This window comes from Rhodococcus sp. AC861 (assembly GCF_979256035.1).
Genome location: NZ_CEEDMW010000006.1, coordinates 224867 through 282537, shown reverse-complemented (window position 1 = coordinate 282537; position 57671 = coordinate 224867). Strand labels below are relative to the sequence as shown.

Annotated in this window: 52 protein-coding genes and 2 tRNA genes (2 of these 54 running past the window's edge); 18 read left to right on the top strand and 36 right to left on the bottom strand. The window is 68.1% G+C overall.

From position 1 onward, the window contains the following. The 7 genes in view from octT to AC0IX4_RS19735 are tightly spaced (at most 49 nt apart) and all read right to left on the bottom strand, a layout consistent with a single transcriptional unit that may run on beyond the window. Positions 1-23: the 5' portion of a diglucosylglycerate octanoyltransferase gene (octT, locus tag AC0IX4_RS19765; protein ID WP_042572796.1), read on the bottom strand. The gene continues 694 nt to the left of window position 1, outside the view; the window shows 23 of its 717 coding nt (coding positions 1-23); it begins with the start codon at positions 21-23; its stop codon lies off the left edge, out of view. Continuing rightward, positions 23-673, bottom strand: a complete 651-nt coding sequence (locus AC0IX4_RS19760; protein ID WP_056075558.1) for a histidine phosphatase family protein — start codon at positions 671-673, stop codon at positions 23-25. The genes octT and AC0IX4_RS19760 overlap by 1 nt, the downstream gene beginning before the upstream one ends. Beyond that, on the bottom strand, positions 670-1176 hold the full coding sequence (rsfS, locus tag AC0IX4_RS19755; protein ID WP_471830621.1) for a ribosome silencing factor: 507 nt from the start codon (positions 1174-1176) through the stop codon (positions 670-672). Before rsfS ends, AC0IX4_RS19760 begins: the two co-directional genes overlap by 4 nt. Positions 1177-1211: 35 nt before the next feature. Then, positions 1212-1928 carry a nicotinate-nucleotide adenylyltransferase gene (gene nadD, locus AC0IX4_RS19750; protein WP_471830619.1) on the bottom strand — a complete coding sequence of 239 codons (717 nt, stop codon included), beginning with the start codon at positions 1926-1928 and terminating at the stop codon, positions 1212-1214. 49 nt (positions 1929-1977) lie between these two features. Further along, positions 1978-3432 carry a vWA domain-containing protein gene (locus AC0IX4_RS19745; protein WP_471830617.1) on the bottom strand — a complete coding sequence of 485 codons (1455 nt, stop codon included), beginning with the start codon at positions 3430-3432 and terminating at the stop codon, positions 1978-1980. 5 nt (positions 3433-3437) lie between these two features. Next, a complete protein-coding gene (locus AC0IX4_RS19740) occupies positions 3438-4319 on the bottom strand; it encodes an AAA family ATPase (protein WP_056075553.1) in 882 nt (293 codons plus the stop codon). Between the two features lie 34 nt (positions 4320-4353). Beyond that, complete coding sequence (locus tag AC0IX4_RS19735; RefSeq protein WP_471830615.1) at positions 4354-5622, bottom strand: glutamate-5-semialdehyde dehydrogenase; 1269 nt, start codon at positions 5620-5622, stop codon at positions 4354-4356. A gap of 113 nt (positions 5623-5735) precedes the next feature. Here AC0IX4_RS19735 and AC0IX4_RS19730 point away from each other — a divergent pair, with 113 nt between their 5' ends. Next, entirely contained in the window at positions 5736-6839 is a 1104-nt protein-coding gene (locus AC0IX4_RS19730; protein ID WP_042572790.1) for an NADH:flavin oxidoreductase/NADH oxidase, read from the top strand. A 27-nt stretch (positions 6840-6866) separates the two neighbouring features. Here the strand turns inward: AC0IX4_RS19730 and AC0IX4_RS19725 are convergent, their stop codons facing one another. Next, entirely contained in the window at positions 6867-7547 is a 681-nt protein-coding gene (locus AC0IX4_RS19725) for a TetR/AcrR family transcriptional regulator (protein ID WP_471830613.1), read from the bottom strand. Between the two features lie 105 nt (positions 7548-7652). Between AC0IX4_RS19725 and AC0IX4_RS19720 the strand changes: the two genes are divergently transcribed. Continuing rightward, positions 7653-8939 (top strand): YhgE/Pip domain-containing protein, encoded by a 1287-nt coding sequence (locus AC0IX4_RS19720; RefSeq protein WP_471830611.1) that lies wholly within the window; start codon positions 7653-7655, stop codon positions 8937-8939. A 2-nt stretch (positions 8940-8941) separates the two neighbouring features. Here the strand turns inward: AC0IX4_RS19720 and AC0IX4_RS19715 are convergent, their stop codons facing one another. The 4 genes from AC0IX4_RS19715 to AC0IX4_RS19700 are packed head-to-tail and all read right to left on the bottom strand — an operon-like array spanning position 8942 to position 12731. Further along, positions 8942-9910 carry a D-2-hydroxyacid dehydrogenase gene (locus AC0IX4_RS19715; protein WP_471830609.1) on the bottom strand — a complete coding sequence of 323 codons (969 nt, stop codon included), beginning with the start codon at positions 9908-9910 and terminating at the stop codon, positions 8942-8944. 20 nt (positions 9911-9930) lie between these two features. After that, complete coding sequence (allB, locus tag AC0IX4_RS19710; protein WP_471830739.1) at positions 9931-11271, bottom strand: allantoinase AllB; 1341 nt, start codon at positions 11269-11271, stop codon at positions 9931-9933. Next, entirely contained in the window at positions 11271-12323 is a 1053-nt protein-coding gene (alc, locus tag AC0IX4_RS19705; protein ID WP_471830607.1) for an allantoicase, read from the bottom strand. Before alc ends, allB begins: the two co-directional genes overlap by 1 nt. A gap of 3 nt (positions 12324-12326) precedes the next feature. Further along, positions 12327-12731, bottom strand: coding sequence for an allophanate hydrolase-related protein (locus tag AC0IX4_RS19700; RefSeq protein WP_471830605.1), 405 nt, complete (start codon positions 12729-12731; stop codon positions 12327-12329). A 139-nt stretch (positions 12732-12870) separates the two neighbouring features. On the opposite strand from AC0IX4_RS19700, the gene AC0IX4_RS19695 reads away from it, so the two are divergent. The 3 genes from AC0IX4_RS19695 to AC0IX4_RS19685 are packed head-to-tail and all read left to right on the top strand — an operon-like array spanning position 12871 to position 17666. Beyond that, positions 12871-13782 carry a ribokinase gene (locus AC0IX4_RS19695; protein WP_471830604.1) on the top strand — a complete coding sequence of 304 codons (912 nt, stop codon included), beginning with the start codon at positions 12871-12873 and terminating at the stop codon, positions 13780-13782. Next, positions 13779-15866, top strand: coding sequence for a RecQ family ATP-dependent DNA helicase (locus AC0IX4_RS19690; RefSeq protein WP_471830602.1), 2088 nt, complete (start codon positions 13779-13781; stop codon positions 15864-15866). The genes AC0IX4_RS19695 and AC0IX4_RS19690 overlap by 4 nt, the downstream gene beginning before the upstream one ends. Before the next feature lie 45 nt (positions 15867-15911). Beyond that, positions 15912-17666, top strand: coding sequence for an ABC transporter ATP-binding protein (locus AC0IX4_RS19685; RefSeq protein WP_200933501.1), 1755 nt, complete (start codon positions 15912-15914; stop codon positions 17664-17666). On the opposite strand, the gene AC0IX4_RS19680 is transcribed toward AC0IX4_RS19685, so the two are convergent. Beyond that, positions 17649-18278 (bottom strand): SDR family NAD(P)-dependent oxidoreductase, encoded by a 630-nt coding sequence (locus tag AC0IX4_RS19680; RefSeq protein ID WP_471830601.1) that lies wholly within the window; start codon positions 18276-18278, stop codon positions 17649-17651. The two genes, AC0IX4_RS19685 and AC0IX4_RS19680, sit on opposite strands and share 18 nt — an antisense overlap. A 49-nt stretch (positions 18279-18327) precedes the next feature. Further along, the gene (locus AC0IX4_RS19675; protein ID WP_471830599.1) at positions 18328-19881 is read right to left on the bottom strand and encodes a hypothetical protein; all 1554 of its coding nucleotides are present in this window, start codon (positions 19879-19881) and stop codon (positions 18328-18330) included. 264 nt (positions 19882-20145) lie between these two features. On the opposite strand from AC0IX4_RS19675, the gene ectA reads away from it, so the two are divergent. The 5 genes from ectA to AC0IX4_RS19650 all read left to right on the top strand — a co-directional run bounded on the left by ectA (position 20146) and on the right by AC0IX4_RS19650 (position 24485). Then, complete coding sequence (ectA, locus tag AC0IX4_RS19670; RefSeq protein WP_056075519.1) at positions 20146-20664, top strand: diaminobutyrate acetyltransferase; 519 nt, start codon at positions 20146-20148, stop codon at positions 20662-20664. Between the two features lie 52 nt (positions 20665-20716). Beyond that, positions 20717-21997, top strand: coding sequence for a diaminobutyrate--2-oxoglutarate transaminase (gene ectB, locus AC0IX4_RS19665; RefSeq protein ID WP_442971165.1), 1281 nt, complete (start codon positions 20717-20719; stop codon positions 21995-21997). 24 nt (positions 21998-22021) lie between these two features. After that, positions 22022-22420 (top strand): ectoine synthase, encoded by a 399-nt coding sequence (locus AC0IX4_RS19660; protein WP_042572782.1) that lies wholly within the window; start codon positions 22022-22024, stop codon positions 22418-22420. A gap of 101 nt (positions 22421-22521) precedes the next feature. Beyond that, positions 22522-23301 carry a Sir2 family NAD-dependent protein deacetylase gene (locus AC0IX4_RS19655; protein WP_056075515.1) on the top strand — a complete coding sequence of 260 codons (780 nt, stop codon included), beginning with the start codon at positions 22522-22524 and terminating at the stop codon, positions 23299-23301. Next, positions 23298-24485 carry an MFS transporter gene (locus AC0IX4_RS19650; protein WP_471830596.1) on the top strand — a complete coding sequence of 396 codons (1188 nt, stop codon included), beginning with the start codon at positions 23298-23300 and terminating at the stop codon, positions 24483-24485. The genes AC0IX4_RS19655 and AC0IX4_RS19650 overlap by 4 nt, the downstream gene beginning before the upstream one ends. A gap of 4 nt (positions 24486-24489) precedes the next feature. Here the strand turns inward: AC0IX4_RS19650 and proB are convergent, their stop codons facing one another. From proB to AC0IX4_RS19595, 11 genes are all read right to left on the bottom strand, one after another. Further along, complete coding sequence (proB, locus tag AC0IX4_RS19645; protein ID WP_156148741.1) at positions 24490-25605, bottom strand: glutamate 5-kinase; 1116 nt, start codon at positions 25603-25605, stop codon at positions 24490-24492. A gap of 2 nt (positions 25606-25607) precedes the next feature. Beyond that, positions 25608-27059, bottom strand: coding sequence for a GTPase ObgE (gene obgE, locus AC0IX4_RS19640; RefSeq protein ID WP_042572779.1), 1452 nt, complete (start codon positions 27057-27059; stop codon positions 25608-25610). Between the two features lie 162 nt (positions 27060-27221). Continuing rightward, positions 27222-27503, bottom strand: a complete 282-nt coding sequence (gene rpmA, locus AC0IX4_RS19635; protein WP_042572778.1) for a 50S ribosomal protein L27 — start codon at positions 27501-27503, stop codon at positions 27222-27224. 67 nt (positions 27504-27570) lie between these two features. Further along, a complete protein-coding gene (gene rplU / locus AC0IX4_RS19630; protein WP_042572777.1) occupies positions 27571-27882 on the bottom strand; it encodes a 50S ribosomal protein L21 in 312 nt (103 codons plus the stop codon). Positions 27883-28129: 247 nt separating this feature from the next. After that, positions 28130-31456: a translation initiation factor IF-2 N-terminal domain-containing protein gene (locus AC0IX4_RS19625; RefSeq protein WP_471830594.1), complete on the bottom strand. Its 3327-nt coding sequence runs from the start codon at positions 31454-31456 to the stop codon at positions 28130-28132. Between the two features lie 422 nt (positions 31457-31878). After that, entirely contained in the window at positions 31879-32292 is a 414-nt protein-coding gene (gene ndk / locus AC0IX4_RS19620) for a nucleoside-diphosphate kinase (RefSeq protein WP_471830593.1), read from the bottom strand. Between the two features lie 45 nt (positions 32293-32337). Next, positions 32338-32736, bottom strand: a complete 399-nt coding sequence (locus AC0IX4_RS19615) for a DUF4233 domain-containing protein (protein WP_042572775.1) — start codon at positions 32734-32736, stop codon at positions 32338-32340. Further along, on the bottom strand, positions 32733-34169 hold the full coding sequence (folC, locus tag AC0IX4_RS19610) for a bifunctional tetrahydrofolate synthase/dihydrofolate synthase (protein ID WP_471830591.1): 1437 nt from the start codon (positions 34167-34169) through the stop codon (positions 32733-32735). The genes AC0IX4_RS19615 and folC overlap by 4 nt, the downstream gene beginning before the upstream one ends. Continuing rightward, positions 34166-36835 carry a valine--tRNA ligase gene (locus AC0IX4_RS19605; protein WP_471830589.1) on the bottom strand — a complete coding sequence of 890 codons (2670 nt, stop codon included), beginning with the start codon at positions 36833-36835 and terminating at the stop codon, positions 34166-34168. Before AC0IX4_RS19605 ends, folC begins: the two co-directional genes overlap by 4 nt. Before the next feature lie 9 nt (positions 36836-36844). Then, positions 36845-38914 (bottom strand): S9 family peptidase, encoded by a 2070-nt coding sequence (locus AC0IX4_RS19600; RefSeq protein ID WP_471830588.1) that lies wholly within the window; start codon positions 38912-38914, stop codon positions 36845-36847. Between the two features lie 125 nt (positions 38915-39039). Then, positions 39040-40032 (bottom strand): iron-siderophore ABC transporter substrate-binding protein, encoded by a 993-nt coding sequence (locus AC0IX4_RS19595; protein ID WP_082518586.1) that lies wholly within the window; start codon positions 40030-40032, stop codon positions 39040-39042. A 214-nt stretch (positions 40033-40246) separates the two neighbouring features. On the opposite strand from AC0IX4_RS19595, the gene fdhD reads away from it, so the two are divergent. Further along, the gene (fdhD, locus tag AC0IX4_RS19590) at positions 40247-41098 is read left to right on the top strand and encodes a formate dehydrogenase accessory sulfurtransferase FdhD (protein WP_042572770.1); all 852 of its coding nucleotides are present in this window, start codon (positions 40247-40249) and stop codon (positions 41096-41098) included. Here fdhD and AC0IX4_RS19585 read toward each other — a convergent pair. From AC0IX4_RS19585 to AC0IX4_RS19575, 3 genes are read right to left on the bottom strand one after another with little or no spacing between them, the layout of a single operon-like run. Continuing rightward, positions 41064-42440, bottom strand: coding sequence for an amino acid permease (locus AC0IX4_RS19585; RefSeq protein WP_042572874.1), 1377 nt, complete (start codon positions 42438-42440; stop codon positions 41064-41066). The two genes, fdhD and AC0IX4_RS19585, sit on opposite strands and share 35 nt — an antisense overlap. A gap of 19 nt (positions 42441-42459) precedes the next feature. Further along, positions 42460-43104, bottom strand: a complete 645-nt coding sequence (locus AC0IX4_RS19580; protein WP_471830586.1) for a CoA transferase subunit B — start codon at positions 43102-43104, stop codon at positions 42460-42462. Next, positions 43101-43847: a CoA transferase subunit A gene (locus tag AC0IX4_RS19575; protein WP_471830737.1), complete on the bottom strand. Its 747-nt coding sequence runs from the start codon at positions 43845-43847 to the stop codon at positions 43101-43103. Before AC0IX4_RS19575 ends, AC0IX4_RS19580 begins: the two co-directional genes overlap by 4 nt. A 70-nt stretch (positions 43848-43917) precedes the next feature. On the opposite strand from AC0IX4_RS19575, the gene AC0IX4_RS19570 reads away from it, so the two are divergent. Both AC0IX4_RS19570 and AC0IX4_RS19565 read left to right on the top strand, forming a co-directional pair. Next, positions 43918-44748, top strand: coding sequence for an IclR family transcriptional regulator domain-containing protein (locus tag AC0IX4_RS19570; protein WP_471830584.1), 831 nt, complete (start codon positions 43918-43920; stop codon positions 44746-44748). Next, positions 44741-45949, top strand: coding sequence for an acetyl-CoA C-acetyltransferase (locus AC0IX4_RS19565; RefSeq protein ID WP_471830582.1), 1209 nt, complete (start codon positions 44741-44743; stop codon positions 45947-45949). The genes AC0IX4_RS19570 and AC0IX4_RS19565 overlap by 8 nt, the downstream gene beginning before the upstream one ends. 87 nt (positions 45950-46036) lie before the next feature. Here the strand turns inward: AC0IX4_RS19565 and clpX are convergent, their stop codons facing one another. The 5 genes from clpX to AC0IX4_RS19540 all read right to left on the bottom strand — a co-directional run bounded on the left by clpX (position 46037) and on the right by AC0IX4_RS19540 (position 50598). Beyond that, positions 46037-47317, bottom strand: coding sequence for an ATP-dependent Clp protease ATP-binding subunit ClpX (clpX, locus tag AC0IX4_RS19560; protein WP_042572767.1), 1281 nt, complete (start codon positions 47315-47317; stop codon positions 46037-46039). Positions 47318-47542: 225 nt separating this feature from the next. Continuing rightward, a complete protein-coding gene (locus tag AC0IX4_RS19555; RefSeq protein WP_042572766.1) occupies positions 47543-48208 on the bottom strand; it encodes an ATP-dependent Clp protease proteolytic subunit in 666 nt (221 codons plus the stop codon). A 53-nt stretch (positions 48209-48261) separates the two neighbouring features. After that, on the bottom strand, positions 48262-48858 hold the full coding sequence (locus tag AC0IX4_RS19550; RefSeq protein WP_042572871.1) for an ATP-dependent Clp protease proteolytic subunit: 597 nt from the start codon (positions 48856-48858) through the stop codon (positions 48262-48264). A gap of 181 nt (positions 48859-49039) precedes the next feature. After that, entirely contained in the window at positions 49040-50434 is a 1395-nt protein-coding gene (tig, locus tag AC0IX4_RS19545) for a trigger factor (protein ID WP_042572765.1), read from the bottom strand. Positions 50435-50524: 90 nt separating this feature from the next. Beyond that, positions 50525-50598: transfer RNA gene (locus tag AC0IX4_RS19540), tRNA-Pro, on the bottom strand. 190 nt (positions 50599-50788) lie between these two features. Between AC0IX4_RS19540 and AC0IX4_RS19535 the strand changes: the two genes are divergently transcribed. Beyond that, a tRNA-Gly gene (locus AC0IX4_RS19535) sits at positions 50789-50862 on the top strand. A gap of 74 nt (positions 50863-50936) precedes the next feature. On the opposite strand, the gene AC0IX4_RS19530 is transcribed toward AC0IX4_RS19535, so the two are convergent. Beyond that, positions 50937-51362, bottom strand: coding sequence for an STAS domain-containing protein (locus tag AC0IX4_RS19530; RefSeq protein WP_471830580.1), 426 nt, complete (start codon positions 51360-51362; stop codon positions 50937-50939). 287 nt (positions 51363-51649) lie between these two features. Here AC0IX4_RS19530 and AC0IX4_RS19525 point away from each other — a divergent pair, with 287 nt between their 5' ends. Continuing rightward, positions 51650-52492, top strand: coding sequence for a universal stress protein (locus AC0IX4_RS19525; RefSeq protein ID WP_471830579.1), 843 nt, complete (start codon positions 51650-51652; stop codon positions 52490-52492). A gap of 9 nt (positions 52493-52501) precedes the next feature. Here the strand turns inward: AC0IX4_RS19525 and nhaA are convergent, their stop codons facing one another. Further along, a complete protein-coding gene (gene nhaA / locus AC0IX4_RS19520) occupies positions 52502-53794 on the bottom strand; it encodes a Na+/H+ antiporter NhaA (protein ID WP_471830577.1) in 1293 nt (430 codons plus the stop codon). Positions 53795-53990: 196 nt separating this feature from the next. Here nhaA and AC0IX4_RS19515 point away from each other — a divergent pair, with 196 nt between their 5' ends. From AC0IX4_RS19515 to AC0IX4_RS19505, 3 genes are read left to right on the top strand one after another with little or no spacing between them, the layout of a single operon-like run. After that, positions 53991-55346, top strand: coding sequence for an EAL domain-containing protein (locus tag AC0IX4_RS19515; RefSeq protein WP_471830576.1), 1356 nt, complete (start codon positions 53991-53993; stop codon positions 55344-55346). A gap of 21 nt (positions 55347-55367) precedes the next feature. Next, entirely contained in the window at positions 55368-56375 is a 1008-nt protein-coding gene (locus AC0IX4_RS19510) for an iron-containing redox enzyme family protein (protein ID WP_471830575.1), read from the top strand. 39 nt (positions 56376-56414) lie between these two features. Next, complete coding sequence (locus AC0IX4_RS19505) at positions 56415-57233, top strand: DUF1542 domain-containing protein (protein ID WP_471830574.1); 819 nt, start codon at positions 56415-56417, stop codon at positions 57231-57233. A gap of 2 nt (positions 57234-57235) precedes the next feature. Here the strand turns inward: AC0IX4_RS19505 and AC0IX4_RS19500 are convergent, their stop codons facing one another. Then, positions 57236-57671, bottom strand: partial view of an Fpg/Nei family DNA glycosylase gene (locus tag AC0IX4_RS19500; RefSeq protein ID WP_056075476.1) — the 3' portion only. 362 nt of this gene lie beyond the right edge of the window; the window shows 436 of its 798 coding nt (coding positions 363-798); its start codon lies beyond the right edge, outside the window; its stop codon occupies positions 57236-57238.

The following is a 57671-nucleotide window of genomic DNA, read 5'->3' as shown; positions in this document are numbered from 1 at the left end:
AGCAGAACCGGACGATCGGCCATCAGAGCACGTCACCGGCCACGGCGGCGGTGGCGTTCCACACGTCCAGACGCCACGACGGTGCGCTCCCGTGCGCCGCGACCTGCACCCAGCTGGCGTTGCCCAGACCACCGAGCACCGGCCAGCGGTCGACGGGAAGGTCCAGCAGAGCCGCCGTCAGGGCAGCGATCGTTCCTCCGTGCGCGACCACGACGACCGGCGACGTGGTCCACGCAGGATCGTCCAGCAACTCGTCGATCAGCGGCATCGACCGCTTCGCGACGTCGACACGCGACTCACCGCCAGGGGGACGGAATTCCGCGTCGGCACGCCAGGTCTCCCGGATTCCGGGCGATACGTCGTCGACATCGAGATGAGTGAGTCCCTGCCAGTCGCCGAGATGCGTCTCCCGCAACCGATCATCCAGCTCGACGGGCACGCCCGTCGCCGTGGAGAGAGCCGACGCGGTGTCGTGCGCTCGCCGGAGGTCGGAGGACACGATGCGGTAGGGCTCGCGGGTCGCCAGTTCGCGCGCGGCCACGTCCGCCTGCGCACGGCCGATGTCGGTCAGCTCGGTGTCCAGGTGCCCCTGCATGCGCGAGGCGGCGTTGTACTCGGTCTGGCCGTGCCTCAGCAGAACCAGTCGGCGGACGGCAGGTGACGCTGCCGTCACTCGTCTACGCGAGTGTCGTCGGCCAGATCCTCGTCCGACAGCACGTCGTCTGCCAGGTCTTCGTCTGCAAGGTCGTCGTTATCGGCGATGTAGTCGTCGGTGCCGTGATCGTCCGTGCCGTACGTGGTGGTGCTGTCGACGGCGCCCAGGCCCTCGATCTCGAGAACCGGGCAGTCCTTCCAGAGACGCTCGAGGGCGTAGAAGTGCCGCTCGTCGTTGTGCAGCACGTGGACGACGACGTCGGCGTAGTCGAGCAGAGCCCACCGGCCTTCCCGTGTTCCCTCACGGCGGACCGGCTGGTGACCGGCGTCGCGCAGCTTCTCCTCGATGTTCTCGACGATCGCGTTGACCTGACGCTCGTTGGGTGCCGACGCGATGACGAAGCAGTCGGTGATGACGAGCTGGTCGGAGACGTCGAGTGCCATGACGTCGGCGGCGAGCTTCTCGTCCGCAGCGAGTGCGGCGATGCTGGCGACCTGGATGGCCTCGGGTGTTGCGCTCACGTGGTGTTCTCCTGATTTCGGATACTTCGGGTGTGTCAAACAGGTCGGACGTCGGTCACGTGCGTCGGTGCGGGCTCCGAGACGGTCGCGACGCCGTCGTCACGCTGCTCCCCTGCCCGCCGGTACAGATCACGCTTCGAGATGTACTGGACGACGCCGTCGGGAACGAGGTACCAGACGGGCCGGTTCTCGGCCGCTCGACGTCGGCACTCCGTCGAGGAGATCGCGAGGGCCGGGATCTCCACCAAGGTCAGGACGTCCTTCGGCAGGCGCTGAAGGTACTCGGCCAGGTGGTCCGCACCCAACTCGTACCCCGGCCGGGACACTCCGACGAACCGTGCCAGTTCGAAGAGTTCCTGCCAGTTCTGCCAGCCGAGAATACTGCCCAGCGCATCCGCGCCGGTGATGAAGAACAGTTGGTCGCCGGGGTGCTGGCGGGAGAGATCCTGCAGCGTGTCGACGGTATAGGTCGGTTTGGCTCGGTCGAGGTCGACCCGGCTGACGGAGAAGCGCGGATTGGACGCCGTCGCCACCACCGTCATGAGGTAGCGGTCCTCGGCGGGGCTGACCGAACGATCCTCCTTCTGCCACGGTTGACCCGTGGGGACGAAGATCACCTCGTCGAGATCGAACCTGTCCGCGACCTCACTGGCAGCCACGAGGTGCCCGTGATGAATGGGATCGAATGTGCCGCCCATGACACCGAGGCGTCGTGGGCGTCTGCCCACGGGCTGCGTCGTCGGTTCCTGCACGAGGGTCGACTCTACGTGGGGGCGGCCGTCCCCGGTGCGCTGCACGCCGTCAGGAGCCGGCGGGGAGCAATCTGCTCACGACATCGGCCAGTTGCGACGCCGATCGGCACTCGTGCATCTGCACGACCCGCCGGTACACGTCGGCAGCGGAGTCGCCGGAGCCCCACTGCGCCGTCGGTTCCGGATTGAGCCAGTGCGCGTGCTTGGCGACGGTGACCATCTGTGCCAGCGCCTCGATCTTCGGGTCCCGATAGTTGGTCCGGGCATCGCCCAGGATCAGCAGCGACGACCGCGGCGTGAGCGACGTGAGGTGGTGGGCGACGAACGTCTCGAAGGAGTGGCCGTAGTCGGAGTGTCCGTCGTAGGTGATCAGCTCGGATTCGGCCACCATCCGCGACATGGACTCGGCGAACGACGTCCGCGCGAGGGTGGTGTCGAAGAAGCGGGTCACCTCGTCGGCGGCGTCGATGAAGGCGAAGACGCGGACGCGGGAGAACTGCTCGCGCAGGGTGTGCACGAGTAGCAGGGTGAACTGGCTGAATCCGGCCACCGACCCGGACACGTCGCACAGGATCACCAGTTCCGGCCGGGCCGCGCGGGGCTTGCGGTTGACCAGGTCGATCGGCACACCGCCCGTGGACAGCGATTTCCGCAGCGTCCGCCGCAGGTCGATGGACCCGGCACGCGAGCGTCGTCGGCGCGCGGCCAGCCTGCTCGCCAACAGTCGGGCGAGGGGGGCGACGTTCTTGCGGAGCGCCGCCAGTTCCGTCTCGGTGGCGCGGAGGAAGTCGACGTCCTCGGCCAACCGCGGCACTCCGTACGACGCGACCCGTTCCTTGCCCAACACCTCGGCGGTGCGCCGACGTGTCTCCTTCTCGATCATCGACCGGAACTCGGCGATGCGGACCGCCGCGGTCCGGCGTGCCAACTCGGACTCGAAGTCGCCCGACGTCGGGTTGCCGGGATCGGTGGACCGGCCACGCAGACCCTCGAGGATCTTCGACATCAGCGTGCTCGGCTCGACGGCTCGCAACGTCTGGTACTCCGAGAAGGACTCGCCCTTGCTCGAGCTGTACTTGCCGTAGGTGTCGACGATGTCGCCGACGAGGCTCTGCACCTGCGCCATGGCCTCGGCGGATCCCTCCGCCAGGAGTTCGGCGAGGACGTGCTTGAGCGCGTCGAGATCGACGGTGCCGTCCTCCGCCAGTGGCGGCCGCACGGCCGAGTCGTCGTCCTGCGTCCGTGACCCCACCGCCACCGGGAACCACAGGTCGAACAGCGCATCGAACGCGGGACGGTGGCCCGGCCGGCGAACGAGTGAGCACGCCAATCCTTCTCGGACGACCTCGCGATCGAGCAGGTCGAGGACGGCCAGCACGGATCCTGCGTCGACGGTTTCCGACGGCCCCACATCGATGCCGCGCCGCCGCAGTGCCTCGACGAACCCGACGAGGTGCGCGGACAGACCGGTGACGTCCGGACCGGTAGCGCTGGGCTGGGCCATGCGTGTCAGCCGAGTCGCAGTTCGGCGATCGCGCGCTCCTGGTCCGACCGGTGCTTGAGGATGACGCCGAGGGTGGATCGCACCGCCGCATCGTTCACGTCGTCGATGCCGAGCGCGAGAAGCGTTCTGCCCCAGTCGATCGTCTCGGCCACCGACGGCAGCTTCTGCAGTTGCATGTCGCGCAGCACCTGGACGGTGCGGACCATCTGCTCCGCCATTGCGGCCGGCAACTGGGGAACACGGCTGGCGAGGATGCGACGCTCGAGGTCCGCGTCGGGGAAGTCGAGGTGCAGGAACAGGCAGCGACGCTTGAGTGCCTCGGAGAGCTCACGGGTCGCGTTCGACGTCAGCACCGTGAACGGACGGCGTGTCGCGGTGATGGTTCCGAGTTCCGGAACCGTGATGGCGAAATCGCTCAGCACCTCGAGAAGAAGTCCCTCGATCTCGATGTCGGCCTTGTCGGTCTCGTCGATGAGCAGCACGGTCGGATCGCTGCGGCGGATCGCCGTCAGCAGGGGGCGCGAGAGCAGGAACTCCTCGGAGAAGACGTCGTGCCGGGTCTCGTCCCACCCTGCGCCGGAACTGGATTGGATGCGCAGGATCTGCTTGGCGTGGTTCCACTCGTACAGCGCGCGAGCCTCGTCGACACCTTCGTAGCACTGCAGGCGGATCAGTTCCGCGCCCGCAGCCTGGGACACGGCACGCGCCAACTCCGTCTTGCCGACGCCGGCGGGGCCCTCCACGAGGAGCGGCTTGCCCAGGCGGTCCGCGAGGAACACCGCGGTGGCAGTGGCCTTGTCGGCCAGGTAGCCGGTGGCGGCGAGTCGCGTCGACACGTCGTCGACGTCGGAGAAGAACGGGACCGTGTCGTGGGCAGTCTGGGTCACGCGGGTGGCCTTTCGTACGGAGTGGAAGTGGGAGTCAGGCCTGACGAATGTGGCCGTCGCCCTGCACGATCCACTTGGTCGAGGTGAGTTCGCGGAGACCCATCGGGCCGCGTGCGTGCAGTTTCTGGGTCGAGATGCCGATTTCGGCGCCGAAGCCGAACTGCTCACCGTCGGTGAAGGCGGTGGACGCGTTGACCATGACGGCGGCGGCGTCGACACGCATCGTGAACGCCCGCGCCGCAGCGAGATCGGACGCGACGATGGCCTCGGTGTGCCCGGTTCCCCAGGTGTCGATGTGCTCGATCGCCGCGTCCACACCGTCGACGACCGCGAGAGCGATGTCGTCGGACAGGTACTCCGTTCCCCAGTCCTCGTCCGTCGCGGGAATGAGACCGGGCAGGTCACCGTGGATGCGAACGCCGTTGTCGGACAGCGCCTGTACCAGTCGGGGAACGGCCACGTCGGCGATGGCGGCGTCGATCAGCACGGTCTCGGCCGCGTTGCACACGCTGACGCGTCGGGTCTTGGCGTTGAGCACGATGCGCTCGGCCATGTCCAGGTCGGCGGAGGAATGTACGTACACGTGGCAGTTGCCGACGCCGGTCTCGATGGTGGGGACCGTCGCGTCCCGCACGACCGCCGAGATCAGGCCCGCGCCGCCGCGGGGGATGACGACGTCGACGAGGCCGCGGGCACGGATCAGGTGGGTCACCGTGGCTCGGTCCTCGCTGGAGAGCAGCTGCACGGCATCCGCGGGCAGCCCGATGGCGCTCAGGGCGCTGCGCAGGACACCGACGAGCGCCTCGTTGGACCGCGCGGCGGAGGACGACCCACGCAGCAGCACGGCGTTCCCGGACTTCAGCGTCAATCCGAACGCATCGACGGTGACGTTGGGCCGCGCCTCGTAGATCATGCCGACGACGCCCAGCGGTACGGCGACCTGACGGATCTCCAGGCCGTTCGGCAGGGTCCGGCCGTCGCGCATCTCCCCCACGGGGTCGGGAAGCGACGCCACCTGCCGGAGTCCCGCGGCGATGCCGTCGATCCGGTCGGGCGTCAGGCGCAGGCGGTCCAGCTGCGACGGCGGAGTTCCCGACGCGTCGGCGGACTCGAGGTCCACGGTGTTCGCGGCGAGGATCGCGTCCGACGAGGCGAGCAGCGCGTCGGCCGCGGCATGCAGCGCATCGTTCTTCTGCGCCGTCGTGAGCAGGGCGAGAGCACGCGACGCCACCCGCGCGCGGCGAGCGGCAGCGTGAACCCCCGCCTCCAGGTCGACGCCGGTGCTGGTCGTGGTAACAGTCACACAGCCAGGATAGGTCAGGGGCCGGTCGGGAATGTTCGGGGCGTTCGGTGGTTCTTCCGAGGGAGAGCAGGGGTATCTCGTGCGCCTGCAACCGGACATGGAAGGACGCCGTCGTGAGTGTGTTGTTCGAACCGTTGACTCTTCGTGGAGTGACTGTGCCGAATCGGGTGTGGATGTCGCCGATGTGTCAGTACTCGGCCGATGCCGAGGGTCCGAACACCGGAGCCGTCAACGACTGGCATCGCACGCACCTCGAGTCCCGCGCCGTCGGCGGTGTCGGGATGGTCATGACCGAGGCGGCTGCTGTCAGCCCCGAGGGACGCATCACCCCGTGGGATCTCGGCATCTGGAACGACACGCAGGCGGATGCGCTGGCCGAGGTGGTGGCCTCGATCACCCGATATGGCAGCGTTCCGGCCATCCAGCTCGCGCACGCGGGCCGCAAGGCATCGACCGAGGCACCGTGGCGCGGCGGGAAGCCGCTGGCTGCGGACCACGCGTTGGCGTGGGAGACGGTCGGCCCCAGCGCCGTCGAGTTCGGGCACTACCCGGCTCCGCGCGAGATGACGATCGCGGACATCGACCGCGTCGTCGACGACTTCCGGTCCGCAGCGATCCGCGCCGACCGGGCAGGTTTCGAGGTGGCCGAGGTGCATGCAGCGCACGGCTACCTGGCGCACCAGTTCCTCTCCGCCGCCAGTAATCTGCGCACCGACGAGTACGGCGGCAGCTTCGACAACCGCATCCGCTTCCTGCTGCGTCTGGTCGACGCGGTCCGCGAGGTCTGGCCCGCCGAGAAGGCCGTGTTCGTACGGGTGTCGGCAACCGACTGGACCGGTGAGGAGCGCGGCGTCGATTCGGAGGCCTGGACCCCCGACCAGACCGTCATGCTCGCGGACCGCCTGACCGATCACGGAGTCGACCTGGTCGACGTGTCCACCGGTGGCAACGTCGCGAAGGCGTCGATTCCTGTCGAACCCGGCTACCAGGTCCCGTTCGCGCGGCGCATCCAGAACGAGACGACGATGCCGGCAGCGGCGGTGGGCTTGATCACCGAGCCCAAGCAGGCCGAGGACATCGTCAGCACCGGCGAGGCCGTGGCCGTGTTCCTGGCTCGCGAGCTCCTGCGTGACCCCTACTGGGCACGGCGGGCAGCACGCGAACTGGGTGCCGAGATCGCCCCCGGCACTCCCCCGCAGTACGAGCGGGCGTTCTGAGCCCTCGTCTTCCCCCCGCGAGTACGGTCATATCGTCGTGATCCGAGCCTCGTCAGCGACGGTATCGACGTACTCGCGGGAGTAGGACCAGATGACGGCGCCGACCAACTCGACGGCCAGGCGGGCCGGGCGAGGGTTGTCGGGCTCGATCATCGCCTGCGACATGGCGCCCTCGAACGCCGCCACGACACCGCGACCCAACGTGTCGTCGTCCACCGCGACCTCGCGGCCGAAGAGAGCGAGTCCGCGAACGATCATGGGCCGCAGGGCTTCTCGTAACGCTGCGCGGTGTTCGGTCACCAGCACCGCCAGTTCCGGGTTGCGCGCGGCATGGGCGCCGAACTCCGCCATCAGGACGTGCCACGACACGTCGGCGACCAGGCCGCCCAGCGCCTCGACGACGAGGTCGAGGAACTCGCGGCTGTCCGTCCGATCGCGGCGGATGTCGCCGTAGTCGACGGCCTCGATGGCGGCCCGGACCCGCTGCGACACCACCGCCGCCTGACGCGTCCAGAGCGCCAGGAACACCTCGTCCATGGACGAGAAATTCGAGTAGAACGCCCCCCGCGTGTACCCCGCGCGCTCGCAGATCTGCTCGGGCGTGGACCGGCCGAAACCCCGCTCCAGGAACACGTCCTTCGCTCCGTCGAGAACCCGCTCACGAGTTTCCGCCCTGTTCCGCGATCGCCCGGGTGTTCCTGCGGTCACGTTGCCTCCGTCGTTCGTGTGGTGCATGATCGTCCTCGACACCTACGATACAGAACTGTATCGAGCGCCGGTCGTTCCGGCTGACGGACGAGAGGTCTATCGAACATGTCCCCCGACACGGTCACACCCGCATTCAAGCGTCCCCTCACCTGGCTGGTTCCGGTTGCGGCCGTCTCGATCATCATGTCGCTCCTGGCCGCCCTGTACCTGGGCGGCATTCTCGATCCCCGCGAGAACCTGCGTCACTTCCCGGTTGCCCTGGTGGTCAGCGACGAGGGCGACGTCCTCCCGAACGGTCAGCAGGCGAACATCGGCGAACAGATCGCCACCGGGATCGTCGACGGTGTCGATTCGGAGAAGATCGACCTCCGCCGAGTCGGCATCGCCGACGCGCAGAACATGCTGGCCAACGGTGAGGTCTACGGCGCCATCGTCATCCCCAGCGACTTCACCAAGCGGGTCGGAATTCTCACGCAGGCCAGCGTCGTGGCCGGCGACATCGACAAGCCGATGGTCACCATCCTGACCAACCAGCGTGCGGGCACGTTGGGGTCGTCGATCCTCACCACCATCGGTGACACCGCACTCGACACCGCCAACGGCACACTGGGAGAACAGCTCACGGCGCAGGTGACGGGCGCCCTGCCGGAAGGGTCCACGCTGTCGGGTGCCGCGTCGTTGACGCTGGCTCAGCCGATCGACATCGTCGTCACGCCCTACGACCCGCTGCCGGGCGGCACCGGACTCGGCCTGTCGTCGTTCTACTTCGCGCTCCTTCTCGTCTTGGCCGGGTTCACCGGCGCGACCATCGCCAACGCACTGATCGACAGCGCGCTGGGGTACGTCCCCCTCGAAGTCGGGGCTCGATTCCGCCAGCGTCCCCGCTCGACAGAGAACCGATTGGCGACGCTCGCCGCCAAGTGGCTGACCATGGTGGTCATCGCGGTCGTCGTGTCGGCTCTCTACATCGCGATCGCCACAGCCCTCGGAATGCCGGTGCCCCACTCCCTCGCACTGTGGATGTACGGCACGCTCGCGATCTCCGCCATCGGCGTCACCGCCCTGTCGGTGATGGCCGTCCTCGGCACGCCCGGCCTGGTGGTCAACCTCGTGGTCTTCGTGATCCTCGGGCTGCCGTCCGCCGGAGCGACCATTCCCATCGAGGCGTCACCGGCCCTGTTCGGGTGGCTGGCCCAGTTCGAACCGATGCACCAGGTCTACCTCGCGGTGCGGTCGATCCTGTACTTCGACGCCCGCTGGAACTCCGGCCTGGCGCACGGTCTGGGAATGACGGTGTTGGGCCTCGTCCTCGGACTCGCGCTCGGCGGGATCGTCATGGCGCTCTACGACCGCAAGAATCTCGAGCGCGTCCCGGCCTCCGAGGCTCGGTAGGTTCAGCTCGGGACGAAACCCAGCTTCTTGTCGACGACGTTGGACAGCTGCCGACCTGCGGCGAACGCGTCGGCGTTGTCGACGAACACGCTGATCAGCCGCTCACGCCAGCCGGTGGTGTCCCCGCTCATGTGCGCTGTCAGCAACACGTCGTCCAGGGTCCACAGGACGTGGTCCGGCGGGAGTGGTTCGGTCTCGAACACGTCGAGTGCGGCGCCGCCCACCTGACCGGTCCGCAGGCCGTCGACCAGCGCCTCGGTGTCGAGCAGTGCGCCGCGGCCCACGTTGATCACGCGCACTCCCGGTTTCGCGGCGGTCAACACCTCGCGCCCGACCATCCCGCGGGTGGACGGCGTCAACGGAGCGATCAGGACCAGGTAGTCGATGTCCGACACGACAGCAGCCAGGTCGCTGCTCGCGTGCACCGTCCCGAAATCGGGATCACCTGTGCGCGCCGTGCGGCCGACGCCCGACACGGTCATCCCGACAGCGCGCAGCAGACGTGCGACGGCGCGGCCGATGCTTCCCGTCCCGACCACCATCGCGCGCGCCCCCGCGACGTCCGCGGTCTCCCGGTGCAGCCACCGAGCTTCCCTGCCGAGCTCGACGGTGCGCCGGACGTCCTTCGCCATCGCCAGCACGGACGCGAGGACGAACTCCGCGATGGGCGTGTCGAACACGCCTCGCGAATTGGTCACCACGACATCGGATGCCACGAGTTCGTCGAACAACAGGGTGTCCACCCCGGCCGCAGCGAGGTGCACCCACTCGAGGTCGGAGCACCTCGGCCACACCTCGCGCAGTGCCTCACGGATGTTGTCCCACAGCAGGATTGCGCGGGCACCGTCGACGGCGTCGGCGAAGGTGGATGCGGTGGCGTAGCGGACGTCGTACAGCGCTTCCACAGCCTCCATGCCGACGGGACGATCGCCGTCGTGCATCACCGCGAGTACGGGGCGGTCGGTCACCATGGTCCGAGCATAAACAGCGATCACTCGCGGTCGAGCAGCACTCCCTGCGGATCCCCGTCGGGATCGACACGCACGCCCGCGAGCCACGTCGACCGCACGACACCGCTCAGGCGACGATCGTCGTACGCGGTGACAGGGTTCTTGTGCCGTAGCTCCGCCGCATGCACGACGAAGTCCTGATCGGGTGCGAACACGATCAGGTCCGCGTCCCTGCCCACCTCGACGGACCCCTTCGAGGTCAACCCCACCTGAGCCGACGTGGCCACCGCCATCCACGTGACGACGTCGGTCAATCCGTGCCCTCGCCGGCGAGCCTCGGACCACACCGCGGACAACGACACCTGCAACGACGCGATACCGCCCCACGCTGCGCCGAAATCACCGATGTCGAACCGCTTCAGCTCCGCGGTGCACGGCGAATGGTCGGTGACCACGGTATCGATCACACCGTCGGACAGCGCCTGCCACAACGCATCTCGATTGCCGGCCTCACGGATCGGAGGACAGCACTTGAACTGAGTGGCGCCGTCCGAGATCTCCTCGGCGGCGAACGACAGGTAATGCGGACACGTCTCCGCGGTGATGCGGACACCGGCTCGCTTGGCCTCGGCGACCAGCGGCACCGCCTCGGCGCTCGAGAGGTGCAGGATGTGGACCCGGCACCCCGTGCGTGTCGACGCGGCGATCACGTCGGCGATCGCGGTGTTCTCCGCAGCGCGGGGCCTCGAGGCCAGGAAGTCGGCATACTCACGGCCGCCGTCGTTCTCGGACTCCGCGATGATGCGCGAGTCCTCGGCATGCACGATGAGAAGTCCGTCGAAGGACGCGATCTCCACCATCGCCGCCTCGAGTTCCACCGGCGAGAGCGGTGGGAACTCGTCGACTCCGGAATGCAGCAGGAAACACTTGAACCCGAAGACTCCGGCGTCGTGCATCGGTCGGAGATCGCCGACGTTGCCGGGTACGGCGCCGCCCCAGAACCCCACGTTCACTCGTGCCTGCGGGCCGGCCACGTCACGCTTGACGGCCAGCGCCTCGGTGGACACCGTCGAGGGAATGCTGTTGAGCGGCATGTCGATCACCGTGGTGACACCGCCCGCGGCGGCTGCTGCGGTCGCGCTCGCGAAGCCCTCCCACTCGGTACGCCCCGGCTCGTTGACATGGACATGCGTGTCGACCAACCCGGGGAGCAGGACCTCGTCGTCGGCGAGGTCGACGACAGTGGTCGCGTCGATCACGTCGTCGATTCCGCCGATCACCGCGATCCGGCCGTCGACCACCCCGACCGCGCAGGACGTCTCCACCTGTCGGCCGTCGGGTCCGGTCACGATCGCTCGCGGCGCCCGGAAGACGACGTCCATCATGCCGGTGCCTGCTCGGGTACCAGCGCGCGATGTTCCTCGGGGAGCGACGACCACCAGCGCATGCGGGCGTCGTCACGCGAGCGGTCGTCGGGATCCCCGAAGAGCCGCAGTCGTGACAGACCCCCGTCGGGATAGACGTCCAATCTCAGATGCGTTGCGGCCGGGGCGTCGTCGAGCAGCAGCATGTGCCGCGTGTCCGGCTGGACGGCGGTTCTCGCCAGCACCTCGGTCCAGGCGGCGGGGTCGTCCACGTCGGCTGTCCGGGCGTCGACGGTCCGCAGCGACGCCCAGCCCGGCGCATTGCCCACGTAGTAGGACGTGTCGATCTCCACGTGCCGCGGCACCCCGGCAACGCCCAGCGCGAAGACGGCGAAGTCGTTCCCACCGCCACGTCGACGCGAGTTCTCCCAGCCCTCCCCCATGTTCCGGGCGCGACCGGGGAGAATGATGTTGGCGGGCGAGGCGTAGAACGCATCGGAGCACTCGACCAGCCGGCCACCGTTCTCGGCAGCCAGCAGATCCACCGTTCCTCCCAGGAACCGTGCGTCGGGCACCACCTCACCGTGCACGCGCAGTCGCGCCACTCCCCCGTCCGGATAGATCGACAGGCGGACATGCGTCCACCGACGGCCGTCCGACACCGGGTAGAGGTTGGCGGTGTCGCCGTCGGCCGGCGACTTGTCGACGAGCGTGTGCCAGTGCGCGTTCAGGATGTCCCCGGCGGACGGATATCCCTCGATCGACGCCGCCTCGACGGAGACGAACGGTGGATAGTTGCCGCGGAAGTACGCGGTGTCCACGACCACGCCGTGCACGATGCCCGCGGCGCCCAGTCGAACGATCGCGTAGTCGTGGCCCTCGTCCCGCCGTCGACGCGTCTCCCAGCCGTCGTAGACCTTGCCCTTGTGACCGAATTCGGTGGGGTCGAAGAACGGGGCCGTCGGCTTGATCAAGTTCTCGCGCTGCGCGAAGAGTTCGTCGTTCGCGGCGCTGACGGACCCTCCGAGAGCGCGGGATGCGAGGTCGTGGAAGGCGAGGAAATCACTCACTCGTCAGGCTCCTGCAGTGTCGGGGTCGGGCAGTCCGCGGTAGGCGCGCCACCCGCCGAGGTCGGTTATCTCGGTCAGGTCGTCCGCGATCGAGTCGACCAGCCCCGGCCGCAGGACGACGGCCATGACCGAACGTCCGTCGGTGAGCTCGATCACCGACAGTTCGAGCTCGGCCGGCTCCTCGGGAAGGAAGTCGGTGCGGATGTTCTCCATCGGTACGTCGTAGAGCTCACCGGCGATCGAGGCGCCGCCCGTCTCCGTGAGGAGCAAGCCGGGGAACTCGTCCCGAACGGCGAAGAAGCGGTAGTTCGGAGCCGTCGTCACGGAGCCGAGGAAGGTATGTGCGGACACATTGTGGTGGAGGTTGCCGCCACGCATGGCTCCTCCGTTGCAGAACAGTTCGGCCATGGTGTCCAGTCCTCTCGTTCCACTGGTGGATCTGTCTCCGACAGCATTTTGCGGTGCGACGACAACCTAACCGAGTTCCGGCCGCACGACCCGGGGAAGGGTGGGGGCGATGTCGGCGATACCCGTTAGGGTCGCGATCATGGCCGATCCGCAGCATGCACGCACCGCACCCGCACGACCGCGCATCGCCGTGGTCGGAAGCATCAACATGGATCTCCTCGCCCGCACACCCTCCCTGCCCGCCCCCGGTGAGACAGTCCTCGGTTCGTCCTTCCGCACCAGCCCCGGAGGCAAGGGAGCCAATCAGGCCGTCGCCGCAGCGCGCGCCGGCGCGGACGTCACATTCGTCGGCGCCGTCGGGTCGGACACGTTCGCTCTCGAACTCCGCGAGACGCTCGTCGACGCCGAGGTGGACGCCTCGCTTCTGCGCGAGGTGCCCGGCGCGAGCGGAGTCGCCGTGATCACCGTGGACGATTCGGCCGAGAACTCCATCGTGGTGATCGGAGCTGCCAACAGCACCGTCACCGATCTGACCGAGGACGAGCTGGAGGCCGTCGCCGCGGCGGACGTCCTGCTGTGCCAACTCGAGATCCCGACGGGGACAGTGCTCGCTGCGGCACGCCACGCACGGGCTCACGGGACCGTGGTGTTCCTCAATCCGTCTCCTGTGCAACCACTCTCGGACGAGCTCCTGGCCGCGATCGATGTCGTCGTCGTCAACCGCGACGAGGAGGCCGCGTTGGGAGCCGACGCGGTGCGGCGTATACCCCACCTGGTCACCACGCTGGGCGCGGACGGCGCCCGGTGGCGCGGACCGGACGGCGCCGGGGCCACCGCCAGTGCACCTGCCGTCGAGGCCGTCGACACCACCGGCGCCGGGGATGCGTTCACCGGAGTCCTGGCGACGGCGTGGCGGGACGGGCCCGAGCTCGCCGTCCGGCGAGCGTGCGCTGCCGGCGCACTGACCGCCACCCGTCCGGGCGCCGGTTCCGCGGCACCGACCGCAGCCGAGATCGACGTCCTCCTCGCCGGCGACGGCTCACGCGCATGAGCACCCGCGAACGGGCGCAGGAACTGCTCACCGACCTCGCCCGCCCCGATGCGGTTCTGCGTGAGGACCAGTGGACCGCCATCGAAGCCCTGGTGGTCCATCACCGCCGTGCGCTGGTGGTGCAGCGGACCGGGTGGGGCAAGTCGGCGGTGTACTTCATCGCCGCGCGGCTGCTGCGCGAGCAGGGGCTCGGACCCACCGTCATCGTCTCGCCGCTGCTCGCCCTTATGCGTAACCAGGTCGCTGCCGCCGAGCGCGCCGGCGTCACGGCAGCCACCATCAACTCCGGCAACGTCACCGAGTGGGACGACGTGCACGCCCGCGTCGCCGCCGGTGAGCTGGACGTCCTGCTCGTCAGTCCGGAGCGGTTGAACAACCCCGATTTCCGCGACCAGGTGCTGCCGTCACTGTCGGCCGATGCCGGGCTGGTGGTGGTCGACGAGGCTCACTGTGTGTCCGACTGGGGCCACGACTTCCGGCCCGACTACCGACGCATCCGTTCTCTGATCGCCGAGCTCCGCGAGGGTGTGCCCGTCCTCGCGACGACCGCCACCGCGAACGACCGCGTCGTCGCCGATGTCGCCGCGCAGCTCGGTGTCGGTGGATCCGACACCACCATTCTCCGCGGTGGTCTGCAGCGAGAGTCTTTGCACCTGTCCGTCGTTCGGATCCCCGATCCGACGGCCCGCATCGCCTGGCTCGCGGAACACCTGAAGACCCTGCCCGGCTCGGGGATCGTGTACTCGCTCACCGTCGCGGGTGCGACCGATCTGGCAGCACTGCTCCGCGATCGCGGCATGGAGGTCGCTGCCTACACCGGACAGACCGACCCCACGGAGCGCGAAGCGGCGGAACAGGATCTGCTGAAGAATCGGGTCAAGGCGTTGGTCGCCACCTCGGCTCTCGGCATGGGCTTCGACAAACCGGATCTCGGCTTCGTCGTCCACGTCGGCGCGCCGTCGTCACCCATCTCCTACTACCAGCAGGTCGGCCGCGCGGGCCGCGCCACCGAGCGTGCGGACGTCATCCTGCTGCCGGGCGCCGAGGACCGGGAGATCTGGAGTTACTTCGCCTCCGTCGCGTTTCCCCGTGAGCACGTCGTGCGGCGAGTGCTCGAAGTCCTCGATACCGAACGCCCTCAGTCGACTCCTGCTCTGGAGCCCTTGGTCGAGCTGGGCCGGACTCGGCTCGAGATGGTGCTCAAGGTCCTCGACGTGGACGGAGCCGTACGACGGGTCAAGGGCGGCTGGTTGGGTACCGGCGAGCACTGGCACTACGACCGCGAGCGCTACGAGCGTCTGGACGAGGCACGCTTGTCGGAGCAGCGCGCGATGATCGAGTACCAGTCGACCACCGAGTGCCGCATGTCCTTTCTCCGTCGCCAACTCGACGACCCGTCGCTCACCGGCGATGCCGATGCAGATCGGTGCGGGAGATGCGACAACTGCACGGGTGAGCATCTGTCCGCGGACGTGTCCGAGGGCGACGTCGAATCCACCCGGCAGCGCTTGGACAGACCAGGACTCGATCTGGCGGTTCGCAAGCAATGGCCCACCGGCCTGAAGAAGGTCGGCGTCGACCTGTCGGGGAAGATCACGCTGGGTCCCGAGACCGGGCGCATCCTGGGACGACTCACCGACCCCGTGTGGGGGCCGCGCCTGCGCGCGCTGACCGACGGCGAGGACGGTCCTGCCCCCGACGGACTGGAAGCGGCGTGCATCAAGGTCCTGGCGGAATGGACGTGGGACGAGCGGCCCACCGGAGTGATGGTGATGGAGAGCGACACTCGTCCGCTCCTCCTGCAGGATCTCGGCGAACGTCTGGCGCGGGTGGGCCGTCTGGAACCCCTCGGCACGTTGCATCGACGGCCGGACGCGCGCCCGGTGTCCGGTGCGAACTCCGCCTTCCGGGTCGCGTCGCTGGTGGATGCCTTCGAGCCGCCGGATCTCACCGCCCATCGGGGCCCGGTGCTGCTCCTCGACCTCTCGACCGACACGGGGTGGACCGCGACCATGGCCGCACGAGCCTTGCGGCAGGCCGGAGCGGATGCGGTCCTCCCGTTCGCCCTCATCGGCCGCGGGTAAGCCGCGGCTCGAGGAACACGTGCGGCCCGCGACTAGTGTGACCAGGTGACGACAGATACTCCGGAGACCCTCGGCCGGCTCCCCAACCTGCGCATTCTGTGGACCTTCATCCGCCCGCATCGTCGGTTGTTCCGGTTCGGCCTGCTGCTGGGTCTGCTGGTGACGGCGTCGTCGTTGGCGACACCGCTGGTGACCAAGCGGCTCCTGGATTCGTTCGGAGTCCCGGGGGCGACGAAGTCCGCGATCGTTCTGCTGGTCAGCCTGCTCGTCGTCGGCGTGATCGTGGGGATGGCGCAACGTCTGCTGCTCGGCACGATGGCCGAACGCGTGGTGCTCGAAGCCCGGTCGTCGATGGTCCGTCGGTTCTTCGGAGCGACCATTCCCGCGGTGACGGCGCGGCCGGCCGGTGAGATGTTGACCCGTGTCACCTCCGACACGGTGTTGTTGCGGGAGGCGTCGTCATGGGCACTCGTGGAGATCGTCAACGGGAGCATCGCGATCGTCGGAGTCATCGTCCTGATGGCGACCCTGGATCTCCCGCTGCTGGGTACCGCGGTCCTCGGCATCGCCCTGATCGGGCTCGCGGCCGGGGTGCTGATGCCCAAGGTGGCTCGCGCGCAACGTGATGCGCAGGAAGCGATGGGACGGCTCGGCGGCATCCTCGAGGGCGCCCTGCGTGCAGTCCGGACCGTCAAGGCCAGCCGTGCGGAGGACCGTTCGAGTGAGCGCGTCATCGACGAGGCTCGCACGTCGGCCATGTTCGGCATCCGTGCCGTGCGCCTCGAGGCATGGGCGTGGACCATCACCGGCAGCGGAATCCAGCTCACCATCATCGCTGTCCTCGGTGTCGGCGCGTACCGGGTGAGCTCGGGCGCCCTCGCGGTGTCGAGCCTGGTCGCGTTCCTGCTGTACGCCTTCCAGCTGGTGGGGCCCGTCGCGCAACTCACGCTGTACGTCTCGCAACTCCAACGTGGCATCGCCGCGGCGTCGCGTATCCGCGAGATCCAGGTGATGGACCTCGAGGCTGCTGCACCGGTGGCTGTCACCGAGTTGCCGCGCAGCATCACCGACGCCCCCGCCGCCCTGTCTCTCCGACGCGTGACGGCCGGTTACGGCGAGGAGAGCGCCGCGGTGAACGGCATCGACATGGAGATCGCCGCTCGCGGACACACCGCCGTCGTCGGGCCGTCGGGCGCCGGGAAGACGACGCTGTTCTCTCTCTTCCTGAGGTTCCTGGAGCCGCGGAACGGTGAGCTGGCGCTGGCCGGCGTTCCCTACCCACAGTTGTCGCACGACCAGATCCGCGCGCGGATCGGATACGTGGAGCAGGCGACCCCGACGCTGCCGGGCACCATCGCGGACAACCTCAGACTGACCCACCCGGATGCCACCGACGCCGAGCTCTGGGCGGCACTGGGGCGTGTCCGCCTGTCCGAGAAGATCGAACAACTCCCCGCCGGGCTGAGCACCGAACTGCGCGACTCCGCAGTGTCGGGTGGTGAGCGCCAACGCATCGCACTTGCCAGGGCGATCGTGCGTCCGCCCGACATCCTGCTTCTCGACGAGGCCACGGCGCAGGTGGACGGCATCACCGAGGCTGCGATCCACGATGCGATCCGTGAACTGTCGGTGCACGGTGCCGTCGTGACCATCGCCCACCGCTTGTCGACGGTCATCGACGCCGACACCATCTTCGTGCTCGAACGTGGGCGAGTGCGCTCACGCGGCACGCATCGCGAGCTGCTCGACTCCGACACCCTCTACCGGGACCTCGTGGAGGCGCTACGTATCGCCGTCTGACGCGGCGGCCACCAGTCGGGACGCCGTGTCGTCCGGTGAGCCGAGATCGGCGGCCACCGTGGCCACGCGCACTCCCGTCGAGGCGAGCTCGGCGGCCAGTTGAGCAGCGAGTCGATCGATCACGGCGGAGGCCAGGGACAGCGCGTCCAGGTGAGCCGGCGCGGTGTCGCATCGCGGAACGAGGATCAGACCGGAGTGTTGGCACACCATGTGCCGGGCCGCGGCACGCGCGGTGATGAAATGCGCCCGCAGCGCGTCGAGCACCGGGCGCTCGAGGTCGGCGACCTCCGTACGGTCGAGCCTGCGCCGAGCGTCGACGGACGTGGCGCGTGCGCCGGGAACGATCATATCGACGGAGATGTCGATGCTGCCGGAGCACGCAGCGACGACGTCCACGTACTCGTCGACGTCGACCTCGTCGAGAACGTCGATGACGGCTGCTTCCGCGTACCCGCCGTCCTCGCGGATCGAGTCCACGACGACACCCATACGCTCGCGTGAGCGGCCGGCGAGATGGACGCGAGCTCCCTCGCGGGCCAGGGCGAGCGCCAGTCGACCACCGAGGACTCCGCCTCCGCCGTAGATGACTGCGTTGGCTCCGTCGAGCAGCACGTCACGCTCCTCGCTGTACGGGATCGTCCGGCGCCTGACGCCGCTGTCCTCACGGTACGGAGGAGGCGACCGTGTCGTCGGCGAATCGGTCGTCGTCAGCGCTCGAGTCGTCCGGTTCCGACGCATCCGCCGTCTCATCGGGTTCGCGGGCGGCGCCGTGCGCGAGGAGAACGGCCACCGAGACGGCGAGGGTGACCACCGCGGCGACGGTCGAGACCAGCACGAACACCAGCGAGCCTCCATCCACGGACGCGCCCAGAATCCGCACCAGTTGGCCGATCGGGGTGAACATCGAGACAGTGTCGACGGCCCCACCGGCGCCGCGCAGCACCATGCCGGCGAGCACGATCTGCGCGATGCCGAGGAACGCCAGCACGATGCCGCCGACCGTCAGACCGAGCGCCGTGCGTATCGCACGCGCTGCGGCGACCGTGGCCGCCACCCACAGCACGATCAGGACGGTGGCGGTGACGGAACCGGAGAAGCTCGCGCCGGTGTCCGCGAAGGCCAGTGCGAGCACCATCGTGATCGATGTCGCGACGGCGCCCGGGACGGCGGCACGCACGCGAGGAACGAAGAAGCCGACCAGGGCGGCCGCGACGAGCGCGAAGGCCGCCGCGAGATAGGGCCAGTTGTCCGAGGCCGAGCGAACGACATAAGAGTTGGTGCTGCCGGCCGAGTCCGCCTCGACCTGAGTTGCGGCCGGAAGCGAGGTCGAGGCCTTCTCCACATTGGATCGCAACGTGGTGAACATGGTCTCCATCGGACCCACGCCGCCGACGAGACGGGTGGTGCCGTCCACGAGGCGGACGCCGCCGTCGTCGAGCAGGACCAATCCGTCGCGAAGCTGGGCCGAGCCGTCGGTGGCACGCACCATGCCGTCCACGAACTCCGACTTCGGGTCGTCGAGTTGGTACGCCACGGTCTGTGCACCCTTGCGCAGGGTCTCCAGATCGGTCAGCACACCCCCGTTCAGTCCTTGCGTGCGCAGCAGATCGAGCACGGGGCGCAACTGATCCGCCGACGCCGCTGCCTGCGGGTCTCCCGATGCGGCCAGCGAGTCGAGCGTCTGCTGCACGATCAGTTCGATCTGTCCCTGCGCCGCACCGACCCCGGTCAGGGCACCGACGACGCGATCCACTCCGCCGCTGACCTGGGAGGAACCGTCGCCGAGCTGCCACAATCCTGCGCGGAGCTGCGTCATCCCGTCGGCCAACTTCGCGGATCCGTCGCGCGCCTGATGCAGCCCGTCGGACATCTGGTGTGCACCGTCGTCGAGTTCGGTGCTTCCGTCGGTCAGTTCCGTCATGCCGCCGGCGAGTATCTGCAGCGGCAGCGCCGTGTTGGTCAACGCGGATCTGGACGGAGCCAGCGGATCGGTGGCAGATCCCCCCGCCGTCGATCGGACGGTCACCGTGCCGGTGGTCGCGTCCTGGTCCGTCTGCGCTACCCAGAAGACGCCCGCGGCCAGGGTGGGAAGAAGAACGGCGAGCAGCATGGCCACCGGGGTCGCGCAGAGAGCAGCGATCCGGCTGCGGATCGGCGCGCGATCCGAACCGGTGGACGGTGCTCTGAACTGCGGAAGCCTGACTTTCGGAGTCATAATGAGCCGGACATTAGCTACCACGACGCGTGAACGGTGCGTGCCTCGCCGCACCGTTGCCATTTATTTCCGGGTCCGTGACGCGCGCCGGCTGTCGCCACACCGTTCACACTGGTCACATCGGCACCATCTGGACCGGCGTCACAGTCCCGTGTGAGCACCCTCACAACAGGCGAGGGTACTGGCGGTTAGCGTGCCTTTCCTGCACGTCGGCCACCGAGGCACCTGACATGCGGCAGCGTCCTTGTTACGTTCGTAGGCAATATGACGCCAGTGTTACGACAAGATAACCCGACCGACGCCATCCAGTTCACATTCCGACCGCCTCGCACCGACGACGGAATACGCCTGTGGGAAATTGCCCGGGACTCGACTGTCCTCGATCTCAATTCCGGTTACGCCTACGTCCTGTGGTGCCGTGACTTCTCCGCCACCTCCGTCGTGGCGACTGACACGAACGACGTTCCCGTCGGCTTCGTCTCCGGCTACCGGCGCCCCGAACAGGGCGACACCCTCTTCGTGTGGCAGGTTGCCGTGGACGCCGATCAGCGCGGACACGGCCTTGCCGTCCGCATGCTGGAGACCCTGGTGGACCGCACGGCGCCGCGCCTGCTCGAGACCACCATCAGCCCGGACAACGACGCCTCGATCGGCTTGTTCACCTCGCTCGCCCGACGGCGCGGGACCGGCATCGACCGGCGAGACCTGTTCGCCGCCAATGCTTTCCCTGACAGCCACGAACCGGAAGACCTCTACACGGTCGGTCCGTTCGACGCCACGTAGCGCACGCCGCACGACAGGCGCCCCCATTCGACGATCACCCCGGAGGACTTCCTTGACCACCACCAGCATCAGCCCCACCGACGCCACCACCGACATCTTCGAGGCCCGCGAGTCACAAGTTCGCAGCTACAGCCGCCAGTGGCCCGCCGTGTTCGACACGGCGCAGGGCTCGTGGATCACCGACGAGAACGGCCGCAGGTACCTCGACTTCTTCGCCGGAGCGGGTGCGCTGAACTACGGCCACAACAATCCCGTCCTCAAGAAGGCTCTGGTCGACTACATCATGCGTGACGGCATCACGCACGGTCTCGACATGTCGACCGTCGCCAAGCGGGAATTCCTCGAGTCGTTCACCTCGCGCATTCTCGAGCCGCGCGGACTCGACTACAAAGTGCAATTCCCCGGCCCCACCGGAACCAACACCGTGGAAGCGGCACTGAAATTGGCGCGAAAGGTCACCGGCCGTTCCTCGGTCATCAACTTCACCAATGCCTTCCACGGCATGACCCTCGGCGCCCTGTCCGTCACCGGCAACTCCATGAAGCGCGCCGGCGCCGGCATCCCCCTGGTCCACGCCACCCCCATGCCGTTCGACAACTACTTCGGTGGAGCGACGGACGACTTCCAGTGGATGGAGCGAGTCCTCGACGACTCGGGCAGCGGCATCAACCGCCCTGCCGCGGTCATCGTGGAGACAGTCCAGGGCGAAGGCGGGGTGAACGTGGCCCGCGCCGAGTGGCTGCGCGGACTCGCCGATCTGCTGAAGCGACGCGACATCCTGCTCATCGTCGACGACGTCCAGATGGGCGTCGGCCGCACGGGGCCGTTCTTCTCGTTCGAGGACGCAGGCATCGTCCCCGACATCGTCACGCTCTCGAAGTCCATCGGCGGATACGGGATGCCGATGGCCCTGACCCTCATGCGTCCCGAACTCGACGTCTGGGGTCCGGGCGAGCACAACGGCACCTTCCGCGGCAACAACCCGGCCTTCGTGACCAGCAAGGCCGCACTCGACCACTACTGGTCCGACGGAGCATTCGAGGCATCGATCCTGGCCAAGGGCGAGCGGATCCAGGATGCGTTCATCGAGCTGTCCGCTCGGTTCGACGGCATCAGCACCCGAGGCCGAGGAATGGTCCGGGGTCTGGTGTTCGACGACGCGGAGAAGGCGTCGAAGGTGACCGCGCTGGCATACGAGCACGGGCTGCTCGCCGAGACGTCGGGCCCGTCGGACGAGGTCGTCAAGCTCCTTCCGCCGCTCACCATCTCCGAGCAGGATCTCGACCACGGGCTGGGCATCCTGTCCGAGGCCACCACGACCGTCTGCTCCTGACCACCCCCACCGTAGGAGGTTCACATGATCGTTCGTACCACCGAAGCCATCACCGGAACCGAGCGCGACATTGCCAGCGAGGACGGCCAGTGGCGGTCCAAACGCATCGTCCTGGGCGGTGACAAGGTCGGCTTCTCGTTCCACGAGACCACCATCGAGCCGAACACCGTGAACAACTTCCACTACGCCAACCACGTCGAGGCCGTCTGGCTCATCGAGGGCGAGGGGACGTTGACCGACCGCGAGACCGGGGAGACCTACGAGCTCGGCGCGGGGTCGATGTACCTGTTGAACGGGCACGAGCGTCACACGGTGGAGACGCGGACGCGCATGCGCATGCTGTGCGTCTTCAACCCACCCGTCGTGGGCGACGAACGGCACGACGAGAACGGCGTGTATCCGTTGATCGAAGTTCCTGCCTGACGCACGACGCTGCGCGGCGACCTACTCTGGAGAACGTGACCTCGGTTTCCCCACGCTCTCTCGATCGGTCGCCGCGCAGCGCCATCTCTCTTCAGGACGCGATGGCCGGCGGCCGCGTCGTCGCACTCACGGGCGCCGGCATGTCCACCGACTCGGGTATCCCCGACTACCGCGGGCCCGACTCCCCTCCACGTAACCCGATGACGTTCCAGCAGTTCATCGGCGACGACGATTTCCGACGCCACTACTGGGCTCGCAATCACGTCGGCTGGCGCCACATGGACGCGACCCGGCCCAACGCCGGACACCGCGCGCTCGCCGAGCTCGAGCGGGTCGGCACCGTGTCGGGCACCATCACGCAGAACGTCGACATGCTGCACACCAAGGCGGGGTCACGGTCGGTGATCGACCTGCACGGTGTCTACGGCCGCGTCCGCTGCCTGGACTGCGACCGGTTGATCTCCCGCGTCGCACTGGACGAGCGCCTGACCGCACTCAATCCGGGGTTCATCGAATCCGTGGTCGGCGCCGACGGAGTCGAGATCGCTCCGGACGCCGACGCGATCATCGAGAGCACGGCTCATTTCCGCATGGTCGGCTGCGAGGTCTGCGGCGGCATCCTCAAACCCGACATCGTCTATTTCGGCGAGAGTGTTCCCAAGCCTCGGGTCCGCAGTGCCTACGACATGGTCGACGCCGCGTCGGCTCTTGTCGTCCTCGGGTCGTCGCTGACCGTGATGTCCGGACTGCGCTTCGTCCGCCACGCGTGGAAGAACGAGATCCCGGTATTCATCGTCAACCGCGGGACGACCCGCGGGGACGAGTTCGCGGCGGAGAAGATCGAGGCGGGCTGTTCCGAGGTCCTGGCTGCTTTCCTGTGACGGCGGGAACGACCTCGACCACCGGACGGCCGTGGGCCGTCGCGGTCGTATTCTTCGTCAACGGGGCGGTGCTCGGGAACTGGGCACCGCGCATCCCCGCGATCCGCGACGCGCTGTCCCTCGACGCATCGGTCCTCGGACTCGCTCTGGCGGGGACGGGTACGGGAGGGCTGCTGGCCACTCCCCTCGCCGCCATCGGCATCAGGAAGCTCGGCAGCCGGATGGTCGTGGTGCTCTCCGCGGCTCTGCTGTGTCTCGCGTTCGTCCTCCCCGCGGTGGCCGGGACCTGGTGGATGCTCGCCCTGTCTCTCGCAGTCCTCGGCGGCGCCGACGCGGTGATGGACGTCGCCATGAACGCGCAGGGCGTGATCGTCGAGAAGCGACGTGATCGGTCTCTGCTCAACCGATTCCACGCATCGTGGAGCGCGGGCGCCGTCACCGGCGGACTGACCGGAGCGGCAGCAGCCGCGGCAGGACTGTCCGTGGTGGTCCACTTCTCGCTGGTCGGCGGGGTCCTGCTGGTCGCTGCAGTGGTGGCCGCGCGCTTCCTCGTCCGCGACGCCCCGACAGCGCCCGCGGAACCTGTCAGCGCGACGCCCCGCCGTTCCCGTGTCCCGTTCTCCGGTGCGCTGGCTCTGCTGGGACTGCTCGTGCTGGTGGCGGCACTGGTAGAGGACGTCCCCCAGTCCTGGGGCGCCGTCTACTCCACGGAACTCGGTGCCGGAGCCGGTCTGGCCGGGCTGTCCGTAGTGGCGTTCTCGTCGGCGATGTTCGTCGGTCGACTCATCGGTGACACGATGGTGGATCGTTTCGGGCGGCACGCCGTCCTGATGAGCGGCGCGCTGCTCATCGCCGCAGCCTTCGTGGCAGCCCCCGCCGTGACATCCCCGTACGTCGCGGCAGCGATGTTCGCGGTGGCCGGTCTGGGTGCCGCGCCCATCTTCCCCGCGGCCTTCGGCCTCGCCGGCAGACTACCCGGGATCGCGCCGGGAACGGCGATGACCGTGGTGTCGCTCGTCGCGCGCATCGGAGTGCTCACCGCGCCCATCACCTTCGGCACACTCGCGCAGCTCACCGGTTTCGGGTGGGCTCTGTGGTCCGTCGTGGCTGCCGGAGTGGCGGTCGCGCTGGTGGCGATCGCGTTGCGACGCGTTCTCGCGGCCTCCCCCTCGCACGCCTCGTGACGGGTCAGCCGGGGACCAGATCGTCCGCGTGCACGACGGGCCGTCGCAGTTCCGGCGCAAGGTCGGCGGTCGACTGTCCGAGCATCCCGGTGATCTCCGTCGAGTCGTAGGCCACGACACCGCGAGCCACGACCGCACCGTCCTGCGCCGTCAGGGACACCACGTCCCCCGCGTCGAACGTGCCGGCGACGGAGACGATGCCGGCGGACAGCAGGGACCGTCTCCGGTCGATCACCGCGGCCACCGCGCCCGCGTCGAGCATCAGCGCACCGGTCGTGTCGGCGGCGTGCCGCACCCAGAAACGCCGCGACGACAACCGGTTGGGGCGAGCCGTGAACGTGGTTCCCACCGCGCCGCCGCCGAGCGCCGACGCGGCATCCGACGCGGCAGCCAACAGGACCGGTACGCCGGCGTCGGCAGCCAGACGCGCAGCCGACAGCTTCGAGGCCATGCCGCCCGTTCCCAACGCTCCCCCGGACCCGGCGACGACGCCGTCGAGATCCTCGGGACTGGCCACTTCCGTCAGGAACCTCGCGTTCGGGTCCTTGCGCGGGTCACCGTCGTACAGACCGTCCACGTCGGACAGCAGCACCAGGGCGTCGGCGCCGACGAGATGGGCTACCAGGGCAGCGAGCCGGTCGTTGTCACCGAACCGGATCTCGGCCGTGGCGACCGTGTCGTTCTCGTTGACCACCGCTACCGCGCCGAGCGAGCGCAGACGGTCCAGCGTGCGCTGGGCGTTGCGGTGATTGGCTCGGCGCGCGATGTCCTCGGCGGTCAGGAGCACCTGCCCGACCGTCCGGCCGTAGCGTCCGAAGGACGTGCCCCACGCATGCGCCAGAGCGAGCTGGCCCACACTGGCGGCGGCCTGCTTGGTGGCCAGGTCTCGGGGTCGCTGCTTGAGGCCCAGAGGCGCCATGCCGGCTCCGATGGCGCCCGAGGACACCACGACCACATCGGTGCCGTTGCGCATCCTCGCCTCGATGGCGTCGGCCAGCGCGTCGAGTCGGGAAAGGTCGAGACCCTTCTCCATACTCGTCAACGCGGACGAGCCGATCTTGACGACGATGCTGCGAGCCGACGCGATGGTCTCCCGGGTACTCCCGTGCGGCTGTGTCACCGTCACTGGTCGTCGCTGTCCAGCCCTCGCCGGACACGGCGTGCGTGCTTACGCTCGGACGCGCCGATGCGCTCGACCTGATCGATGCGCGAGTCGGTTCCGCGGCCCGTCATCGTCACGTCGACACCGGCCGGAGTCTGCGGTTCCCACTCGAAGCTGACGTCCCCGATGGTGACCGAGGCGCCGGGCTGTGCGCCCTGCTTGACCAGTTCCGCCTCGACGCCGAGCCGTGCGAAGCGGTCGGCCAGGTAGCCGACGGCCTCGTCGTTGTCGAAGGACGTCTGGTTGACCCACCGCTCGGGGCGCTCACCGCGCACGATGAAGCCACCCGGAACGTCGGGATCGGCGATGACGCTGAAGCCGGCCTTGTCGGTGGCGACCGGACGGATGACCTGTCGACGCGGAACGGCCTTCGGGTGATCCAGACGGTACTGGGCGACGAGCTCGGCCAACGCGAACGTCAAGGGGCGCAGACCTTCCCGGCTGACCGCGGAGATGGAGAACACGGGCCACCCGCGGGCTTCGAAGTCCGCGCGCACCATGTCAGCCAACTCGAGGGCCTCCGGCACGTCGACCTTGTTCAGCACGACGATGCGCGGGCGGTCGGCGAGTTCGCCCAGCCCGGCGTCGCTGGACAGGGCCGGCGTGTAGGCCGCGAGTTCGGCCTCGAGAGCATCGACGTCCGACACGGGATCGCGGCCCGGATCGAGGGTCGCGCAGTCGACGACGTGCGCGAGAACGGCGCAACGCTCGAGGTGACGCAGGAAGTCCAGGCCCAGCCCCTTGCCCTGGCTCGCGCCGGGGATGAGACCGGGGACGTCGGCGACGGTGAACGTGGTGTCCCCGCTCGAGACGACGCCGAGGTTCGGGACCAGCGTCGTGAAGGGGTAGTCGGCGATCTTGGGCTTCGCTGCGGACAGCACCGACACCAGCGAGGACTTCCCGGCGCTGGGGAATCCGACCAGGCCGACGTCGGCGACCGACTTCAGTTCCAGGACCAGGTCGCGTTCGACGCCGTCCTCACCGAGCAGTGCGAAACCGGGCGCCTTGCGTGCGCGCGATGCCAGGGCTGCGTTACCCAAGCCACCACGGCCACCGGCAGCGGCGTCGAAGCGTGTGCCTTCCCCGACGAGGTCCGCCAGGATGCGTCCCTCGCTGTCGAGGACCATGGTTCCGTCGGGAACACCGAGGATCAGATCCTCGCCGATGGCGCCGTCGCGGTTGCTGCCCGCTCCCTGCGTACCGTTGCCGGCTTTCGCATGTGAGTGGAAGTGGAAGTCGAGGAGTGTGTGGACGCTCGGGTCGACGACGAAGACGACGTCGCCACCGCGGCCACCGTTACCACCGTCGGGTCCGCCGAGCGGCTTGAACTTCTCGCGGTGGACCGAGGAGCACCCGTTCCCGCCCTTGCCTGCACTGACATGCAGGGTGACACGGTCGACGAAACGCGACATGGGTGGGTGGTCCTTCCGAGACAACTAACGAGAGTGATGCTGGGTGGAACGCCGTCAGGGGCGGACGGAGGAAGCCCTCCGAACCGCCCCTGACGGGAACGCGTACTGATATGCAGCGCCGAGGTGTGCAGCGTCGGAGACGACGCTGTCACCGCAGGAGGATCAGACCTCTACGGCGACCGGAGCGTCTACGGCGACCGGGACGATGTTGACGGTCTTGCGGCCGCGCTTCGTTCCGAACAGGACTGCACCCGCAGAGAGAGCGAACAGGGTGTCGTCGCCGCCACGGCCGACGTTCACGCCGGGGTGGAAGTGAGTGCCGCGCTGGCGAACGATGATCTCGCCTGCGCTGACGGACTGGCCGCCGAAGCGCTTGACGCCGAGGCGCTGTGAGTTGGAATCGCGACCGTTGCGTGAGCTGGACGCGCCCTTCTTGTGTGCCATGAGAAACCCTCCCGGGGTTGGTGGAGCCAGTGCTGTGGTGACGCCGGATGGTACCGGTATCGAGGACTTACTTGATGCCGGTGACCTTCAGGACGGTCAGCTTCTGCCGGTGTCCCTGACGCTTGTGGTAGCCGGTCTTGTTCTTGAACTTGTGGATGCGGATCTTCGGGCCCTTGGTGTGCTCGACGATCTCACCGGCGACAGACATGTCGGCCAGCTTGGATGCATCGGTGGTCAGGTCCGACCCGTCGACGACGAGAACTGGAGCAAGCGAGACAGCCGTTCCGGGCGCTCCCTCGATCTTCTCGACCTTGACGAGGTCACCTACTGCGACCTTGTACTGCTTTCCGCCGGTCTTGACGATCGCGTACGTTGCCATCGGAGGGCTACCCCTTGCTTCTTTGATGCGTTCTCGCGGCCCCGTGAGGGACGCGACTGGTCTCATGGCTGCAGGACTGCAGCCCGTGCTCGTGCGGTGTTCTTGCGCCGGCGAACCGAAGTTCGGGCGTCTCTCCCTGCCACCTCACGGCGGACAGGACAGAGCCGCGTCGCCGACAGCGACTGTCAAAGATTACGGCAGAGTCCGTGGCCCGGTCAAACCGCTCGACCGGACCCTCCGCCGCACCTCAGGACTCGTCGCCGGGCGGCGGTCCCGCCGGACGTCCCGCCGCCCGGCGACGCGGACGTCGGGCAGGTGCGGCAGCGGCCACCGACGCACCGCCGCCGACTGTCACGGCGGCGGGCTCCTCGACCACCGCGGGTGCGGCGTCCTCGGATACTGCTGCGGCGGAGCCGTTTACGGGGTTACTCGGTACCACGATGACGGTGCCGGCCGAGTCGCCGGCGGGCGCGGACGCCGCACGCGAGACTCGTCGGCTGCGCCGTGGCCGTGTCGCCGGAGCTACGGCGACGTCCGCTTCGACGACGGTCTCGTCCGGCACGTCGACAGGTGTGGTGTCCGAGGACACATCGGGGGCCGGACTCTCGTCGGGCACAGGCCGCGCGTCCCGAACCGCGGCGACCGCAGCGGCGGCCTCGTCGATCGGATCCGAGCCCGAGTCGGCCACGTCGGAGACGTCGTCCGGGTGCAGATGCGCAGCCATGGCCAGTGCCACGGGGTGTGCGCGGCGGATAGACGGGTCGACCGTCGTGTCGGTCGTGTCGTCCTCCGACGCGCCCGTGTCGACCGCGTCCTGCGCACGGGAGTCCGAACGATCCTTGCCCCCGCGGCGGCGACGCGAGCCGCCCTCGGAGCGCTGGTTGTTGTCCGAGCGCGAGTTGTCCGAGCGCTGGTTGTTGTCCGACCGGGAGTTGTCCGAGCGCGAGTTTCCGCGTCCACCGTCGTCCTTGGCAGCCTCGACGGGGAACTGATGCATCATCAGTCCACGCCCGTGGCAGTGCTCACAGGTGGTGGAGAACGCCTCGATCAGGCCGGTACCCATACGCTTACGCGTCATCTGGACCAGTCCGAGCGACGTCACCTCCGACACCTGGTGCCTCGTGCGGTCGCGGCCGAGAGCCTCGGTCAGACGACGCAGGACCAGGTCACGGTTCGACTCGAGGACCATGTCGATGAAGTCGACGACGATCATGCCGCCGATGTCGCGCAGTCGCATCTGGCGGACGACCTCTTCGGCCGCCTCCAGGTTGTTGCGGGTGACGGTCTCCTCGAGGTTGCCGCCTTCACCGGTGAACTTGCCGGTGTTGACGTCCACCACGGTCATGGCCTCGGTGCGGTCGATGACCAGCGTGCCGCCCGACGGCAGCCACACCTTGCGGTCCAGTGCCTTCGCCAGCTGCTCGTCGATGCGGTAGGCCGCGAAGACGTCGACGTCCTTCGACGACGACGTGTACCGCTCGACCCGCGACAGCATGTCGGGAGCCACGGTCTCGATGTAGCTCTGCACCGTCGACCACGCACGATCACCCTCGATGACCAGCTTGGAGAAGTCCTCGTTGAACAGGTCGCGGACGACCTTGACCAGCAGATCGGGCTCTTCGTACAGGGTGACGGGCGCCGAACCCTTGGCCGACTCGGCACCGGTGGATCGCTCGGAGACCATGGCCCACTGCGCCTGCAGACGGGTGACGTCGCGAGCGAGTTCCTCCGCGCTGACGCCTTCCGACGCGGTGCGGATGATGACGCCTGCCTCGGCGGGCACGATCTCGCGCAGGATGTCCTTCAGACGCTTGCGCTCGTTGTCGGGAAGCTTGCGGCTGATGCCGGTGGACGAACCACCCGGCACGTACACCAGGAATCGTCCGGCCAGGGATATCTGCGTCGTCAAGCGGGCACCCTTGTGGCCCACCGGATCCTTGCTGACCTGCACGAGAACCTGATCGCCCGGCTTGAGCGCCTGCTCGATCTTGCGGCTGTTGCCGCCCAGACCCGCTGCGTCCCAGTCGACCTCACCGGCGTAGAGCACACCGTTGCGGCCCTTGCCGATGTCGATGAATGCAGCTTCCATGCTGGGCAGCACGTTCTGCACGCGACCGAGGTACACGTTGCCGACGATCGATCCCGATGCGGTGCTGGTGACGAAGTGCTCGACCAGGACACCGTCCTCGAGCACCGCGACCTGCGTCAGATCGGGCTGACCGGCCAGTGCCTTCTCCCGCACGACCATGGTGCGGTCCACGGACTCACGGCGTGCGAGGAACTCTGATTCGGTGAGGATCGGGGGGCGACGACGACCGGCGTCACGCCCGTCGCGGCGACGCTGACGCTTCGCCTCGAGCCGGGTGGACCCGGTGATGCCCTGGACCTCGTCCTTGGCCTTGCGCTGCCGCGGCTCACGCTCGTGGACGACGGTGTTGGGCGGGTCGTCCTCGGTGGTGGCATCGCCGTCGGCGCCGTCGGCTCCGCTCTTGCGACGGCGGCGACGCCGGCGACGGCGGCTCGCGCTGTCGGCCGTGCTCTCGTCGTCGTCACTCTCGGCGGACTCGGCGGTGTCCGCATCGTCGGACGTATCCGACTCGGGCGCATCGTCGGGCGTCGACTCGTCGGTCGCGCTCGACTCCGACCTCGCGGATCGGCGACTGCGCGAACGCCGGTTCGACGACCTGCGCGGCGATGCCTCGGCTGCGTCCTCGGTGTCGTCGTCCTGCGACTCGGAGGCGTCCGCGTCCGGAGTCGCCTCGGAATCGGTGGACGTCTCGTCCGAGGTGCTCGTCTGGTCGGTCGGCTGGTCCGACGCGACGGCATCGGTCGACGACTCGTCGGAGTCGTCGTCCGAGTCGTCCTGATCGTCCGTCTGCGCGTCGCCACGACCGCGGCCACGTCCACGGCGTCCGCGACGGCGGCGGCGAGGACCGGACTGACCGTCCTGGTCGTTGGACTCCTGCTCGGCGGATTCGGCGGTGTCCTGATCGTTCGCGGCCTCGTCCGACGCGTCGGCCGGAACCTCGAGCGTCGGGACCTCGGGCGACGGCGTCTCGGCGGCAGGCGCCTCCACAACGGGCGTTTCGACCGCAGGTGTCTCGGTTGCAGGCGCCTCGGCTGCAGGCGTCTCGACCTTCTTCGGGCTGCGAGCCCGACGGCGAGCCTTCGGTGCCTCGGGGGCGGCCTCGGGCTGCAGGAAGACCGGCACCGATGCCGGACCGGCAGTCGACGGTGCCGTGGCTTCGGTGGTCTCGATGTTGGTGAAGAGGTCCGGCTCCACACGCGCCGCTGCGGGGGCGGGCTCTGCCTCGACCACTGCTTCGGCTTCGGGCGTCACGCTCTGAGTGACGACGGAGCCACCGAGAGCGGAGGCGACGGTCTCGGCGTCGGCGCGGACGACGCTCGACTGCACGCTACGGACGTCGACGCCCATCTCGGCGAGCTGCGCCACGACCTGCTTGCTGGTCACGCCCAGCAGCTTGGCCAGCGCGTGCACGCGAATGCGTTCGGGGAACGCCTGCGCTTCGGTGTTCGGGTCCTGCGATGTCTGGGGCGGCACGTTGTCGGCCACGTGTTCTCCTCGGGCTCCCGGGCGCGAGCATCCACGGTCGACAGTGCCCGATCGGGCGTCGTCCGTCGGATGGCACGCGGCCACACGAGAGTCATGGTTCGTTCGCGGGATCGGGAGATCCCGTCGACTAAGCGGGTTCGCAGAACGACGGGTCGTCGACCGGGACGGTCGGCGGAGATCGCCGCAATGCCTGGGCGGATGGCCGGTCCGAGCGCCTGATCTTCAGCGTGACGCGCCAACGGTGCGAATAGAAGCTCCGCACCCGTGTCGGCGCATGTCCGCGATGACGGGCATCGGGTCCGTGGATGTCATCCGGTCACGTTCGCGTGGTGCGCGCCGCAACCTCTTCCACTATCCCACACTCCCCGACCGCCGCGTGCCATTGCCGCTCGAGTGGCACGGCACGCGGCGCGGGGCGGACATCAGCCCAGCTCAGGGAACCAGAGAGCGATCTCGCGAGCGGCGGACCCGGTCGAATCCGAGCCGTGGACGAGGTTCTTCTGACCGTCGAGTGCGAGGTCGGCGCGGATGGTGCCGGGCGTGGCCTTGGCGACGGGGTCGGTGCCACCGGCGAGCTGGCGGAACGCCTCGATCGCTCGGGGACCCTCGAGCACCGCGGCCACGAGGGGACCGGAGGTGATGAAGTCGATCAGGTCGGGGAAGAACGGGCGCTCGGCGTGCTCGGCGTAGTGCTGCTCCGCCACGTCACGGGACACGGTGCGCAGGTCGAGCGCGACGAGGTCGAGGCCTTTGCGCTCGACACGGCCGAGGATTTCCCCGACGAATCGACGAGCGACGCCATCGGGCTTGATCAGGACGAGAGTGCGTTCGGTCACGATCGCAGAGCCTAGAGGACGGGGTAGGCGCGCTCGCGCACCCCGTCACTCACGCTGGGACGGCAGCCGGCCCTCGGCGATCCTCCGACGGAGGTCTCGTCGGAGGTAGAGCAGATACAGCCACACGGCGAGGAACAGCACCCCGACGACGGCGATCGACGGGTGGGCGAGGAAACCGAGGATGACCAGCACCTGGAGTCCGAGATCGAAGGACAGAGCCCACGAGCGCCCCTGCAGGCCGGCGCCGAGGATCATCAGGACCCCGAGGCCGACGAGGTACGTGCCGCTGATCCAGGTGACGCCTCCGCCGACGGTTCCGACGACCGGCAGCGCGAGCAGCACCACGATCGCCTCGAGAACCAGGGTGCCGGCGCAGACACCGCGGAATCCCTTCCACGGGTCACGTGCGGGCGGCGGGAACTGCCCTGTCTCGGCGGTGGTCATTCCGGGTCCTTCCCGAAGAGGGTGCGGGCCGCGCCCGCGGTCATCACCGATCCGGTGACGACGACGCCGGCCCCGGAGACTGCTTCGCCCTCGTCGGCGACGTCCTCGGCGATACCGATGGCGATCTCGAGCGCATCGGGCAGCGTCTCCGCGACCACCACCCGCTCGTCGCCGAACTTGGCGACCGCTGCGTCGGCGAGTGCGTCGATCTCGAGTCCGCGGGGGGATCCGTTGTGCGTGACCACCACCTCGTCCAGAACGGGTTCGAGTGCCTGGAGGATGCCGTCGACGTCCTTGTCCTTCATGACGGCGACGACACCGACGAGTTTGCGGAAGTCGAACTCCGCGGTCAGCGTGGCGGCGAGCGCCGATGCTCCGTGCGGGTTGTGCGCGGCGTCGATGAACACGGTGGGCGCGTTACGGACGCGTTCGAGGCGTCCGGGGTTGACCACCGAGGCGAACCCTTCGCGGACGGTCTCGATGTCGAGGCCGCGGTCCGCTCCCGCTCCGAAGAACGCCTCGACGGCAGCGAGCGCCAGTGACGCGTTGCGTGCCTGGTGTTCGCCGTGCAGCGGCAGGAAGATGTCGTCGTAGACCCCGCCGAGTCCGCGGAGTTCGAGCTGCTGTCCACCGACCGCGACGCGTCGGGCGAGCACGACGAACTCGGAGCCCGCGCGAGCAACCGCGGCGTCCATCTCGACGGCGCGACGCAACAGCACGTCGGTGACCTCGGGTTGCTGCTCGTCCAGGACCGCGACCGTGTCGATCGGATCGAGTCGCTCGGGCGCCTTCTTGATGATGCCGGCCTTCTCGGCCGCGATGCCTGCGAGATCGGTCCCCAGGTACTCGATGTGGTCGATCCCGATCGGCGTGATCACCGATACCTGCGCATCCACCACGTTCGTCGCGTCCCAGCGACCGCCGAGACCGACCTCGACGACGGCCACGTCCACGGGCGCCTCGGCGAACGCGGCGAACGCCATTGCGGTGACGACCTCGAACTTGCTCATCGCCGGTCCCCCGGCGGCCTCGGACTGCGCGTCGATCATCTCGACGTACGGGAGGATCTCGCGGTACGTGTCCACGTACTGCCGCGGCGTCAACGGCAGTCCGTCGACGGCGATGCGTTCGGTGGCGATCTGCAGATGCGGGCTGGTCGTCCGGCCGGTCCGACGATGGAAAGCCCGCAGCAGAGCCTCGATCATCCTGGTCACGGAAGTCTTGCCGTTGGTGCCCGCGACATGGATCGACGGGTAGCTCGCCTGCGGTGAACCGAGCAGGTCCATCAACGCGCTGATGCGGGTCAGCGACGGCTCGATGGTGGTCTCACCCCAACGCCGATCGAGCTCGGCCTCGACGAGTGCGAACTCGGCCAGGTCCACCGGCGAGGGCCCCACCACTCCGTCGGGGCCGGAGGTTCCCGGAAATGTCATGCCGTGCCCGACTTTCCCTGGCCCGTGAGTTCGCCCAGTCGACGCGTGAGCCGCTCGACCTCCTCGCGGGCGATCTGCTGACGCCCCTTGATCTTGTCGACGACGGCTTCCGGCGCCTTGCCGACGAAGGCCTCGTTGCCCAGCTTGGCGGTGGTGGCCTCGAGTTCCTTGACTGCCGCGGCGAGGTCCTTCTCGCAGCGCTTGCGCTCGGCCTCGATGTCGACGGTTCCCGAGGTGTCGACGGAGACGGTCACGGTTCCGAGGGAGAGTCGGACCTCGATCGACGCGGTCTCGGCGAAGTCGTCCTCGGGCTCCACGAGGAAGGACAGTGCGCGAGTCGCGGGGACGAGCGACGCGATGTCGGCCTCGTCGATGCCGACAAGGCGCGCCGGGACCTTCTGCTTGGGCTTGACTCCCTGGTCGCTGCGGAACCGTCGGATCTCGGTGATGAGCTTCTGCATGTCGGTGACACGTTGCAGGGCAACGGGATCGGCGCCGACACCGGTCTCGCGGGGCCAGTCGGCCACGACGACGCTGGCACCGCCGGTGAGCGCCTTCCACAGCGTCTCGGTCACGAACGGGATCACCGGGTGCAGCAGACGCAGGATGGAATCGAGCACGACGCCGAGAACGGCGCGGGTGTTGTCGGCGTGAGCCTCGGACGCGAACTGCACCTTGGCGAGTTCGAGGTACCAGTCGCACACCTCGTCCCACGCGAAGTGGTACAGCGATTCGCAGGCTTTGCCGAATTCGTAGCGGTCCAACGCGTCGTCGACCTCGGCGCGCACGAGAGCGAGCCGATCGAGGATCCACCGGTCGGCGTCGGTCAGGTCCGACCGAGCCGGAAGCTCCTGCACCACTGCACCGTTCATCAACGCGAACTTCGTGGCGTTGAACAGCTTGGTGGCGAAGTTGCGGGAACTCTGCGCGTTGTCCTCACCTACCGACAGGTCGCCGCCGGGGTGCGCGCCGCGAGCGAGAGTGAAGCGCAACGCGTCGGCACCGAAGCGGTCGACCCAGTCGAGCGGATCGATGCCGTTGCCCTTGGACTTCGACATCTTGCGGCCGAACTCGTCGCGCACCAGGCCGTGCAGGAATACGTCGCGGAACGGGACGGGACCGGGCAACTGGTCACCGATCGTGGTGCCGAACATCATCATCCGGGCCACCCAGAAGAACAGGATGTCGTAGCCGGTGACGAGAACGCTGGTGGGATAGAACTTCTCGAGGTCGGGAGTGCGGTCGGGCCACCCCATCGTCGAGAACGGCCACAGGCCCGAGGAGAACCAGGTGTCCAGCACGTCCGGATCCTGGACCCAACCCTCGGGCGGGGTCTCGTCCGGCCCGAGGCACACGGTCTCGCCGTCGGGGCCGTACCAGATGGGGATGCGGTGGCCCCACCACAGCTGACGAGAGATGCACCAGTCGTGCATGTCGTCGACCCATGCGAACCAGCGCGGTTCCTGGCTCTTCGGATGGACGACGGTGCGCCCGTCGCGCACGGCGTCACCGGCGGACTGCGCCAGGGTGGAGACGTTCACCCACCACTGCAGGGACAGTCGGGGTTCGATGGGCTCACCGCTGCGCTCGGAGTGTCCGACGCTGTGGACGTACGGCCGCTTCTCGGCGACGACGCGACCCTGCTCGGCCAATGCCTCGCGCACGGCGACGCGCGCCTCGAAGCGGTCCATGCCGTCGAACTGCGTTCCCGTGTCGACGATGCGTCCGGACGTGTCCATGATCGACGGCATCGGCAGCGAGTGCCGCATACCCATCTCGAAGTCGTTGGGGTCGTGTGCGGGCGTGATCTTGACTGCGCCGGTACCGAACTCGGGATCGACGTAGTCGTCGGCGATGATCGGGATCTCGCGATCGAGGAACGGGTGCGGCAGCGTCGTGCCCACGAGGTGGGTGTAGCGCTCGTCGTCGGGGTGGACCGCCACGGCGGTGTCGCCCAGCATCGTCTCGACGCGGGTGGTGGCGACGACGACGTGGGGTTCGTCGTCGTTCAGCGAGCCGTACCGCAGCGAGACCAGCTCGCCCTCGACGTCCTCGTACTTGACCTCGATGTCCGAGATCGCCGTCTTCAGCACGGGCGACCAGTTGACGAGTCGCTCGGCGCGGTAGATCAGCCCGCGATCGTGCAGCATCTTGAAGATGGTCTGCACGGCGCGTGAGAGACCCTCGTCCATGGTGAAGCGTTCACGGCTCCAGTCGACACCGTCGCCGATGCGGCGCATCTGCTCGCCGATGGTCCCGCCGGATTCGCGCTTCCATTCCCAGACCTTCTCGATGAACTTCTCGCGTCCGAGATCGTCCTTCGACGTTCCCTCGGCCACGAGCTTCTTCTCGACGAGCGACTGCGTGGCGATACCGGCGTGGTCCATGCCGGGGAGCCACAGCACCTCGTAGCCCTGCATGCGCTTGCGGCGGGACAGCACGTCCATCAACGTGTGGTCCAACGCGTGGCCCATGTGCAGGCTGCCGGTCACGTTCGGCGGGGGCAGCACGATGGAGTAGCCGGGCTTCGCGCTCTCCGGATCGGCGACGAAGTAGCCTGCGTCGACCCATCCCTGGTAGAGCTCTGCTTCGACCTCGCCGGGGTTCCAGGACTTCGGGAGGCGGTCTGCGGGATTGTCGTCGGGGACAGTCGTCGATCTGGTCACCGGGTGATTCTAGTTCTCCTCGGGATCGGTGAGTTTCCCCGGTCGCGCCGCGAGGATCTCGGGCATCGGTGCGGGCTGGCCCAGCACGTGCTCGGAGAGGAACGCGTGCACGGCGCCGTACCAGACCGCGGTGTGCTGCGGCGAGAGGATCCAGTGGTTCTCGTCGGGGAAGTACAGGAAGCGATGGACGGTCTCGCCCTCGGCATCGGTCGCAGTCGCGGACTCGGAGAGCAACTCCCACCACAACCGCAGGGCCTCACCGACCGGGACGCGATAGTCCTTGTCGCCGTGGATGACGAGCATCGGAGTCGAGATGTCCGCGACGTAGAGATGCGGCGAGTTCTCGAACGCCATCTCGGGCGTCATCTCCTGCGCCCAGTAGGACGCGTCGTCGGTGGTGGGTCCGAACTGGTCCAGCGCCCAGAGCCCGGCATGCGAGACGATCGCTCGGAAACGGTCGGTGTGACCGGCGATCCAGTTGGCCATGTACCCGCCGAAGGAGCCGCCCATCATCGCGGTGCGGGTGGAGTCGATGTCGTCCCGCGACTCGACGGCATCGGTCACGGCCATCAGGTCGGTGTACGGCTCCTTGCCCCACCTGCCCCATCCGCGCTGCACGAAGTCCTGTCCGTACCCGGTGGACAGCGCGGGGTCCGGCATCAGGACCGCGTACCCCTGCGCGACCAGCATCCAGGGGTTCCACCGCCACGACCACGTGTTCCACGATCCGAGGGGACCTCCGTGCGCCCACAGCACCAACGGCGCCGGCCAGTCCGCCGACGTGCCCTCGGGCAGCGCGAGCCACGCCCGGACGGTGGTCCCGTCGTCCGTCACCGTCGAGACGTCCTCGAGTGTGCCCGGTAGCTCCGGAAGGTCCACCGGGACGTGGAGCGCCGCGACCTCGCCTGTGGAGAGATCGATCCGAACAGGATGCGGCGGACCGCGATACGAGGCCTGCATCGCGTACGCGACGTCACCGTCGGGTGCCGCGCGCACATCGGTGTAGGCGTGCTCTCCCGGCGTCAGGATCGTCGCGGAGTCGGGTGTGACGACGAAGATCGGTGCTCGGCCGCCGTCGTCCGCCGTCACGAGCAGGGCCGTCGAGTCCGCGGTCCACGTCGCCGATGTCGGCCACCTGTCCCACCCCGGCGCCCACTGCTCGGTCGTTCCCGTCGCGAGATCGAGGACGAACAAGTCCACCCGCGGGGCGGTGTCGGGTGAGGGACGGCTCTCGCGGAGATACGCCACGCGGGTGCCGTCCCGTGAGACGACCGGCGACGCGACGTCCGCCTCCTCGTCGTCGACGAGCACCGTCGCTGCGCCGCCCGCCGTGTCGAGCCGGACCAGCACTTGCCGGGTGCTCGCGTCGGCTCCCGACACCTTGCGTGTGGCCACCACGAACGAACCGTCCGGCGCCACGTCGGCACCGGTGTCGCGGTACTCACCGCCGCCCGTCGATCCACCCGGTGCGGGAGTCAGCGAGGTGAGGGGGACATCGGTTGCGTCGGGACCGTCGACGGATCCGACGAACAGGTGGGTGCGCTCCGGGCCGAGGTCCGCGTCCCAGTACCGCACGGGATACCCGCTGTGCAGGACGGCTGTCACGGCCGAGTCCTTGCGCAGCGTCCGCAGGAACTCGTCGCGGTCGACGTCCCCGAGCACCGAGCCCGTGACCAGGACCGTCGGTGCCTCGGACGCCGCGACGACGGAGGACACTCCCCCGCCGCGGTGGACGAGGCGTCGGGGTTCTCCACCTCGGGACGACAGCGCCCACACCGCGGAGGGCGCGCCCTCCTCCGCCGAGGCGGCGCGGCGGAACAGCAGGTCTCCGTCGGCCGCGAACGTCGGAGAGGAGTCACCCGTGCCGGCCCGTGTCAGCCTGCGCGGCGCGGTGACGCCCGCCGGATCGATCGCCCACAGCGACGACACGTACTTCGTGCGAGCGGGGTTCAGCTCGGAGACGGTGACGACCAGCGAGGACCCGTCGGGAGAGAGCGCGAGACCGGCCATCCTTCGGATGTCGAGATAGCTCGAAGGCGACCGGAAGGGAGTACCGCTCGGGTCGGGAGAAGTGCTCATGAGCCGAACCTACCGGGGGCGGGTGTACACACCCTGACGGTGAGGCGCACACCCTCTACCGCCGGCTGGAGAGGGTGTGCGGATGACGCAGTGGGTGTGCGCTGTCATCGACGGTGCCGAGCCCCCTACTGGCGGACGAGCGGCGCCAGACGGGACGGGATCTGCTCCAGCGCGAACGGCAGGCTCAGCACGGTGCTCCACGCCATGGCCTCGGCGGCCTCGTCCTCGAGGATGATGACGCGGCCGTCACGGACGGCGGCGAGCTGCTGGTAGACCGGTGTCGCGGCGAGCTCCGCGCGCAGTTTGTCCCCGAAGCCACCGCCCGCGTACCAGACCAGGACGTCGACGTCGGCCAGGGAGAGCTGCTCGGTGCTGATCGTGGCGAAGTTGCGCTCACCGACCTCGTCGGCGACCGGAGGGTTGACGAAGCCCAGGTCGTTGAGGAATCGGACCTTGGGGTCCTGGGCGCCGTACACACCGAACTGGCCGGGACCTTGCAGCGCACCCACCAGCACGGTCTTGCCGGCGAAGGACGGGTTGGCGGCGGCGACGTCCGCGAAGGTGCCCTCGAGATCCGAGATCAACGACGCAGCCTGATCCGATTTGCCCAGGGCCTCGCCGAGCAGGGTCGTCTGATCACGCCACGGGATGCCGTAGTCGGCGAATCCTGCCGGCTGGGTGACGGTGGGAGCGAGCTGGGACAGCGAGTCGAACTCGGACTGCGTGATACCCGCGTAGGTGCCCACGATCAGGTCCGGCGTGGCGGACGCGACCTTCTCGACGTCGATGCCTTCCGACGCCGAGCCGACGATCTGCGGAGTGGCGCCGCCCAGTGCCGGCTGCGCCCACGGCCAGGTCGCGGACGGGTAGTCCCCGTACCAGTCGAACACTCCGACCGGAACAGCGCCCAGGGCCAGCAGGGTGTCCTGATCGTTGTACCCGACGCTGACGACGCGCTGCGGGTTCGAGGGGACGGCGACGTCTCCGTACTTGGTGGCCACGGTCGGTCCCGAGCCTTCCGAGCCGCCGCCGTCGGATGTGCTGCATGCTGCGGCGACAGCGATGAGGGCACCGGAGGCACCGAGGAGGAAACTGCGGCGCGAGATGCCGGCGGACATGGCCATCGGATTCGTCCCTTCGACGGGTGACGGGCGCCCGTCGTCGAACCGAGCCCCCCTGGTGTGAAGGTAAGGCTAACTTATGCCCGGGCGCGGTGAGGTGGGTCCTCCTCCGGCTCCACGCCGATCGGGTCCATCATGGAGTGATGTCCGCATGTCCCGCGCCCGAGGCCGTCCCTACATCCAGGGTCCGCCCCGCACGGATGGCCGCCTGATGGGGCGAGCCACCGTCCGTCGCCCTGTCGTCCGCATCAGAGGTCCGCACCGATCGTCGCGACCCGACACCGTCGTGGCCGAGGAACCGTTGGAGTTGCGCGTCGGGGGACGCGCTCTCGCCGTCACGATGCGCACTCCGGGCCACGACGTCGAACTCGCCCACGGATTCCTCACCACCGAGGGCGTGATCGGTGGTCGGGACGACATCCTGGCGGCGCGCTACTGCGACGGCGTCGACGACGAGGGGATGAACACCTACAACGTGTTGGACCTCGCACTCGCGTCCCACGTCCCCGCGCCGGATCCCAGCGTGGAGCGCAACTTCTACACCACGTCCTCCTGCGGCGTGTGCGGCAAGGCGTCCCTCGACGCGGTGCGATCGATCACGCGCTACTCCCCCGCATCCGACGGCGCCTCCGTCACGACGGCGGTGCTGACTACTCTTCCGGACACTCTCCGGGAGCATCAGCGCATCTTCTCCACGACGGGCGGTCTGCATGCGGCCGCGCTGTTCGACACGGCCGGAACGCTACTCGCCGTGCGCGAGGACGTCGGACGTCACAATGCCGTCGACAAGGTGATCGGATGGGCGGTCGTCGAAGGACTGCTTCCGTTGACGGGCACAGTCCTCATGGTCAGTGGCCGCGCGTCGTTCGAGCTGGCTCAGAAGGCCGTCATGGCCGGGATCCCGATCCTGGCAGCGGTGTCGGCACCGTCGTCACTGGCGGTCGACCTCGCGGACGAGGCCGGTCTGACGGTGGTCGGATTCCTCCGCGGTGACGGGATGAACGTCTATACGCACGCCGATCGCGTGGTCAGCGCCGACGTGCCGGCGACCGCCGACCGGTGATCCAGCCGATCACCACGAGTCCCGCGACCACCACTGCCGTGGCGATCACCTGTCGACGCGACGACTCGTCGGTCAGCATCAGGACGGTCAGTCCGGCCAGCAGGATCAGCGCGAACCAACTGAGGTAGGGGAACGCCCACATCCGCACCGGGAGTGGACCGGCTGTTTCGAGTCGGCGACGCAGCCGCAACTGGGATGCTGCGGTGACTGCCCAGATGGCGAGCAGGGATGCCCCGACCGCGTTGAGCAGGAACGTCAACAGACCCTCGACGTCGAGGTAGTTGAGCAGCACCGCCACGAAGCCGAAGAACACCGAGACCAACAGAGCGGGCCGGGGGACGCCGGCATGGTCGACCCGCGCCAACACCGACGGCCCGTCCCCTCTCAGCGCCAGCGAGTAGACCATGCGACTGGTGGCGTAGATCTGCGCGTTGAACGCACTCAGCAACGACAGCACGATGATCACTTCCATGAACCCGACGACTCCGGAGATGTTCGCCTGCTGCAGCACCAGCGTGAACGGGCTCTGCGCCGCCGAGTCCGCGTCGCCGAGCTGGTTCCACGGCAGCAGCAGCGTGATCACCAGGATGGAACCGAGGTAGAAGACGCTGATGCGCCACACGACGCTGCGCACGGCGCGTCCGACGGACCGCGCGGGATCCTCGGACTCCGCGGCGGCGATGGTGACGATCTCGATGCCGCCGAAGGCGAAGGCCACGACCAGAAGTCCCGCAGCGATCCCCGAGATCCCGTTGGGCGCGAATCCGCCGAGGCCGGTGAGGTTGGCCAGTCCCACGGCGTCGGAACCCGGCAGGACACCGAAGACGAGCAGAGCGCCGATGACGAGGAAGCCGGTGATGACCGTGATCTTGATGGCCGCGAACCAGAACTCGAACTCGCCGAAGTTCGAGACCTTCGCCAGGTTGACGACCGTGAAGACGACCATCGCGACCAGGGCCGGAATCCACGGGTCGACGCCGAACCAGGAGCCCATGAAGGCTGCGGCGCCGGTCATCTCGGCCCCCATGACCATGACGAGCGTGAACCAGTACAGCCAGCCCGTCGCGAAGCCGGCGAGTCGCCCGAAAGCCATCTCGGCGTACGTCGAGAAGGATCCCGACGACGGTGAGGCGGCGGCCATCTCGCCGAGCATCCGCATGATGAGGACCACCAGGAACCCGGCGATCGCGTAGGACAGAAGAACGGCGGGTCCGGCGGCGACGATGCCGGCTCCCGTTCCGAGGAACAGGCCGGCGCCGATCGCTGAGCCGAGGCCCATCATCGTCAGGTGGCGGACCTTGAGTCCGTTGGTGAGCTCGTCTACCTCGTCGATGTCGCGCATGAGGTGAACAACGGTATCGCTACACGCGGACGCGCAGAGCAGCACCCGTCGCGGCGACGACCTCGTCGACCGACAGCCCTGGTGCGGTCTCCACCAGGTCCAGACCGTCCGGGGTGACGTCGATGACCGCCATGTCGGTGACGATGCGCTGCACGCACCCCTTGCCCGTGAGCGGCAGGGTGCAGGTCTCCACGATCTTCGGCTCGCCGCTCTTCGAGACGTGCTCCATCATCACGATCACCCGACGCGCACCGTGGACGAGGTCCATCGCGCCACCCATGCCCTTGACCATGTGTCCGGGAATCATCCAGTTGGCGAGGTCGCCGTTGCTGTCCACCTGCATCGCACCGAGGACCGCCACGTCGACGGCGCCGCCGCGGATCATGCCGAAGGACTGCGCCGAGTCGAAGAAGGACGCCCCCGGCATCACCGTGATCGTCTCCTTGCCGGCGTTGATCAACTCCGGGTCCAGTTCCTCCTCGGTGGGATACGGGCCGACACCGAGAACGCCGTTCTCCGAGTGCAGGATCACCGTCGTCGTGGCAGGGATGTGGCTCGGGATCAACGTCGGCATTCCGATGCCGAGATTGACGTACTGGCCGTCCTGGAGTTCCGCGGCGACGCGGGCCGCCATCTGGTCGCGGGTGAGTTTCCTCGAGGTCATGACCGCACCGTCCTCTGCTCGACGCCGACCGTGACGGGTCCGACGACCACGACGCGGTTCACATGTATTCCCGGGGTGTGCACGTCCTCGGGGTTCAGCTCGCCCGGCTCCACGAGGTGTTCGACCTGGGCGATGGTGATCCGGCCCGACTCCGCGGCGGGAGGATTGAAGTTCCGGGCGCTGGCCCGGTAGACGAGGTTGCCGAATCGGTCGCCCTTCCACGCGTGCACCAGGGCGTAGTCGGCAGCGATCCCGCGTTCGAGGACGTAGGCGATGCCGTCGAACTCGCGGGTCTCCTTGGGTGACGACGCCAGAGCGACGCCACCGGACGAGTCGTACCGCTGCGGCAGACCGCCGTCGGCCACCTGCGTGCCGACGCCGGCGGGGGTGAAGAACGCGGGGATACCCGCCCCGCCGGCCCGGAGCCGTTCGGCGAGCGTGCCCTGCGGGGTCAGCTCCACCTCGAGTTCGCCGCCGAGGTACTGCCGCGCGAACTCCTTGTTCGATCCCACGTAGGAGCTGATCGTCCGACGGATACGACGTTGCTCGAGCAGGATTCCCAGCCCGAACCCGTCGGTGCCGCAGTTGTTGCTGATCGTCTCGAGATCGCTCGCACCCTGCTCGAGCAGCGCCGCGATCAGCACCTCGGGTACGCCGACGAGCCCGAATCCACCGACGGCGATCGACGCACCGCCCTCGATGTCGGCCACCGCCTCGCCCGCCGACGCCATCACCTTGTCCATCATGCGGCCCACGATAGCGCACGCTGTGCGTAGTATGAACATGTATTCGTCATGCGAACAGGAGCACGTCATGAGCGAGCCGGAACCACCGACGGACATGCGGGGTGCCTCGACGGACTACGTGCAGTCCCTGGGACGCGGACTGTCCGTGATCCGCGCCTTCGACGCCGAGCATCCCCGGCGCACGTTGTCGGACGTCGCGCGGGCGACGGACCTGACGAGGGCTACCGCGCGCCGGTTCCTGCTGACACTCGTCGACCTCGGATACGTCCGCACCGACGGGTCGACCTTCGCCCTGACTCCCCGAGTGCTGGAACTCGGATACTCCTACCTGTCGTCGCTGTCGCTACCGGAGATCGCCGGGCCACACCTCGAGGCGTTGACCGAGACGGTTCACGAGTCCTCGTCGGTCTCCATCCTCGACGGTGACGACGTCGTCTACGTCGCGCGAGTTCCGGTGAGCCGCATCATGACCGTGTCCATCACCATCGGCACTCGTTTCCCGGCGTACGCCACGTCGATGGGGCGAGTCCTGCTCGCGGGCGCGGACGAGGCGTACCTCGATGCGTACTTCGACCGCGCGGACCTCGTCGACCTGACCGGTCGCACCGCGACCACCGAGAGCAGCCTGCGCGCCCAACTCGACAGAGTTCGCGACCAGGGCTTCTGCATCGTCGATCAGGAACTCGAGGTGGGCCTCCGCTCACTCGCCGCCCCTCTGCACGGCCCCGACGGTTCCGTGGACGCGGCCGTCAACATCAGCACGCCGGCGGCGAGGTATTCGCTCGACGACCTGACATCCACCCTGCTGCCCGCCCTCCTGCGTGCGGCCGCCGCTATCGATACCGACGTTTCACGTGTCGGCTCCACTACCCCCGATCGAGGAAACCACCATGCCTGACGCTGTCATCTGCGAACCCCTCCGCACCCCGGTAGGCCGCTTCGGCGGAGTACTGAAGACCGTCCCGCCCACCGACCTGACGTCCGCCGTCATCATCGAAATACTCTCCCGCACAGGGCTGTCCGGTTCCGACATCGACGACGTCATCCTCGGACAAGGGTCACCGAACGGAGAGGCGCCGGCCATCGGTCGGGTCGCCGCACTCGACGCAGGACTGGGGATCGGCGTTCCCGGGCGGCAGGTCGATCGGCGGTGCGGCTCGGGTCTGCAAGCCGTCCTCGATGCCTGCATGCAGGTGTCCACCGGCGTGAGCGACGTCGTGCTCGCGGGAGGCGTGGAGTCCATGAGCTCCACCGAGTTCTACAGCGACGGAATGCGCTGGGGTGTCACCGGTGAGTCGGTCGCCCTGAACGACAGACTTGCGCGCGCCCGGGTCACCGCGGGCGGCAGGAACTTCCCCGTTCCCGGCGGGATGATCGAGACCGCGGAGAACCTCCGTGAGCAGTACGGCATCTCGCGTGCCGACCAGGATGCGTACGCGGTGCAGTCCCACCGGCGTGCCGTGGCCGCTCAGCGCAGCGGAGTGTTCGGCGAGGAGATCGTCCCCGTCACCGTGCCCCAGCGAAAGGGCGACGCGCTCGTCGTCACGGACGACGAGCACCCTCGTGCGGATACCAGCGTCGAGTCCCTGGGCAGATTGCGCGCCATTCGCGGCGCGATCGATCCGGCGTCCACCGTCACCGCCGGTAATGCGAGCGGCCAGAACGACGGCGCCGCGCTGTGCATCGTGACCACTGCGGACAAGGCTGCCGCTCTGGGTCTGCGCCCCCTGGTTCGGCTCGCAGGATGGGCCGCCGCGGGTGTCGCACCGAAGACGATGGGTATCGGTCCGGTTCCGGCGGTCGAGAAGGTCCTCGGACGTCTCGGACTGACGTTGGGGCAGATGGACATCGTCGAACTGAACGAGGCGTTCGCTGCGCAGGTTCTGTCGGTCCTGACCGAGTGGAAGATGGATCCGACAGACGACCGACTGAACCCCCATGGCTCCGGAATCTCCCTGGGGCACCCCGTGGGAGCGACCGGCGCCCGCATCCTGACGACGCTCACGCGGGAGATGGTGCGTCGTGACGCGCGGTACGGCCTCGAGACGATGTGCATCGGGGGCGGCCAGGGCCTGGCTGCGGTATTCGAACGAGTCTGACTCGACCCCGCGGACGACACTCCTGGAGACGACAATGGACGTCCACCCCCGGTGATCGGGGGTGGACGTCCACTATTCTTCTGTCGGTTACGCGCTCTTGTCGCGACGCTCCGGACGGTCGGGCTTGCGCGGCACGATGGTCGGGAGAACGTTGTCGACGACGGTCTCGGCGGTCACCACGACCTTCGCCACGTCGTCCCGGCTGGGGATGTCGAACATGACCGGGTTGAGCACTTCTTCCATGATGGCGCGCAGTCCACGGGCACCGGTGCCGCGGTGGATGGCCTGCTCGGCCATCGCATCGAGGGCGTCGGGGGTGAACTCGAGCTCCACACCGTCCATGTCGAACAGACGCGTGTACTGCTTGACCAGCGCGTTCTTCGGCTCGGACAGGATGGTGACCAAGGATTCCTTGTCCAGGTGCGTCACCGACGCGACGACGGGGAGGCGTCCGATGAACTCCGGGATCAGACCGAACTTGATCAGATCCTCGGGCATGACGTCCGCGAAGTGATCCTGCGTGTCGATCTCGGCCTTGGACCGCACCTCGGCACCGAAGCCGAGGCCGCGCTTGCCGATGCGATCCGACACGATCTTCTCGAGACCGGCGAACGCGCCGGCAACAATGAAGAGCACGTTGGTGGTGTCGATCTGGATGAACTCCTGGTGCGGGTGCTTGCGGCCGCCCTGCGGAGGAACGCTGGCCTGCGTCCCCTCGAGGATCTTCAGCAGCGCCTGCTGCACACCTTCGCCCGACACGTCGCGGGTGATCGACGGGTTCTCGCTCTTGCGGGCGATCTTGTCGACCTCGTCGATGTAGATGATGCCGGTCTCGGCACGCTTGACGTCGTAGTCCGCGGCCTGGATGAGCTTGAGGAGGATGTTCTCGACGTCCTCACCGACGTAGCCGGCCTCGGTCAGCGCGGTGGCGTCGGCAATGGCGAACGGCACGTTCAGCATCTTGGCCAGCGTCTGCGCGAGGTAGGTCTTGCCGCAGCCGGTGGGTCCGAGCATGAGGATGTTGGACTTCGCGAGCTCGACGGTCTCACCACGTGAGTCACGCGCCTTGTCGCCGGCCTGGATCCGCTTGTAGTGGTTGTAGACCGCGACGGCCAGACGACGCTTCGCCGTGTCCTGACCGATGACGTAATTCTCGAGGAAGTCCCGGATCTCGGCGGGCTTGGGAAGCTCGTCGAGCTTCACCTCGCTCGACTCGGCCAGTTCTTCCTCGATGATCTCGTTGCACAGATCGATGCATTCGTCACAGATGTAGACGCCTGGTCCGGCAATGAGCTTCTTGACCTGCTTCTGACTCTTTCCGCAGAAAGAGCACTTGAGCAAGTCGCCACCGTCACCGATGCGTGCCATGTGCGTTAGTCCTCACTTGTGGATCGTGAAATCTCTGCTGCGACCGTACCCGCCTTCGGAGCCGTAGGTCGACTTCTGGCGCATCCAGACAGGCCCATGTCGACGGGCGTCGCACGCCCCCGACGTGGGTGAATCGATGCAGTTCAGGTGGCGCAGAACCGGCTGAGCCGCCGCGACCGACCCGGAATGGTCGGGCGTGTCGCGGCGGCTCCGGCGCACAGCGCATCACTTACGAGCGGAAAGCTTCCGGTACTCGAAGACGGTATCGATGATGCCGTACTCCTTGGCCTCTTCCGCGGTGAGGATCTTGTCGCGGTCGGTGTCCTTGCGCACGACATCGGGGTCCTTGCCGGTGTGGCGACCGAGGGTGGTCTCCATCAGGCGACGCATCCGCTCGATCTCCGCGGCCTGGATCTCGAGGTCCGACACCTGGCCCTGCACGCCGCCGGTGGACGGCTGGTGGATCAGGACGCGGGCATTCGGCAGTGCCGCACGCTTGCCGGGTGCACCGGCAGCGAGCAGGACCGCGGCGGCCGACGCGGCCTGGCCGAGGCAGACCGTCGCCACGTCGGCGCGGACGTACTGCATCGTGTCGTAGATGGCCATCAGCGAGGTGAACGAGCCACCGGGCGAGTTGATGTACATCGTGATGTCGCGGTCGGGGTCCAGACCCTCGAGCACGAGGAGCTGAGCCATCACGTCGTTGGCCGACGCGTCGTCGACCTGGACGCCGAGGAAGATGATGCGCTCCTCGAACAGCTTGTTGTACGGGTTGGACTCCTTGACGCCGTAGCTCGAGTGCTCGACGAACGACGGGAGGATGTAGCGGGAATCAGGGCCGGCAGGCGAGCTGGAACCGGGAAGCGAACGGGGATCGAAGAGCTGTGACATCAGTACTCCAGGTGTGAGGGTGAAGTGATCGGGCGGCGCGAGACCATCTCCGATCAGTTGTCGGCTCCGCTGGTGCCGCCGGCCTGCGTGGCGCGGGAGATGACGTGGTCGACCATCCCGTACTCGAGTGCCTGCTGCGCCGTGAACCACCGGTCGCGGTCCGAGTCCTCGGTGACCTGATCGAACGTCTGTCCGGTGTGCTGGGCGATGAGTTCGGCCATCTCACGCTTGGTGAGTGCGAACTGCTGCGCCATGATCGCGATGTCCGCTGCGCTGCCGCCGATTCCGGCGGACGGCTGGTGCATCATGATGCGCGCGTGCGGCAGGGCGTACCGCTTGCCCTTGGTGCCGGCGGTGAGCAGGAACTGGCCCATGGACGCCGCGAGGCCCATCGCGTAGGTGGCGACGTCGCACTCGGCGAAGTTCATCGTGTCGTAGATGGCCATACCGGCGGACACGGAACCACCGGGCGAGTTGATGTAGAGCGCGATGTCGCGGGTGGGATCCTCGGCGGAGAGCAGCAGGATCTGCGCGCACAGCTTGTTGGCGATGTCGTCGTCGACCTGCGTGCCGAGGAAGATGATGCGCTCGCGGAGCAGTCGCTCGTAGACGGAGTCGCTGAGGTTGAGTCCGGCGGTCGCGGACGTCATGACCGGAGCGGTCACACTCGACCCTGCCGTATTCGGGTTGGTCACCGGGTTCGTGGTGGTCACGGTACCTGCCTTCTCGTTCTCGGTTATGTCTCGCTCGAACGCTCGAGTTCTCTGTCATCGACACTAACGAAGGACGGCGGCCCCGGAGTCCCGGAACCGCCGTCGTTCGCTGTGAGCGTTACGTCTGCTGTTCGCCCGCAGCCGAATCGTCGGCCGCGGTGATCTCGTCGGACGCCTCGGCGGCGTCGTCGTCCGGATCGCCGAACAGTTCCTTCGTGTCGACGCCGGCGCCGGAGGTGTCGGTGACCGACACCCGGTCGACGACGGCGGCGAGGGCCTTGCTGCGACGGATGTCCGCGAACAGGGCCGGCAGCTGGTTGGCCTGCTGCACCTGCTGGATGAACTCCTCCGGTGCGATGCCGTAGCGCTGCGCCTGGAAGACGATGTTCTGGGTCAGCTCTTCCTGTCCGACCTGGACCGACTCGGCGTCGGCGATCGTGTCGAGCAGGAGCTGCGTGCGGACCGACTTCTCGGCGCTCTCACGGGCGTTCGTGTCGAACTCCTCGCGGGAGGAGCCGGCTGCCTCGAGCTGCTGCGCCAGCTTGTCCTCGTCGTGATCGAGAGGATGGATGGCGTCGTGCACGGCCGAGTCGATCTCTGCCTTCACGAAGGCCTCGGGCACGGGAACCTCGACGGTCTCGAGGAGAGCCTCGAGCACCTTGTCGCGGATCTGTCCGGCCTGCTCGACCTTCTTGACGCGTGCGACGCGCTCACGGAGGTCGGCCATCAGCTCGTCGAACGTGTCGAACTGGCTGGCGAGCTGCGCGAACTCGTCGTCGGGCTCGGGGAGCTCGCGCTCCTTGACCGACTTGACGGTGACGGTGACCAGCGACTCCTGGCCGGCGTGATCGCCCGCGAGGAGTGTGGTGGTGAACTCCTTCGACTCCCCCGTCGACAGTCCGACGATGGCGTCGTCGAGGCCCTCGATGAGCTGGCCGGATCCGACCTCGTGCGACAGGCCCTCGGTGGACGCCTCGGGAACGTCGTTCCCGTCGACGGTCGCGGACAGGTCGATGGACACGAAGTCACCGGTCTGCGCGGCGCGCTCGACGCCGGTGAGGGTGCCGAAACGCTGACGCAGCGACAGGAGCTGCTCGTCGACGGCGTCGTCGGTGATCTCGACCGGGTCGACGGTCACGGTCAGGGACGAGAAGTCCGGGAGCGTGATCTCGGGGCGGACGTCGACCTCGGCGGTGAAGACGATCTCTTCGCCGTCCTCGAGCTTGGTGATCTCGATGTCCGGCTGACCGAGCGGCTTGAGCTCGGTGGAGCTCAGCGCGTCGTTGTACTTGGCCGGCAACGCGTCGTTGACCACCTGGTTGAGGACGTTCGCGCGTCCGACCCGAGCCTCGAGAAGCTTCGCCGGCGCCTTGCCGGGACGGAACCCGGGGAGACGGATCTGCTGTGCGAGCGTCTTGTAGGCGCGGTCGAAATCAGGCTTGAGCTCCTCGAAGGGCACCTCAACGTTGATACGGACTCGCGTCGGGCTCAGTTGCTCGACGGTGCTCTTCACGGACGTGCTCCTTCATCTGTTCGACTGCAATTACATCTGTACGAGTGATCCGACTGTGCATGACGTCGGACTCTGTGACGCCGTCATGTGTCGGGATGACAGGATTCGAACCTGCGACCCTCCGCTCCCAAAGCGGATGCGCTACCAAGCTGCGCCACATCCCGTTTTTCTTCCCACCACACCCGTACGCGAAGTCGCCGACTCGCGACACAGCGGATGGACGTGCGACGACGATCCTACGGCGACGCCGCACCGCGCACGACGGCGGGCCGATTTCCGAATCGGCCGCGGGGTTCGGTACAGTTCCTCAACGCAGGCGGCAGGGGCTGGCGATCCCAGCGCCGCCGCATGCATGCGGGCGTAGCTCAATGGTAGAGCCTCAGTCTTCCAAACTGATTACGCGGGTTCGATTCCCGTCGCCCGCTCCACGGATACGACGAAGCCCCCCGGAGATCGCTCTCCGGGGGGCTTTCTCGTGTCGGGGGTTTGTCCGCGGTCGCTGTCAGCCGACGTGCGAGAGAGCACTGTCGAGCGCAGACGATTCGCGCTGTGCCGCCACCAACGACACCGCCTCGATGATCGAGCTGCGCACCACGATGGGTGAGCAGACACCCAGCAGTTCGAGCGGGCGACGAACCGCGGGATCGGTGGCGACGAGCACCATCGGACGGCTCGCCAGCGACGATGCGGCGCCGAGCAGCAGCACGGCCGCCGCGCTGCCGAGGAACGTGACATCGGACAGGTCCAGTACCACGTCGTCGTGGCCGCGCGATGCCACCCGGGCGAGGACGTCGCGCAGCTCCGGCGTGGTGCTCATGTCGATCTCGCCGGCGATGGACACGACGGCTACGTCGCCCCGCCGGTACTCCAGGACGGACAGATCGGCATCGTCGAACGAGTCGTGGGTGTCGGTTCCGAATGCGTTCATGTGGTGCTCTCCCGTTCGTGTGTGCCGGTCCGTTGCGTCCTCCGGCGTCCTCAGTAGATTCGCCCGCCAGAGTGTCGAGGCTGCGAGCAGAGCATCACGATCCGATAACGGATTCGACACCGCTCGGTAACGTCTCGCGGATTCGGTGACGCTGCCGGCTCGACACCGTTCCACCGATCGCGAACATGCCGACCGAAACGTGCCGCCGACGCGTCCGGAACGGGAACACTGCGGTCGGACGGTGTCGCACCCGCGTCACCGCCCTCGACATCTTGCGGAGGTTTGTCATGCACGAGTCCCGTCCCGTCCTGGTGGGCATCGACGGTTCGACCGCGGCTCTCGACGCGGTGCGGTGGGCGGTACGTGTCGCCGTCGACCGTGGTGCACCGCTGGTACTCACCTCGGCCGTCTCGGCGTCCGCATTCGCCGATGTGGACGACACCACGAGCGATGCCGTGCAGCGCATTCTCGACGACGCGACGTCCGTCGCTCGGGACGCCGCCGGCGATCGTCCGCTGACGGTGTCGTCGGAGTCTCACCACGGCACTCCGGCCGGAGTTCTGGTCGAACGCTCGGCGGACGCCTCGCTGATCGTCGTGGGCACGCGAGGTCTCGGTGAGTTCACCGGCGGACTCTCCGGATCGGTCAGCACTGCCGTCGCGACTCACGCGGACTGCGCCGTCACGGTCGTGCCGACGACGACGTCGAACACCTCGGGACCCGTGGTGGTCGGTGTGGACGGGACCGACAACAGCGTTCCGGCCGTGCGATTCGCGTACGACATCGCGTCGTCACGCGGGGTGGGGTTGGTGGCGGTGCACGCCTGGAGCGACGTGGACATCCCCGGCGAGCACCACGACGCGTGGACGCACACGTCCGAGAACGAGTCGGCAGCGCTGGCCGAGACACTCGCCGGATGGGCCGACGACTATCCCGATGTCGAGGTGCAGCGCGTCGTCGTCCAGGACCGGCCGGTCCGCGAGCTGGTGTCCCGTGCAGCCGATGCGAGCCTCGTCGTGGTCGGACGCCGCGGCCGCGGCGGATTCAGGTCGCTGCTGCTGGGATCGACCAGCAGAGCGCTCCTGCACTCCGTCGACGTTCCGGTGACCGTGGTGCCGTCACCCTCCTGACGCTTCCGGTCACTGGTAGACGTCGGGAATGCCGTCGCCGTCGGCGTCGAGTCGTTCCTTCTGCTCGATGGCGCGATAGACACGGTTGCGTCGTCGGAGGACGACAGAGGCCAGGGCCGCCGCGATCACGGACCCGGTCAGAACGCCGACCTTGACGTGGTCTTCGCGTAGGGAACCCTCCCCGTACGCCAGGTCCCCGATCAGCAACGAGACGGTGAACCCGATGCCGGCCAGCATCGACACGCCCAGGACGTCGAGCCACGACAGGTCCGAGTCGAGGCGCGCCTTGGTGAAGCGGGACAGCATGGCCGTCGTGCCGAAGATGCCGATGGTCTTCCCGACCACCAGCGCCAGGACGATGCCGACAGCGACCGGATCGGACAGCGCGTCGACGAAACCGCTGAACCCACCGACGGTCACGCCTGCGGCGAAGAACGCGAACAGAGGCACGGCCACACCGGCCGACACCGGACGGATCCGGTGCTCGAAGTGCTCGGCCAGACCCGGCCCGGCATCCGGACCCCCGGCGGCCGCGCTCCGCAGGACCGGCACCGTGAAGCCGAGGAGGACGCCGGCGACGGTGGCATGGATGCCGGATTCGTGCATCAGGACCCAGGTCACGGCAGCCAGCGGCAGCAACACCCACCACGAGCGGATGCGTCGCTGGACACAGACGCCGAAGAGCGCCAGCGGGACCGCTGCGCCGAGCAGTGCCGCCACGTTGATGTCGTCGGTGTAGAACACGGCGATGACGGTGACGGCCAACAGGTCGTCCACGACGGCGAGGGTGAGCAGGAAGGTCCGCAGCGCCGCCGGAAGGTGCGTGCTGATGACGGCGAGCACGGCCACCGCGAACGCGATGTCGGTGGCCGTCGGGATGGCCCATCCCGACAGAGCACCGTCACCGGTGTTCGCATTCACGATGAGGAATATCAGTGCGGGAACAGCCATTCCGCCGACTGCCGCGGCGATGGGGAGCGCTGCGCGACGGGGGTCCCTCAAATCACCCGCGACGAATTCACGCTTGAGCTCGAGCCCCACGACGAAGAAGAAGATGGCGAGCAACCCGTCGGCGGCCCAGGTGCCGAGCGTCAGATCGAGGTGCAGGGCGGACGGCCCGACAGTCGTGTTCTTCAGGGTGTCGTAGCCGGCGGACCACGCGGAGTTGGACCACACCAACGCGATGGCCGTCGCCAGGAGAAGCAGCGCTCCGCCCACCGTCTCCTTGCGCAGGATGTCGGAGACGCGCGAGGTCTCTCGCCACGATCCGCGGGAGAAGAGCGAGGTTCGGGAGTCGGTCATCGGCGGCGTCCTTCGTGTCGTTCGAGGACGTGACCGGGCTCGGGCACGTCGAATCCATTGCCGACCAGACTTCCCGGCGCACCGGCGATCACCCTACCCGTCGCTCGCGATCGGCCTAAGCTGCACGTCGGGATCGCGCGTCGTAGCAGATCTCGGGACCGGAAGGGGCAACCGTGCGTCGAGGGCGGCAGAGATCGTGACCGCGGGTCACGCATCCCCGCCCGAGAAAGGCGGCGGCATCCCCGAGATACCGGCTGGGCTCACCGTGCGATCGGTCTACCAACCCGTCGTCGACCTCTCCACCCGCGCACTCGTCGGCTACGAAGCGCTCGCACGCGGACCGGCGGGCACGGAGTGGGAGTCGCCGGCCCGGCTGTTCGAGTCGGCGCGGGCTTACGGAACGGTCGGACAGCTCGACTGGATGTGCCGCATCAGCGCACTCCGCGGCGCCCTCGAGGCGCGGCTTCCGCCCAGCCTCCAGCTGTTCGTCAACATGGAGCCGAGCGCGATGAACATCGCGGTTCCCCCGGGAGGTGCGGACGTCCTCGCCGCCGCGTCCCGACTGTCGATCGTCGTCGAGATCACCGAACGCGATCTGCTCACCGACCCCGCCGCGCTTCTCGACGCCGTCGAACGGGTCCGAGACCGCCGATGGCTGATCGCTGTGGACGACGTCGGAGCCGAGACGGCCAGCCTCGCCCTGTTGCCGTTCATCAGGCCCGACATCATCAAGCTCGACATGTCCTTCACCCAGCAACGAGCGACGCAGGACACCGCCCGCGTGCTGGCCGCGGTCGCGGCCGAATCCGACCGCACCGGCGCGGTCGTCCTGGCCGAGGGAATCGAGACCGAGGCCCACCTGCTGCTCGCCCGCGAGATGGGAGCAGCGCTCGGACAGGGATGGCTCTTCGGCGCACCGGCAGAGCTTCCGCTCTACGAGCCTTCCTCCGCCGCGGCACCACCGGCGGTCGACTCACCACTGGCAGTCGGCGTCACCCACCGGATGCCCCTGGCGACGACTCCGTTCGGACTGGTCGCTGCCGGCGGCGGCACCCGGCGCGGACGGGTGTCGCTGATCGGCACGATGATCGAACAGTTCGCTCTCGATGCGACCGCCACCGGTCCGTCGACCATCGTGCTGGCCACCGTTCCGCACCTGTACGAGGTGGATCAGGATGAAATGGACCGAGCGGTGACGCTCGCGTCGTCCGGCGCACTGGTCGCCCTGTTCGGTCGCGACGGCAACGTGACCACGGCACTGGGGGTCCCCGGGCTGCACGGGATGAGCGTCGACGAGTCCGACCCGCTGTCCAAGGAGCTGTCCGTCATCGTCGTCAGTCCACACTTCACCGCTGCGGTGATCAGTGTGCAGGTGCCACTCGACGATGCCGGGGATGCCGATCCCGACGACCCGCTCTTCGACTACCGCCTCACCTACGACAGGAACCTCGTTCTCGACGCGGCGACCTTGCTGCTCCGCCGGACGACGCCGATTCCGACCGAGCCGGGGTCCGGACCACTGCCCGTGTTCGGTTCGCGCCATAGCGGGTAGTCCACTCCTGTGACTGCAACGATGACCGACTCCGATCTGTCCGCTCACGATCTGTCCGGGCTCCCGACGCCCCGCGGCCCGCTGTCGTCGGCAATCCTGTCGGTCCTGGTGACTCCCCCGTCGGCGACGACGTCGATGTCCGTGTCGGTGACCGACACGGACGCCTACAGCGACGACCTGCACCTGGCGCTGTACCTCTGCTACGAGCTGCACTACCGCGGCCTCCCCGGTGTCGACGACGCATGGGAATGGAACCCGGAACTCCTGCGAGTGCGCGCCGAGATGGAACGTGTGTTTCTCGACCACGTTCGTGCGCACGTCGAGTCCGACGGATCCGTCGAGGACGAGATGGACACACTTTCGACCGAGCACGTCGACGGCTCCGGGCCGTCGTACCACCTCCGCGACGTCGGCACCCGCGAGCAGATGCAGGAGTACCTCGCCCACCGCTCGCTGTACCACTTGAAGGAGGCCGACCCGCACGCGTGGACCATTCCCCGCCTTCAGGGGCAGGCCAAGGCGTCCTACGTGGCCGTGGAGTTCGACGAGTTCGGCGGCGGCCGTGGTCAGCGGATGCACCAGCGCCTCTTCCAGGGGCTGATGGCCGCCGCGGGTCTCGACGACTCGTACCTCGGCTACCTCGATCGTGTGGGCGCCCCGACGCTGGCGCCGGTGAACCTGATGTCGATGTTCGGTCTGCATCGTTCCCTGCGCGGCGCGTCGGTGGGCCATCTGGCCTCCACCGAGATCACGTCGTCGCCCGGTTCGCAGCGCCTCGTCAAAGCGCTTCAGCGCCTGGACTTCCCGAGCGAGTGCGTCGCGTTCTACGCTGAACACGTCGAAGCGGACGCCGTGCACGAACAGGTCATGCGACACGACGTCGTGGGCGACCTCGTCGCCCGTGAGCCGCATCTCGAAGCCGACGTGGTGTTCGGCATGAGGGCCCTCGACTACGTCGAGAACGTGCTCGCGGACCACCTCATGTCGGCGTGGCAGGACGGCCGCAGCACTCTGCGCCCGGCGCGCTGAGCACTCGGCCGCTCGGCGCACACTCCGTACACTGACACCATGGAACCCCTGCTGTTGGTCGTCGTGGTCATCGCACTGGTGGTCGGCATCGTCGTCGTCACCCAGCGCAAGTCCGGTCAGCGTGAGGTGGCGTCACTCGACGACGCGAAAGCCGATGCCCGACAGGCCATCGAACGCCTGGGTGGGCAGGTCTACAACCTGGTCGGGTCCGATTCCGCGTCGAAGCAGGCACTGGCCGACGCGTCCGAGAGGTACACCGCAGCCGGCTCGCAGATCGATCAGGCGCAGTCCCCTACCCAGGCCCGGCTCGCGAAACAGACGGCGCTGGAAGGTCTTTACTACATTCGTGCCGCGCGGCTGGCCATGGGCATGGATCCGGGCCCCGAGGTTCCCACCATCGACGGCCAGAAGTCGGCGGGCGAGGTGACCGAGGAACGCACCGTCGACTTCGAGGGACGCCCGGTGACGGCCAGCCCCGGCCCGTCGGACCGCACCCCCAACTACTACCCGGGCGGCCGCGTCGCCGGTCGTCCCGTCCCGGCCGGCTGGTACTCCGAGCCGTGGTGGAAGCCTGCGCTCGTCGCCGGCGCGTGGGGAATGGGGTCGATGTTCCTGTTCTCGGCGATGTTCTCCGGCATGTCCGGAGTGGGCTACGACGAGAACAACTTCGCCAGCGGCGAGGGTGACGGCTCCGACGGTGGTGGCGGCTACGGCGACGGTGGTGGCGACTCCGGCGACATGGGCGGAGATATGGGCGACGGCGGTGGCGATTACAGCGACGGCGGTGGGTTCGACGGCGGCGGCGGGTTCGACGGCGGCGGCGGAGATCTCGGCGGTGGGTTCGACGGGGGCTTCTAGCCCTAGCTCGCCTGGCAGGTCGGGCACCAGAAGAGGTTGCGCCCCTTCATGTCCGCGGTGAGGATCGTGGTTCCGCAGATCAGGCACGCCTGACCGTTGCGCTTGTAGACGTAGGAGCGCGGCCGGCCGGGACCGCGTGAGCCGGTCCCGGAGTCGTGCTCCTTGTCCAGCGTGATGATCCGGCCGCGGCGGACACCGACCTTCATCAGCTCCACCAGGTCCGACCACATCGGTTCCCACTCCTCGCGGTCCAGCTTCTTGCCGGGGCGGAAGGGGTCGATGCGGTGTCGGAACAACAGTTCGGCGCGGTAGACGTTGCCGATTCCGGCGATGACGTCCTGTTCCATCAACAAGGCGCCGACGGCCATGGCCGACTTGTGGATTCGGTGGAACGCCTTGTCCGGATCCGACTCCTTCCGCAGCGGGTCCGGGCCCAGG

Coding starts and splice junctions, on each gene's coding strand:
- AC0IX4_RS19715 (WP_471830609.1), bottom strand. CDS start 9,910: ATGGTGACCGACCGCCCCGTACTCGCGGTGATGCACGACGGCGATCGT.
- AC0IX4_RS19575 (WP_471830737.1), bottom strand. CDS start 43,847: ATGGACAAGGTGATGGCGTCGGCGGGCGAGGCGGTGGCCGACATCGAG.
- AC0IX4_RS19690 (WP_471830602.1), top strand. CDS start 13,779: ATGAGCACCCGCGAACGGGCGCAGGAACTGCTCACCGACCTCGCCCGC.
- AC0IX4_RS19525 (WP_471830579.1), top strand. CDS start 51,650: ATGCACGAGTCCCGTCCCGTCCTGGTGGGCATCGACGGTTCGACCGCG.
- rpmA (WP_042572778.1), bottom strand. CDS start 27,503: ATGGCACACAAGAAGGGCGCGTCCAGCTCACGCAACGGTCGCGATTCC.
- AC0IX4_RS19700 (WP_471830605.1), bottom strand. CDS start 12,731: ATGGCCGAACTGTTCTGCAACGGAGGAGCCATGCGTGGCGGCAACCTC.
- nhaA (WP_471830577.1), bottom strand. CDS start 53,794: ATGACCGACTCCCGAACCTCGCTCTTCTCCCGCGGATCGTGGCGAGAG.
- AC0IX4_RS19595 (WP_082518586.1), bottom strand. CDS start 40,032: ATGTCCGCCGGCATCTCGCGCCGCAGTTTCCTCCTCGGTGCCTCCGGT.
- AC0IX4_RS19695 (WP_471830604.1), top strand. CDS start 12,871: ATGGCCGATCCGCAGCATGCACGCACCGCACCCGCACGACCGCGCATC.
- AC0IX4_RS19615 (WP_042572775.1), bottom strand. CDS start 32,736: ATGACCACCGCCGAGACAGGGCAGTTCCCGCCGCCCGCACGTGACCCG.
- AC0IX4_RS19745 (WP_471830617.1), bottom strand. CDS start 3,432: ATGGCCCAGCCCAGCGCTACCGGTCCGGACGTCACCGGTCTGTCCGCG.
- AC0IX4_RS19675 (WP_471830599.1), bottom strand. CDS start 19,881: ATGACTCCGAAAGTCAGGCTTCCGCAGTTCAGAGCACCGTCCACCGGT.
- clpX (WP_042572767.1), bottom strand. CDS start 47,317: ATGGCACGCATCGGTGACGGTGGCGACTTGCTCAAGTGCTCTTTCTGC.
- fdhD (WP_042572770.1), top strand. CDS start 40,247: ATGGGGCGAGCCACCGTCCGTCGCCCTGTCGTCCGCATCAGAGGTCCG.
- AC0IX4_RS19530 (WP_471830580.1), bottom strand. CDS start 51,362: ATGAACGCATTCGGAACCGACACCCACGACTCGTTCGACGATGCCGAT.
- AC0IX4_RS19600 (WP_471830588.1), bottom strand. CDS start 38,914: ATGAGCACTTCTCCCGACCCGAGCGGTACTCCCTTCCGGTCGCCTTCG.
- AC0IX4_RS19655 (WP_056075515.1), top strand. CDS start 22,522: ATGGCCGGCGGCCGCGTCGTCGCACTCACGGGCGCCGGCATGTCCACC.
- AC0IX4_RS19555 (WP_042572766.1), bottom strand. CDS start 48,208: ATGTCACAGCTCTTCGATCCCCGTTCGCTTCCCGGTTCCAGCTCGCCT.
- AC0IX4_RS19505 (WP_471830574.1), top strand. CDS start 56,415: ATGGAACCCCTGCTGTTGGTCGTCGTGGTCATCGCACTGGTGGTCGGC.
- AC0IX4_RS19550 (WP_042572871.1), bottom strand. CDS start 48,858: ATGACGTCCGCGACCGCCGGACTCAACCTCAGCGACTCCGTCTACGAG.
- allB (WP_471830739.1), bottom strand. CDS start 11,271: ATGGACGTCGTCTTCCGGGCGCCGCGAGCGATCGTGACCGGACCCGAC.
- AC0IX4_RS19565 (WP_471830582.1), top strand. CDS start 44,741: ATGCCTGACGCTGTCATCTGCGAACCCCTCCGCACCCCGGTAGGCCGC.
- rplU (WP_042572777.1), bottom strand. CDS start 27,882: ATGGCAACGTACGCGATCGTCAAGACCGGCGGAAAGCAGTACAAGGTC.
- ectA (WP_056075519.1), top strand. CDS start 20,146: ATGACGCCAGTGTTACGACAAGATAACCCGACCGACGCCATCCAGTTC.
- AC0IX4_RS19580 (WP_471830586.1), bottom strand. CDS start 43,104: ATGACCTCGAGGAAACTCACCCGCGACCAGATGGCGGCCCGCGTCGCC.
- AC0IX4_RS19570 (WP_471830584.1), top strand. CDS start 43,918: ATGAGCGAGCCGGAACCACCGACGGACATGCGGGGTGCCTCGACGGAC.
- AC0IX4_RS19660 (WP_042572782.1), top strand. CDS start 22,022: ATGATCGTTCGTACCACCGAAGCCATCACCGGAACCGAGCGCGACATT.
- folC (WP_471830591.1), bottom strand. CDS start 34,169: ATGACATTTCCGGGAACCTCCGGCCCCGACGGAGTGGTGGGGCCCTCG.
- AC0IX4_RS19720 (WP_471830611.1), top strand. CDS start 7,653: ATGTCCCCCGACACGGTCACACCCGCATTCAAGCGTCCCCTCACCTGG.
- AC0IX4_RS19510 (WP_471830575.1), top strand. CDS start 55,368: ATGACCGACTCCGATCTGTCCGCTCACGATCTGTCCGGGCTCCCGACG.
- obgE (WP_042572779.1), bottom strand. CDS start 27,059: ATGTCGCGTTTCGTCGACCGTGTCACCCTGCATGTCAGTGCAGGCAAG.
- AC0IX4_RS19585 (WP_042572874.1), bottom strand. CDS start 42,440: ATGCGCGACATCGACGAGGTAGACGAGCTCACCAACGGACTCAAGGTC.